The organism is Streptomyces sp. H39-S7, assembly GCF_027158205.1.
GTDB lineage: Bacteria > Actinomycetota > Actinomycetes > Streptomycetales > Streptomycetaceae > Actinacidiphila.
Genome location: NZ_JAPVLU010000002.1, coordinates 184777 through 239711, shown reverse-complemented (window position 1 = coordinate 239711; position 54935 = coordinate 184777). Strand labels below are relative to the sequence as shown.

Below are 54935 nucleotides of genomic sequence, written 5' to 3'. Positions count from 1 at the left end.
ATCCAGTCGCAGGCGTCCTCGTCCCGGTCCACCGCGATCACGGCCGCGCCGAACCGGGCGGCCTCCACGGCGAACGCCCCGTCCGCGGAGCCGATGTCCCAGACCAGGTCGCCGGTGCGCGGGCCGAGCCGGGCGAGTTGCAGCGCCCGCAGCTGGTGCGAGCCGTCGCCGCCGTACTCCGAGGACGGCAGGCCCCAGCCGCGCACGGCGCCGGGGAACGCCGGATCGCGGCCGGCGATCCAGCCGCTGCGGCCGGCGACCGCCGGGTCGGCGGAGGTCATCCCGCCGACGACCAGGACGACGTTCGGGTCACGCCAGACGTGGTCGGCGACCTTCTCCGAGGTGAGGACGCTCACCTGTTCCTGCTCGGTGCCGAGCGCCTCGCAGATGACGAAGGTGCGGTGCACACCGTCGAGCAGCAGGGCGAGTTCGGCGGGGCCCGCGCCGGGCGCGGTCAGCACGGCGACCTTGGGGTAGGCGCGGCAGACGTTGACCGCGCGCCGCAGCGAGCGGCTGTGCGCGACGACGACGCGGGCGTCCTCCCACGGCATGCCGGCCAGCGCGAAGGCCCGCGCGACGGAGGAGACGCCGGGCACGACCTCGATCTCCAGGCCATGCTCCGGGTCGCGCAGGGCGCGCACGACGCCGAAGAAGCCCGGGTCGCCGTCGGCCAGTACCACCGCGGTGCCGCGGTGCTTGGCGATCCGGCGGGCGGCCAGTTCGATGCTGCCGAGCACGATCCGCTCGGCGGCCTCGGGTACGTACGGCAGGTCCAGATGACGGCGGGTGCCGGCCACCAGGGTGGCTGCGGTGAGCGCCGACAGCGCGGCTTCGGACGGCGGCGAGCCGTCCCACCCGATCACGGTGACCCGGTCGGCCATGTCGTCAGTCTCCTGGGCGTGGTCGCGGTCGGTGTCCGGGTGTGGTCGCGGCCCCCGGGGAAGCACAGTACCCCGGGACCGGATCTTGGCCGACGAGGGTGCCGACGACGGTGGCGGCAGTGCTGACGTGGACCTTGCAGGGTCGTTTACTCCCAGTCGGCGAAAGCCGTGTACCCCTCGTCCCCGGAGGACCGGCCGGGCAGTACGTCCAGGTCCTCGGGGAGCAGGCTCCACACGATCAGGTCGGTGCGGATCTCCGCCCACCGGCCGCCCGGGTCCTCCTCCGGCCTGCTGCGCACTATGCCGGCGTTGCGCAGCACGCCCTCGCTGATGCAGCCGATCTTCTGGGCGACCTGCTGGGAGGCGGTGTTGTCGGCGGCGATGCGCAGTTCGAGGCGTTCGAACTTCTGGTCGTCGAAGAGCCACTGGGTCACGGCGAGCACCGACTCCGAGGCGTATCCCTCACCACGGGCCCACGGGGCCGTCATGTAGCCGATCTCGCTGCTGCGGATGCGCCAGTCGGTGTTCTGCAGATGGACCGTGCCGACCAGCCGCTGGGTGAGGAACTCGGTGACGGCGAAGACGATGCCGCGGCCCTCGGTGCGTTCCGCGGGGGCGATCCGGGTGGCGAAGGCGCGGGCGTCGTCCTCGGTGTACGGCTGCGCGACGGAGGTCCAGGCGGTGACCAGCTCATCGTTCATCATCTCCGCGAGGGCGGGGATGTCGGCTTCCTCGTAGGGGCGCAGCACCAGCCGCTCCGTACTGATGGAGATGTCCGGAAAGGTGGAGGTCATTCGCTGCTCCGTAACCAGGGCATGTGTGGAGAGCACAGCATGCAGCATCGGCCGCGACATTCGCAGAGCGGGCTCGAAGAACCGTTCGCGGGAGCTTGATCCGCGAACGCCCTTCCAGGGTAGGCCGTATGACGTCCGGGGCGGGTATCGGCTGCCGCCATCCGACCCTGCTAGCGTCTGGCCGCGTGACATTGCACCACGCAGCAGGAGTCGGATCGCAGCGGGCCGCGGGATTGTACGAGCGCTCCCGTCCGTCGTACCCCATGGCCGCGCTCGCCGCGCTGGCGGACGCCCTGCCGTTGCAGGCGGGCCGGACGGCGGTCGATCTCGGGGCGGGCACGGGCAAGTTCACCCGGCTGCTGGCGCTGACCGGGGCCGAGGTGCTGGCGGTGGAGCCGGTGCCGGAGATGCGCGAGCGGCTGGCCTCGCTGCTGCCCGGTGTGGTAGTGACGGCGGGCACGGCGGAGGCGACGGGGCTGCCGGACGGCTGCGCGGACGCGGTCGTGGCGGCGCAGTCCTGGCACTGGTTCCAGGAGACGGACGCGCTCGACGAGGTGGAGCGGCTGCTGCGGCCGGGCGGCGCGCTCGCCCTGGTGTGGAACACGTACGACACCTCGGTGCCGTGGGTGCGGGACTTCCAGGACATCTTCTTCCGGCTGGCGCCGCGCGATCTGCCGAGCCCGCCGCTGGCCTCCGGGATCGGGGATCCCGACAACCGCTGGCGCCGGTCGTTCGAGGGGCGGCCGGGCTGGGGGCGGGTGCACGAGCGGCACTGGCCCAACCCGCATTCGACGACCGTCGAGGACGTCGTCGAGCGGATGATGTCGTCCAGCCACATTGCGGTGCTGGACGCGGCCGAGCAGGAGCGGGTGCGGGCCGATCTGGAGTCGCTGCTCGGCGCGCACGAGCCGACCCGGCGCGGCGGCGACATCGAGATGCCGTACATGACGGACGTGTACTGGGTGCGGCGCAGGTAGCGGACGGCGACGCACCGCACCCCGGCCACCTGGTCGGGCGGCCGGGGTGCGTCGGGCCGGCTGTCAGGCGGCGGGCTTGCCGAACGCCGGGACGACCGAGCCGTGGTACTTGGTCTCGATGAACTTCCTGACCTCGTCGGAGTTGAGGAGCTTGGTGAGCTTCACGACCCGGGGGTCGTTCTGCTTGCCCTCCTTGACCGCCAGGAAGTTGGCGTACGGGTTGTCCTCGGCCTTCTCCAGGGCGAGGGTGCCCTTGGCCGGGTCGAGCTTGGCGCCGAGCGCCACGTTGCCGTTGATGACGGCGGCGGCGACGTCGGGCAGCTGGCTGGGCAGCAGCTCCGCCTTCGCGTCCTTGAACTTCAGGCCCTTGGCGTCGGCGATGTCCTGCAGGCTGGCGTTGGCGCCGACGCCGGGCTTGAGGGTGATCAGGCCCTTGGAGGCGATCAGCTGCAGCGCGCGGCCCTGGTTGGTGGTGTCGCTGGGCACGGCGATGGTGTCGCCGGACTTGATCTCGGCGAGCGTCTTGGCCTTGCCCGGGTAGAGGCCGAGCGGTTCGAGCTCGACGTTCACGACCGGGACGATGTGCGTCTTGTTCTTGGCGTTGAAGTCGTCCAGGTACGGCTTGTGCTGGAAGAAGTTCGCGCCGACCTCGCCGTTCTCGGTGGCGGTGTTCGGTATGACGTAGTCGTCGAACTCCTTCACCTCCAGCTTCAGTCCGGCCTTCTCCGCCAGGTTGTCCTTGACGAACTTCAGGATGTCGGCGTGCGGCACGGGGCTCGCGGCGACGACCAGCGCGTCGTTCTCGCCGTCCTTCTGGGTCGGGTTGGAGGCGCATGCGCTCAGGCCCAGGGAGAGGGCTCCGGCGGCGAGCACAGCAGTGGTGATCTTGGTGACGTTACGCACGAAAAGTGCCTCTTTCTCAGTGGATGGTACGAGCCGGAGGGGTCCGGCGGGTCAGGAGGTCTCGGTGGCCCGCGCGACGCGGGCGGTCCGCAGGAGGCGGAGTACGGGGGCGCCGGACGTCCGCCCGCCGCGGCGGGCCAGGGCGCGGGCGGTCAGGTCGCCGGCCAGTTGGACGACGGTGACCAGGACGATCAGCAGCACGATCGTGGCGACCATGACCTTGTTCTCGAACCGCTGGTAGCCGTAGGTCCACGCCAGGTTGCCGAGGCCGCCCGCGGAGATCGTGCCGGCCATCGCCGAGTAGCCGACGAGGGCGATGACGGTGGTGGTGAGGCCGGAGACCAGCGACGGCAGCGACTCGGGCAGCAGCGCCTTGACGACCACGGTGCGGGTGTTGCCGCCCATCGCGTGGACCGCTTCGACGAGGCCGGGGTCCACCTCGCGGATCGAGGTCTCCACGAGCCGCGCGAAGAACGGGATCGCGCCGACGGACAGCATCACGACGGCGGCGTTGAGCCCGAACGCCGCGCCGACGAGCCAGCGGGTGAAGGGGATCAGCGCGACCATCAGGATGATGAACGGCAGCGACCGTGTGATGTTCACGACGACGCCGATGACTTTGTTCAGCACCACGTTCTGCAGCAGGCCGCCCCGGCCGGTGAGCACCAGCAGCACACCCAGCGGCAGACCGACCGCGGCCGTGATCACGGTGGACCAGCCCACCATGTACAGGGTTTCCCAACAGGCCGTCGTGAGCAGCGGCTGTATCTCGGCCCAGGTCATTTGACGGTCTCCTTCACACGCGCGGCGGCGGTCCGCGCCACCTCGACCTGGATGCCCTGCTCGCGCAGGAAGCCGATCGGTACGACGTTGTCCTCGAACGGACCCGGCAGTTCGATCCGCATCCGGCCGATCTGGCGGCCGGCGATGGTCTCCATGGCCGCGCCCAGGATCGAGACGTCCACGTTGTAGGTGCGCGCCAGCTGGGAGACGACCGGCTCGGTGGCGTTCTCACCGTGGAAGGTGAGGTCGACGACGGTGCGGTCGGGTCCCGACGGCTCCCCGCCGACCGGGAACAGCTCGTGCGCGAGCTCGGAGCCGGGGGTGGCGAGGAGTTCGGCGACGGTGCCGGACTCCACGACCCTGCCGTTCTTCATCAGCGCGGCCGAGTCGCAGATCGCCTTGACGACGTCCATCTCGTGCGTGATGAGCAGCACGGTCAGCCCCAGCTGCTGGTTGAGGTCGCGCAGCAGCTGGAGGATGGAGCGGGTGGTCTCCGGGTCGAGCGCCGAGGTGGCCTCGTCGGAGAGCAGCACCTTGGGGTCGCCGGCCAGCGCGCGGGCGATGCCGACGCGCTGCTTCTGGCCGCCGGACAGTTGCGCGGGGTAGGCGCGGGCCTTGTCGGCGAGGCCGACGAGGTCCAGCAGTTCCAGGGCCTTGCGGGAGCGCTCCTTGCCGGAGACGCCGAGGATCTCCAGCGGCAGCTCGACGTTGCCCTGCACGGTGCGCGAGGCCAGCAGGTTGAAGTGCTGGAAGACCATGCCGATGCCACTGCGGGCGGCGCGCAGCGCGGCTCCGGCCCGGTCGGTACGGCCGCCGAGTGCGGTCAGGTCCCGTCCGGCGACCTCGACGGTGCCCGAGGTGGGGCGCTCGAGGAGGTTGACGCAGCGGATGAGGGTGGACTTGCCGGCGCCGCTCTGTCCGACGACGCCGTAGACCTCGCCCTCGCGGACGTGCAGATCGACGCCGTCCAGGGCGGTGATCTCGCGGTCACGCGAGTGGTAGACCTTTCTCAGGTCCGTGGTGGTGATCACAGGGGTATCCGTCACTGTCGAGTGCGCGGCGGGCATAGCACCACGCAAGGGGCATTCTTCTCGGATCGCGGCACGGATCAGCCCGTCCAGGGGCCAAGCGGAGATCAGCGGCAGGAAGAAGGAGTCGCTGGAACCACAGGTGACGCGGGGCTGAGCCCTTCGCTAGTCACACATTCGACACATACAACGAACACCGGGCGGGGTCGCCTCGGTCGCGCGGCAGCGGCTGTTCGTCGTGGTCATGTGATCCAGTAAAGCAGACCTGGACACCGCGTCCCACATTCCGGGCGGAGTGTTCACTATGCGGACAACCGGGGGTCGCGTCCGGGTCCTTTTGGCCCGTAATAGAGTCGCGGCATGCTCGACGCAGTCACCATCACGGTCTCGGTCGCGGCGCTGCTGCTCGCGGCGTGGTGCGGCTTCGCCGCATTCCGGGACCAGCCGACCAAGGACTGGCACTTCATCGGCATGGCCGTGGTCTCGGTGCTCGCGCTGGTCCAGCTGGTGATCGCCCTGGTGAAGCTCTCGCGCGGCGAGAAGCCGGACCAGGGAACGCTGATCTTCGTCTCCTACCTGGTCGGCGCCGCCTGCACGATCCCGGCGGCCGGCTTCATGTCGCTGACCGAACGCACCCGCTGGGGATCGGCGATCGTCGCCGCGGGCGGAGTGATCCTCGCCGTGCTCGAAGTACGGCTTTTCGACATCTGGGGAGGCGGCGGTGTCTGACCCCGCGCGCGAGGCATCCGGTGACCGGGCCGTGCACGACGAGGGGGCCGGCGGGGGCGAGGCCGGGCGGATCGGCCGGGGTCCCGGGCGGCTGCTGCTCTCCCTCTACGGGGTGTTCACCGTCGCGGCGGTGTCGCGCTCGCTCGTCCAGATGTTCACGAAGTTCCATGACGCGCCGCTGGCCTACGTGCTGTCGGCGGTGGCCGGACTCGTCTACGCGGTGATCACCGTCGCGCTGTGGCGCGGCGGTGAGGCGGCCCGCAGGGTGGCGTTGGTGTGCTGCTCGGCCGAACTGGCCGGCGTGATCGCGGTGGGCACCTTCACCCTCGTCGACCCGTCCGCGTTCCCCGACGCGACCGTGTGGTCGGACTTCGGGATCGGCTATCTCTTCCTGCCCCTGCTGCTGCCCGTCGCCGGGCTGCTGTGGCTGCGCAGGTCGGCACAGCCACAGCAGACGCGGTAACCAGGGGTTCGGATCAGGCGCTGGCGGCGAACGACGCCCTCGGGGCGTCCTTCTCCATGGTGACCAGGCTCAGCCGCCGGGTGATCGGTTCGGCGTCGCCCACCTGCTCGTACCCCAGCTTGCGGTACAGCCGCAGGTTCAGGTCGCTGCGGTGGCCGGTGAACAGCCGGTACCGCTTCGCCTCGCTCTCGGCGGACAGCCGCTCCTCGACGGCGTGCAGCAGCCGGCCGCCGAGGCCGTGCCGCTGCATACGGGGGTGGACGATCAACTTGGCGATCCGCGCGGTGCCGTCGTCGTCGACGACCCCGCGGACGGAACCGACGACCTCGTCGCCGAGCCGCGCGACCAGGACGCACCCCTGAGCCAGCTCGGCGCGCAGCGCCTCGAAGGTCTGGGTGAGCGGCTCTATGGAGTAGTCGCCGTAGAGCTCCGCCTCGCTCTGGTAGCAGAGGTACTGGAGTTTGAGGATCTTCTCGGCGTCGCCTTGATCCGCCGTAGAGATGGTCACGCTCATGCCCATGGGCCGCAGGCCTCCCCTTCGAGTCCGCCCGGGCTGATGAGGGTGTGATGCGCGCCCGGGACGTGTGCCTGACCGGAGTTGGTACGGGTGTGCGCCGTCTCCGTGGCGCTGATGATCGCACAAACGCCCCGGCGCGGTAGATGCCTCGCAATACCCGCATCCGGCCGCGCTCGAACGCGCCAGGAACGCCTTGTCGCCGACTGTTTACCGTGCCTTACCCCGTCTTGCCGGGGATGCAACCCCGGATTTCAGGATCGAGCGCAGGCAGCCGAGGCAGCGCGAGCGCAAAGGGCCGATACTGCCCTGTGAGATTCCCAACTCGCGGGAGATTTCCTGGTATGTGGGGTCGGACCGGGACATCAGGGCGGTAACCACCTGCGGGCAGCGTCCCGGCAGCCGCTCCACGGCGGCGTGCACCGCCGCCCGCTGCTCGGCGCCGAGCACCTGTTCCTCGACGGACGGCCCGCGGTCGGCCGCCGGGTCGCGGCCCGGGGTGTACCGCAGCTCACGGCGGACCCGGCGGGCGGCCTCGCGCACCTCGCGCCGCACCGCCGCCCGCAGCCAGCGGGCCGGATCGGACGGCGGCACGGCCAGTTCCAGCAGCCGCAGCCACACCGCCTGCTCCAGGTCGGCGGCCTCGATGCCGCCGGAGACCGCTTCCGCGGCCGCCTCCGCGGCGACCAGGGGACGCAGCCGGGTCAGTTCGTCTTCACGCAGCGACACGTTCATGATCGCCGGGACGACACGGCCGCGCCCGGCGGTTGCCGGGCGCGGCCGTCTTCACTCGTCAGAGTGGATAACCGGTGCGGACAGGTCACCGGTTCTTCAGGAAGTCCTCGCGGGCGAGGAGCGCGGTGTCGGCGTTGTCGGAGAAGATCCCGTCGATGCCCTGCTCGAAGTACGTCCTGAACGCGCCGAAGGAGTCGCCGTAGGCGTTCGGGTCGGTGCCCTTGCGGAAGTCGACGGGCAGGAAGGTGTTCTCGTTGCGCATCGTGTACGGGTGCAGGATCAGCCCGGCGGCGTGCGCGTCGCGCACCAGCGTGGTCGGGGTGCCGAGCTTCCCCGCGGCGTCGAGGGGGATGATCAGCGTCAGCGTCGGGCCGATGCCCCGGGCGAAGCGCGCGATCCACCGCAGTCCGGCCGGGGTGACGAGGTCGGCGACAGTGCGCGGGTCGCCCGCCTCGACGAAGTCGTACGGGCGGGAGGTCGGGCCGGACAGCAGGAAGACCTTGGGGGCGCCGGCGCCCAGCGAGCCCAGCCGCTGCAGGCTGCTCGGCTCGAAGGACTGCAGGAACTGCGGGGAGTCCCGGCGGTCGCGCCCGTAGCGGCGCAGCAGCCTGGCCAGGCGCTCCTCCAGGCCGAGGTCCAGCTTGCGGAAGTAGGTGGGGTGCTTGGTCTCGGTGTGCAGCCACACCGGGCGGCCGCGCTTGCGGCCCTGCTCGTCGGCCCACTGGAGCACCTCTTCGAAGGTGGGGATCTCCCAGCGGCCGTCGTAGAGGGTGTTGCGCTGCCGGTTGGCCGGCAGCCGCTCCACGGCGCGCAGCGTCTTCAGCTCGGCGAGGGTGAAGTCCTCGGTGAACCAGCCGGTGGTGGCGGTGCCGTCGATGGTCTTGGTGGTCCTGCGGCTCGCGAACCCGGGGTGCTGCGAGACGTCGGTGGTGCCGCCGATCTCGGGCTCGTGCCGGCAGACCAGGTGGCCGTCCTTGGTGGGCACGACGTCCTGCTCGATGACGTCCGCGCCGATGTCCAGGGCGTACTGGTAGGAGCCGATGGTGTGTTCGGGGCGGTAGCCACTGGCGCCGCGGTGCCCGATGACGGTCGGCACCGGCAGCTTGGACGAGCCGTGTCCGCCGCGACCGGCGGACGTGCCCGCCGCCTCCGCCGCGCCCGGCAGGGCGAACACCGCGCCGCCGGCCCCCAGGGCCGCCGCCGCGCCGAGGACGGCCCTGCGGGCCGGTCCTGAACCCTGCTGGTCGTGCGTCATGAGCTCTCCCTCTGTCCGGTGATGGACCCGGTGACTGCGGCCGAACGCCCGTGCGGCACCTGCCGGTCGACCCGCGCATCGTAGGCGCGCGCACCTTTCGTGCGGCCCACCACAGGCGAAACACGCGCGGAACGTAGGTCAACAGTGCGTAGCGGCTGTGTGAACCCGGCGTGCGCTCACCCGGCGAACGGAAGTATCGTCCTCATACATAGGGGGTGTGTGCCAGTGGGCATGCGCCCCTGGTCTGCGATCCACCGATCCCCTGCCCGGAGGGCCCGTTGTTCCGTTTCCTGATCAATACGCTGCTCGTACCGCTCCTCCGCGTGCTGTACCGCCCGCGTGTCGAGGGAATCGAGAACATCCCCGCCACCGGACCCGTGATCCTGGCGGGCAACCACCTCGCCTTCTCGGACTCGCCGTTCATGACCCTGGTGGCCCCGCGTCCGGTGTTCTTCCTCGGCAAGGACGAGTACGTGACCGGGAGCGGCATCAGGGGCCGGGCGAAGGCCGCGTTCTTCACCACCGTCGGCATGATCCCGGTGGACCGGGACGGTGCCCGTGGCGGCGCCGCCGCGCTGATGACCGGCCGCCGGGTGCTGGAGGACGGCCAGATCTTCGGCATCCACCCGGAGGGCACCCGCTCCCCCGACGGCCGGCTGTACCGGGGTCGCACGGGTGTCGCACGGCTCGCCCTGATGACCGGCGCCGTCGTCGTTCCCTGCGCGCTGATCGGCACCGAGCGCGTACAGCCGGTGGGCAAGAAGCTGCCCCGCATCCACCGGGTGACCATCCGCTTCGGCGCGCCCCTCGACTTCACCCGGTACGAGGGCATGGACCGCGACCGCTATGTGCTGCGGGCCATCACGGACGAGGTGATGAGCGACGTCATGCGGCTGTCGGGCCAGGAGTACGTCGACATGTACGCCACCAAGGCCAAGGCCGCCTGACCGTTCTCCGGGCGTCCCGCTCTCAGTGGTGGGTGCGGGACGTCGCCAGCTCGGTGTGGCGCAGCATCCGCCAGGCCCAGACGGCCGCCCCGAGCAGCACCACCGCGCCGACCATGGCCGCGATGCGCAGCCCGTCGGTGAACGAGGCCTGCGCCGCCACGAGCAGCGCGTCCGAGCTCCCGCCGGGCAGTGTCTCCGCCACCTCGACGGCGCCCGCCAGGGAGTCCTTGGCCTGCGCCGCGCTGTCCGCCGACAGGCCGGTGGGCAGCGTCAGGTTGGAGTAGACGCCGGTGACGATGGAGCCGAGCAGCGCGATGCCGAGGGCGGCGCCGAGTTCGTAGGCCGTCTCGGAGACCGCGGCCGAGGCGCCGGCCTCCTCCTCGGGGACGCTGGAGAGGATCACGTCGGCGGTGACGGTGAAGGAGAAGCCCGCGCCCACGCCGACGATCAGCAGCACGGCGAAGAGCAGCGGATAGCCCGTGTCCGGGGTGAGGCCGAACAGTCCGGCCAGGGCCAGGCCGCTGGCGCCCAGGCCGCCCGCGACGACCAGCCGCACGGAGAACCGGCGGGCGGCCATGCCCGCGCACAGCCCGGCCCCCACGGCTCCGACCATGGCCGGCAGTTCCGACAGCCCGGCCTCCAGCGGCGAGCGCCCCTGCACCATCTGCAGGAACTGCGACAGGAAGAAGATCAGCCCGGACAGGCCCAGCACGGTGAGCAGGTCGGCCAGCACCGAGGCGGAGAAGCCCCGGTTACGGAAGAGCCGCATGTCCAGCAGCGGCGCGGGCAGCGTGTGCTGCCGCCGGACGAAGGCGTAGAGGCAGACCAGGCCCACGGCGCCGGCGGCGAAGGCGGCGGTGCGGGGGCCGTGGGCCGCCAGCTCCTTGATGCAGTACACGACGCCGAACATGCCGACGAGCGAGAGCGCGACGCTGAACAGGTCCCAGGGGCCCGGGTCGGGGTTGCGGGACTCCGGCAGCAGCTTGTAGCCGACGATCAGCAGCACCGCCATGACCGGCAGGTTGATCAGAAAGACCGAGCCCCACCAGAAGTGCTCCAGCAGGATGCCGCCGACGACCGGCCCCACGGCGGCGCCGGCCGTCGAGGCCGCCCCCCACACGCCGATCGCGAAGCTGCGCTCGCGCGGGTCGGTGAAGAGGTTGCGGATCAGCGCCAGGGTGGACGGCATCAGGGTCGCCCCGGCCACGCCCATCAGGGCGCGGGCGAGGATGAGCGTTTCGGGGGTGTGCGCGTACGCGGCGAGCACCGACAGCCCGCCGAACGCGGCGGAGCCGATGAGCAGCAGCTTCTTGCGGCCGACGCGGTCGCCGAGGCTGCCCATCGAGACCAGCAGCCCGGCGATGACGAAGGAGTAGATGTCACCGATCCACAGCAGCTGCGTCGAGGACGGTTGCAGATCCTCGGTCAGGAACGGCATCGCCAGCCCGAGTACCGTCGCGTCGACCGCGACGAGCAGCAGCGCCAGCGTCAGGACGGCGAGGGCGAGCCAGCGGGAGGGGTGCGGGGGCGTCGGGGACACGGGGGCGTCGGGCTTGTGCAGGGCGTCGCGGGTCATGACGCGCTCCGCAGCATCCCGCCGAGCAGCAGCTCGGAGACCATACGGGCCGAATCGTTCCGTGCCATACGTCCATCCTGGACGCACCAGGCCGAGGCCGCGATCAGGGCGTACAGCGCCTCGCCCAGCCAGGTGGGTGTCAGGTCGTACCGGAACAGCCCCTGCTCCTGGCCGCGCCGGAAGAGCGCGCTGACCCGTTCGTCCACCCGCGCCCAGCCCTCGGTGACCTCCGGCAGGTCGTACAGCTGGTTCTCGCCGTAGAGGAAGGCCAGGAATCCGGAGACGGGGATGGCCTCGTCGATCAGCCGGCGCACGGCCGCGACCGGGTCACCCTCCTCTATGCGGGCGGCGTCCAGCCGCTCGTCCATCTGTGCGATCCCGAGCAGGCCGAGGGCCCGGACGAGGGCGTCGCGGCCGGGGAAGTGCCGGTGGAGGGTGGCGCGGCTGATGCCGGCCGCCTTGGCGATCTCGTCCATGGACGCGGTGGCCCGGCGGCTCAGCAGGGCCGCGGCGTCGCGCAGCACCTGGTCACGATCGAAGCTCATGAGACAATCGTAGTCCACATGAGACATCAACGTCTCATTCCACTGCCGGAGAACGGGCGGAGGCCAGGCCGTCACGGCCCGGCGCTCCGCCCGGTGTCAGCGTTCGGCCAGCGCCCAGGCCAGCTGCGCGGCCACGTCCTGCTTGACCTCGGCCAGCTGCTCCGCCACCCGGACCGGCGCCGTGCCGCCCCGCCCGTCACGGGAGGCGAGCGCGCCCTTGACGTTGAGGACGGTGCGGACCTCGGGGGTCAGATGGGGGGAGATCTTGGCGAACTGCTCGTCCGTCAGCCCGTCCAGCTCGATGCCCTCGGCCTCGCAGACCTTGACGCACTCCCCCGCGACCTCGTGCGCGACCCGGAACGGGACGTTCTGCTTGACCAGCCACTCGGCGATGTCGGTGGCGAGGGAGAAGCCGGCCGGCGCCAGCTCCTCCATCCGCGCGGTGTTGACCGTGAGGGTGGCCATCATGCCGGTGAAGGCGGGCAGCAGGACCTCAAGGGTGTCGCAGGAGTCGAAGACCGGCTCCTTGTCCTCCTGCAGATCGCGGTTGTACGCGAGCGGCAGGGCCTTGAGCGTCGCCAGCAGACCGGTCAGATTGCCGATGAGCCGGCCGGACTTGCCGCGCGCCAGCTCGGCGATGTCCGGGTTCTTCTTCTGCGGCATGATCGAGGAGCCGGTGGAGAAGGCGTCGTGGAGGGTGACGAAGGAGAACTCCTTCGTGTTCCAGATGATGATCTCCTCGGCGATCCTCGACAGGTCGATCCCGATCATCGCGGTGATGAACGCGAACTCCGCGACGAAGTCGCGCGAGGCCGTGCCGTCGATGGAGTTGGCGACCGAGCCGCGCTCGAAGCCGAGTTCGGCGGCGACCGCCACCGGGTCCAGGCCGAGCGACGAGCCCGCGAGCGCGCCGGAGCCGTACGGGGAGACGGCCGTCCGCTCGTCCCACTGCCGCAGCCGCTCGGCGTCCCGGCCGAGCGCCTGCACATGCGCCAGGACGTGGTGGGCGAAGAGCACCGGCTGGGCGTGCTGCAGGTGCGTGCGCCCCGGCATGGCCACGTCCGCGTGCGTCTCGGCGAGACCGACCAGCGCCTCCTGCAGTTCGGCGAGCAGCCCGCCGACGATCCGGGCGTGGTCGCGCAGGTACATCCGGAAGAGCGTGGCGATCTGGTCGTTGCGGGACCGGCCGGCCCGCAGCTTGCCGCCGAGGTCCGCGCCGATCCGCTCCAGCAGACCGCGCTCCAGCGCGGTGTGCACGTCCTCGTCGGCGATGGTGCCGGTGATGGTGCCCGCCTCGACATCGGCGGCCAACCGGTCGAGGCCGGCCAGCATCCGTCCCAGCTCGTCGTCGGTGAGCAGCCCGGCCTTGTGCAGCGCGCGGGCGTGGGCGCGGGAGCCGGCGATGTCGTAGGGGGCCAGCCGCCAGTCGAAGTGGACCGACGCGGAAAGCTTGGCCAGCGCCTCCGCCGGGCCGTCCGCGAACCGGCCGCCCCAGAGCCTGACATCGCCGTTGCTGCTCACCGCTGCTCCTCGAAGAGGTCGCGTGGATCGTCGCCTGGTGACGACCGCACTGACTGGCATAAGTATGCATTGCACTGCATGATTCGTCAAAAGCCGGGTCCGGCGGGTTGCACGGGTCCGGTGTACCCGCGAACGCCGGAAGGGCCCCCGCGAACGGGGGCCCTTCCGGGAACTCGCGCCGGCTCAGTGCTGCCGGTGGTCGCCCGCCGCCAGCCGCAGCAGGTGATCTGCCAACGCCTGCCCGCCGGCCGCGTCCCGGCTGATCAGCATGAGGGTGTCGTCGCCCGCGATGGTGCCCAGGATGTCGTGCACCTCGGCCTGGTCGATCGCGGAGGCCAGGAACTGGGCCGCGCCCGGCGGGGTGCGCAGGACGACCAGGTTGGCGGACGCCTCCGCCGAGATGAGCAGCTCACCGGCCAGCCGGGCCATCCGCTCCTCCTTGACCGACTCCCCCAGCGGCGCCTGCGGGGTGCGGAAGCCGCCCTCGGACGGCACCGCGTAGATCAGCTCGCCGCCCGCGTTGCGGATCTTGACCGCGCCCAGCTCGTCCAGGTCGCGCGAGAGCGTCGCCTGCGTCACGCTCAGCCCGTCGTCGGAGAGCATCTTCGCGAGCTGGCTCTGCGACCGCACCGGCTGCCGGTTGAGGATGTCCACGATCCGCCGGTGGCGTGCGGTGCGGGTCTGCGGTACGGCCTGGCCGGCGTGCTGCGCCTCGGTCATCGTCGCGTTTCTCCGGATCGTTGGTCCCTGTGTACCGCGTCGAGGACGGCGGGCAGCGCCTGGAGGAACGCCTCCACCTCGTCGTCACCGAGGATCAGTGGAGGAGCGAGCCGTACCGTGTCGGGCACGGCCGCGTTCACCAGGAGTCCGGCGTCCTGAGCCGCCTGTTGCACCTGCGGTGCGAGCGGCTCCGTGAGAACGATACCCAGCAGGAGCCCGGCACCGCGCACATGATCGACCAGCGGGTGTCCGAGCGCCTCGATCCCGTGCCGCAGCCGGTCGCCCTGCCGCTTGACGTTGTCGAGGATGCCGTCGGCCGCGATGGTGTCCAGTACGGCGAGCGCGGCGGCGCAGGCGACCGGGTTCCCGCCGAAGGTGGTGCCGTGCCGACCCGGCGTGAACAGGTCGGCCGCCGCGCCGAAGGCGATCGTCGCGCCGATCGGCAGACCGCCGCCGAGGCCCTTGGCGAGGGTGACGACATCGGGCTCGACACCGTGCGCCTGGTGCTCGAACCACTGGCCCGTCCGTCCGATGCCGGTCTGTACCTCGTCCAGGACCAGCAGGGTGCCGGTGGCGGTGGTGATCTCCCGTGCCGCCCGCAGATATCCGGCGGGCGGCACGACGACGCCGTTCTCGCCCTGGATCGGCTCGATGATCACCAGTGCGGTGTCGGTGGTGACGGCGGCGCGCAGCGCGTCCACGTCGCCGAACGGCACATGGGTGACGTCACCGGGCAGCGGGTGGAAGGCCTCCTGCTTCTTCGGCTGGCCGGTGAGCGCGAGGGCGCCCATCGTCCGGCCGTGGAAGGCGCCCGAGGTCGCCACCATGTGCCGGCGGCCGGTCAGCCGGCCGATCTTGAAGGCGGCCTCCACCGCCTCCGCGCCGGAGTTGGAGAAGAAGACCCGGCCGGCGCGGCCGAAGAGCTGCAGCAGCCGCTCCGCGACGGCCACCGGGGGCTCGGCGATGAAGAGGTTCGAGACATGGCCGAGCGTGCCGATCTGCTCGGAGACCGCCCGGACCACGGCCGGATGGCCGGTGCCGAGGCAGTTGACCGCGATGCCGCCGACGAAGTCGAGGTAGACCTTGCCGTCGGCGTCCCAGAACTTCGCGCCCTCGCCGCGGGCCAGCGGAACGCGCGGCGTCCCGTAGTTGTCCATCAGCGAGTCCTGCCAGCGCTGCGTCAGTTGCTCGTTGCTCATGACCCGTCCCCCTGCGCGTCCGGCACGATCATCGTGCCGATGCCGTCGTCCGTGAACACCTCGAGGAGCATCGAGTGCGGCACCCGGCCGTCGATGATCCGCGCACTGCCGACGCCGTGGCGCACGGCGTACAGGCAGCCCTCCATCTTGGGCACCATGCCGCTCGACAGACCGGGCAGCAGTTTCTCCAGTTCGCTCGCGGTGAGCCGGCTGATCACGTCCTCGCTGGACGGCCAGTCGGCGTACAGCCCCTCGACGTCGGTGAGGACCACGAGGACCTCGGCGCCCAGCGCCGAGGCGAGCGCGGCGGCCGCGGTGTCCGCGTTGATGTTGTAGACGTGACCGTCCTCGGCGCGGGCGATGGACGAGACGACCGGGATCCGGCCGTCGTCCAGCAGCGCCTGGATGGCGCCCGGGTCGACCTCGGTGATCTCCCCGACCAGCCCGATGTCCACCTGCTCCCCGTCGACGACCGCGTGCCGCTTGACGGCGGTCATGGTGTGCGCGTCCTCGCCGGTCATCCCGACGGCGAACGGGCCGTGCTCGTTGAGCAGCCCGACCAGCTGCCGCTGGACCTGGCCCGCGAGCACCATCCGGACGACGTCCATCGTCTCGGGGGTCGTCACCCGCAGTCCCGCGGTGAAGGAGGACGCGATGCCGAGCCGGTCGAGCTGGGCGCTGATCTGCGGGCCGCCGCCGTGCACGACGACGGGCTTGAGGCCGGCGTGCCGCAGGAAGACGACGTCCTGGGCGAAGGCCGCCTTCAGCTCCTCGTCGACCATGGCGTTGCCGCCGAACTTGATGACGACGGTCTTGCCGCTGAAACGGGTGAGCCAGGGCAGCGCCTCGATGAGGATGCGGGCCTTGGGGAGCGCGGTGTGGTTCCGCGCGGTGGGGTTGGTCATGAGCTGTACGCGCTGTTCTCGTGGACGTAGTCCGCCGTGAGGTCGTTGGTCCAGATGGTGGCGGCGGCGCTGCCCGCGTTCAGGTCGGCGGTGATGACGACCTCGCGGAACCGCATGTCGACCAGGTCCCGGTCCTCGCCGACCGAGCCGTCCCGGCAGACCCAGACGCCGTTGATGGCCACGTTCAGCCGGTCGGGCTCGAAGGCGGCGGCGGTCGTGCCGATCGCGGACAGCACCCGGCCCCAGTTCGGGTCCTCGCCGTGGATCGCGCACTTGAGGAGGTTGTTGCGGGCGATGGAGCGGCCCACCTCGACAGCGTCGTCCTCGGTCGCGGCGTTGACCACCTCGACCTTGATGTCCTTCGACGCGCCTTCGGCGTCACCGATCAGCTGACGGGCGAGGTCGGCGCAGACCTGCTCGACGGCGGCTGCGAAGTCGTCGTAGGCGGGGACGGTGCCGGCGGCGCCGGAGGCGAGCAGCAGCACGGTGTCGTTGGTGGACATGCAGCCGTCCGAGTCGGCCCGGTCGAAGGTGGTGCGGGTGGCGGCACGCAGCGCGGTGTCGAGCGTCCCCGCGTCCAGGTCGGCGTCGGTGGTGAGCACGACGAGCATGGTGGCCAGGCCCGGCGCGAGCATGCCCGCGCCCTTGGCCATCCCGCCGACGGTCCAGCCGTCCTGCTCGACGACGGCCGTCTTGTGCACCGAGTCGGTGGTCTTGATCGCGATGGCGGCCTTCTCGCCGCCGTGTGCGGAGAGTTCGACCGCGGCCTTCTCGATTCCGGGCAGCAGCTTGTCCATCGGGAGGCGCAGCCCGATCAGGCCGGTGGACGCGACGGCGACCTCGGCAGCGTTCTGTCCGAGGACCTCCGCGACCTTCTCGGCGGTCGCGTGCGTGTCCTGGAAGCCGAGCGGCCCCGTGCAGGCGTTCGCGCCGCCGGAGTTGAGGACGACGGCGGACACCTGCCCGCCCTTGACGACCTGTTCCGACCAGACGACGGGCGCGGCCTTCACGCGGTTGGAGGTGAAGACACCCGCGGCGGCCAGGCGCGGCCCGTTGTTGACCACGAGGGCCAGGTCGGGGTTGCCGCTGTCCTTGATCCCGGCGGCGATGCCCGCGGCCGTGAATCCCTGCGCTGCCGTGACGCTCACGGTGCCACTCCTGTCGTGGAAAGTCCCATGTCCTCGGGGAGTCCGAGGGCGACGTTCATGCTCTGCACCGCGCCGCCCGCGGTGCCCTTCGTCAGGTTGTCGATCGCGCTGATGGCGATGATGCGGCCGGCCGCCTCGTCGTACGCGACCTGCACCTGCACGGTGTTGGAGCCGAGCACGGCGCCGGTCGACGGCCACCGCCCCTCGGGCAGCAGGTACACGAACGGCTCGTCCGCGAAGGCCTTCTCGTACACGGCGCGGACCGCGTCGGCGGTGACGCCCGCCCGGGCCCGCACACTGCAGGTGGAGAGGATGCCGCGCGGCATCGGGACGAGGGTCGGGGTGAACGAGACGCCGACGGACTCGCCGGCCACGGCCGACAGGTTCTGCATCATCTCGGGGGTGTGGCGGTGCACGCCCCCCACGCCGTACGGGGTCACGGATCCCATGACCTCGCTGCCGAGCAGGTGCGGCTTGGCGGCCTTGCCCGCGCCGGACGTGCCGGAGGCGGCGACGATCACGGCCTCGGGCTCGGCGAGCCCGGCCGCGTACGCCGGGAAGAGCGCCAGCGAGACGCCCGTCGGGAAGCAGCCGGGCACCGCGATGCGCCGCGAGCCCCGCAGGGCGGCCCGTGCCCCGGGCAGCTCGGGCAGCCCGTACGGCCAGGTCCCGGCGTGCGGGGAGCCGTAGAACTTCTCCCAGTCGGCGGCGTCGCGCAGCCGGAAGTCGGCGCCGCAGTCGACGACCAGAACACCGTCGCCGAGCTGCTCGGCCACCGCCGCGGACTGCCCGTGCGGCAGCGCGAGGAAGACCACGTCGTGCCCGGCCAGCACCTCGGCCGTCGTCGGCTCCAGCACGCGCTCGGCCAGCGGCGGCAGGTGCGGCTGCAGTGCGCCCAGTCGCTGTCCCGCGTTGGAGTTGCCGGTGAGTGCGCCGATCTCGATCTCCGGGTGCCCCAGGAGCAGCCGCAGGATCTCACCCCCCGCGTAACCACTCGCCCCTGCCACCGCTGCCCGCAAAGCCATCGAACCTCCTCGTCGAAGGCATGACTATACGTTCCACCGAAGCTTTATGCAAAGAGTTGCGGATGGCGGGGGTGCGTAACGGCGGGCCGGCTGGTGCGTACCCCGGGGGTCAGCCGCCGTCCGCCAGCGTCCGCAGGGCCCTTTCGAGCCGGACCCGCCGGCTCTCCGGTGTGAGTGCCTGGAGCAGCGGCAGGATCGCCTGGTAGCGGCCGGTCCTGTCGAGGGCCTCGAACGCCTTCTTCGCCGCGGGGTCCGCGTCGAGCGCCGCCGCGAGGTCGGGCGGCACGGTCGCCGTCCGCTGCGGGTCGTAGGCCGCGGCCCACCGCCCGTCCTCCTGCGCCCTGAGCACCTCGGCCAGCCCGGCCTCGCGCATCCGTCCGGCGGCCGTCAGCGTCGCGACCTTCTCCACGTTCACCCGCGACCACAGGCTCCGGGGCCTGCGCGGCACGTACTTCTGCAGGTAGTGCCGCTCGTCGAGGGAACGCCGCTGCCCGGAGATCCAGCCGTGGCACAGCCCGATGTCGACCAGCTCGTCGGACGTGACCGACGGGATGCCGGAACCCTTCTTGGCCATCTTGATCCACACACCCTCGTGGCGGGTGACGTGCCCGGCCAGCCACTCCTCGAACGCCGCGGCGTCCGCGAAGGCGATGATCTCCACCCCGTCGAGCTCTTCCATGCGGCCCAGGCTAGGGCCTGGGCCGCCCGCCGGGGGCCAACCCGGCCCGTACTCGTAGTACTTGAGAGCTACGCGCAAGGTGCGCTCTCCGGCGGGACGCCGACCGCAGGGTGTGATCCATAACTTCGGTACCGGAAGAACGACACCCGGTACGGAAGGACCACTCCCCCATGGCGTCCCGCCCGCGCTTCAGCCGTCTGCGCCGCACCCTGCTCGCCGCCCTCGTCGCCGCGTCCGTGGCGGTCCCGGTGTCCGGGGCAGCCCGGCCCGCGGCCGTCCCGGCGCCCGCGCCGGTGGCGCTCGCCCCGCTGCGGGCCGCGACCCCCGCCGCTCTCGCCGAGCGGTACGCCGCCAACCGCCAGGGCATCCGGGCGGCCGAGCGGATGGCCGGGGAGCACGGGGACCGGAGACGGGCGCGGGCGCTGCGCGCCATGGCGGATCCGGCGCGGCACTTCCTCAGGTTCGACGGGCGGGACGGCGGCCGCACCGCCGAGGTGTTCGGTGATCTGTCCCGCGCCGGGACGATCGCCGTGCTGGTGCCCGGCTCGGACACCGGCCTCGACACCTATGAGCGCTTCCGGGCCGGCGCGGTGGCGCTGCGGGAGCAGCTCGGCGACCGGGCCGCGGTCGTCGCCTGGCTGGGGTACCGGACGCCGGGCACGGTGAGCCCCGAGGTGCTGACGCCGGGCCTGGCCCAGCACGCGGCGCCGCGACTGCGCTCCTTCATGGCGGAGCTGGCCCAGGTCAAGCCCGCCGCCCGGACCTCGCTGCTCTGCCACTCCTACGGTTCGGTCGTCTGCGCCCTGGCCGCCCGGGACCTGTGGGTCGCGGACATCGTGCTCTACGGCAGCCCGGGCACCGGCGTCGACACCGTCGGCGCCCTGCACACCCCGGCGGCCGTCTGGGCGGGCCGGGGCACCGGCGACTGGATCGCCGCGGTGCCGCATGTGCGGATCCGGGTGCCGTTCCTCTCCGTCGGGTTCGGGACCGATCCGGTGTCGCGGACGTTCGGCGCCCACACCTTCGACGCCGGCGCCGCCGGCCACAGCGGCTACCTGCAGCCCGGTTCCGTGGCCCTGCGGAACATCGCCCGGATCGTCTCCGAGGGGCACCCCACCGAGGAGGGCCGTCATGCGTGACCTCGCCGTGCGTGACCTCGTACGGCGGATCGGCTCCGCCACCCCGCCCGACCGTGACCGTGCCGTCGACGCCCTGCGCGCCCTCGCCATCCTCGGCGTGGTGCTCGGCCACTGGCTGGTGACCGCGCTGGTCTCCGACAGCGGAACGGTGCGCGGAGCGGGACCGCTCCAGCACCTGCCCCGACTCGCCCCGGCCTCCTGGCTGTTCCAGACCCTCGCGGTCTTCTTCCTGGTCGGCGGCCACGTGGGTGCGAAGGGCTACGCGGCGGCGCGGGCGCGGGGTACGACGTACGGGCGGTGGCTCGGCGCCCGGATGGCCCGGCTGTTCCGGCCGGTCGCCGCCTTCCTGCTGGTGTGGAGCGTGATCTCGGGCGCGATGCTCGTCTCCGGAGTGGGCTGGGACACCGTGCGCACGCTGGTGAAGCTGGCCGTGTCGCCGCTCTGGTTCCTCCTGGTCTTCGCCGCCCTGACCGCGGCGACCCCGCTGGCCAGGCGGATGCACCTGCTGTGGCCGCTGGTCGTCGTCCTGTACGTCGACCTGGTCCGGTTCGGTTTCGACGGCCCGGCCCGATACGGCTGGATCAACGTGGCGGCGGGCTGGCTCGTCCCGTACTGCCTGGGCGCGGCCTGGGCGCGGGCCGGCATGCCGGGCCGTACGACCGGCTGGCTGCTGCTGGCCGGCGGTGCGGCCGGTACCGCGGGGCTCGTGCTGTGGGCCGGCTATCCCGCCGCCATGGTCGGCGTGCCGGGTGCCGCGGTCTCCAACCTCGGCCCGCCGACACTGGCCGCCGTCACCTTCGGTCTCGCCCAGTGCGGAGCGGCGCTGCTGCTGCTCGGTCCGCTGCGGCGGGTGCTCGCGCGGCCCGCCGCCTGGGCGGCGGTGGCGCTGGTCAACCTCTCCGCGATGACCGTCTTCCTCTGGCACCAGACCGCGATGATGGCGGTCACCGCCACCGGCCTCCTCGCCGGCGCGCCCCTGCCCGGTCTGCACACGGAGCCCGACGGGCCGGGCTGGGTACTCGCCAGGCTCGCCTGGCTCCCGGTGTTCGCGGTGGCACTGCTGATCTGCTGGGCCGCGTTCCGCCGCTGGGAACAGGGACGGCCGAGAACGGGGAGCACGGTCGTGCGCGAGGGCCGCCCCGCCCGTTCGGCGGCGGCGCGGCGTGCCTAAAGTGGATCTTCTGAAGCGGGGGGACATGACGGAACGACTGGGGACGGTCCTGCGGAGGGTGCCGCGGGCGCTGCGCGAGGACCTGTGGACGGGCGCCGATCCGCTGCCCCGCCCGGGACTGCCGCACTGGCTGGACTGGCGGCCGGCGATCACGGTGCCCCTGCTGTTCGTCGCGGTGGGCATGTTCATCGCCAGCGCGAACGAGTACGCCGTCTACTACGGGGCGGTCAGGCCGATCAGCCTGCTGCTCGCCGGGATCCAGGCGGCGGCGCTCGTCGCCGTGCTGTTCCGTCCGGTCCCGGCCTGGTGGGCGTCGACGATCGCCACGACGGTGGCCGCGGCGCAGGCCGACGTGGCCGCCTCCACGCTCTTCCCCTGGACCGGCGCGGGCCTCGTCCAGCAGTCCCTGATGCTGTTCCTGCTCGCGCTGCGGGTGCGCCCCCGGGTCGCGGCCGAGGCGCTGGTGATCAGCCTTCTGGCGGGCCTGCTGTGCACCGCGTCCGTCTCCACGGGCGGACTCACCAACGTCGTCCGGCTGGGCGCCCTGGCCTTCACGACCACCACGGCGCTCGGCGCCGCGCTGCGCGGCCTGGGAGTGGCCCGCCGGAAACTGGTCGTGCAGGAGGAGCTGACCGCCGAGGAGCGGGCGCGGCGCACCCTGTTGGAGGAGCGCAACCGGATCGCCCGTGAACTGCACGACGTGGTCGCCCACCACATGTCGGTGATCTCCATCCAGGCGCAGGTCGCCCCGCACCTGGTCGAGAACCCCTCCGAGGAGCTCAGGGAGACCCTGGCGGGCATCCGCGCGAACGCGGTCGACGCGCTCACCGAACTGCGCCACGTCCTCGGCGTACTGCGCTCCGAGGACGCACTGCCGGACAGCACCCGGCACACCCCGCAACCCACCCTCGACCGGCTGGACGAGCTGGTCGCCAATGTGCGCGGCACGGGGCTCCCCGTCACCGTCCGGACCACCGGGGAGCCGCGGCCCCTGCCACCCGGCGTCGAGCTGTCGGCGTTCCGCATCGTGCAGGAGGCGCTCAGCAACGCGATGCGGCACGCGCCCGGCGCGGCGGTCCTGGTGGAGGTCGGGCACCACGCGTCGGGGGTCAGGGTCCGGGTCACCAACGCCGCGCCGGACCGGGCGGGACCGCCCTCACGGGGAGCGGGCCACGGCCTGCTCGGGATGCGCGAGCGGGCCGTGATGCTGGGCGGCGAACTGGCCACCGGGCCCACCCCCGACGGCGGTTACGAAGTGACCGCGATACTGCCCGCACGACCCCCTGTCCCGCCCGCCGACCCCGCCGAGGACACCCCATGACGACCATCCGTGTCCTGATCGCCGACGATCAGATGATGGTCCGCCAGGGCCTGACGGTGCTGCTCAACGCCGAGCCGGGCATCGAGGTCGTCGGCCAGGCCGTGGACGGCGTCGAGGCCGTCGCCAAGGTGGCCGAACTCGCCCCCGACGTGGTGCTGATGGACATACGGATGCCCCGCCTCGGGGGCATCGAGGCGACCCGCCGCGTCACGGAACCCGCCGGCTCCACCGTGCGGGTCCTCGTCCTGACCACCTTCGACCTCGACGAGTACGTGTACGAGGCACTGCGCGCCGGGGCGTCCGGCTTCCTGCTGAAGGACGCGTCGGCGGCCGAACTCGCGCAGGCGGTACGGGTGGTGGCGGCCGGCGACGCGCTGCTCGCCCCGAACGTCACCAAGCGCCTGATCGCCGAGTTCTCCCGGCTGGCCGGCGCGCCGCGCGCCCCGCTCAAGGAGCGCCTCGGCGACCTGACGGAACGGGAGACCGAGGTCCTCTCCCTGATCGCCCAGGGGCTGTCGAACGCGGAGATCGCCGTACGCCTGGTGGTGGCCGAGCAGACCGTGAAGTCGCACGTCAGCCGGATCCTGGTCAAACTCGGCCTCCGCGACCGGACCCAGGCGGCGGTCTTCGCGTACGAGACGGGCCTGATCCGTCCGGCCGGTTACTGACGGCCGGCGGGTTCGATCGCCGGCGCCGCCGCGATCTCCGCGTGTGCGCGCGGTCGCGCCGGGCGGCGGGTCATGCCGACGCCGACGAGGACCACGGCCATGCCCGCGACGGTCCTGAGGCCGACGTTCTCGTGCAGCACGATCGCGCCCAGCGCCACCGAGACCACCGGCAGCAGGTATCCGACCGTGGAGGCGTTGGTGGCACCCTCGTCCGCGATCAGCCGGTAGGTGAGGTGGAAGGTGACGCCGGTGGCGAAGATCCCCAGGACCAGGACGGCCGACAGGGCCGCGGGACCGGGATGCACGGGCGCCAGGCCGCCGAGCGGAAGGGCCAGCGCGCTGAGTCCCGTCGCAGCGAGGAGCTGGGACGCGGAGAGCGCGATGGTGGCGGTGCCCTTGCCGACGAGATGGCGTCCCATGTAGGCGAACGCGACGGCGTAGCTCGCCGCCGCCCCGAGCATCGCGGCGGCGCCCCAGCTGACCAGTCCGGCCCGGCCCCACGGGGCGAAGATCAGCAGCGTGCCGGCGAATCCGAGCAGCAGTCCGCCCAGCCGGGCGGGGTGGAGCCGGCGTTCCGTGCCGATGACGACGCCGATCAGCAGGGACCACAGCGGGGTGGTCGCGTTGAGGACGCCGGCCACGCCGGAGTCGACCGTCTGCTCACCGACGCTGAACAACGCGAAGGGAAGGGCGTTGCAGAAGAAGGCCGCCACCACGACATGACCCCAGGTCGCGCGGTCGCGCGGCAGTCCGCGGCGTGCCGAGAGGCACATGCCGAGAAGCACCACCGAACCCAACGCGCACCGGGTGAAGGTCACTTGGGCGGGCGACAGTCCGTCCAGCGCCAGTTTGATCCACAGGAACGTCGATCCCCACAGCAGGGCGAGGACGCCCATCCGCACCAACGCCATCGGACCGGATCCACCACTGCCGCCGCCGCTCACTCGCTGTCTCCCTCGTCGCTCTTCCGGTCTCCGGTGATCACCGTGCCTCCGAACGACCCGACAGGACAAGAGAAAAGAGTTGCACACACCATTAAGCTCTCCTACATGCTCGATGTGAGACGGATGCAAGTGCTGCGGGCGGTCGTCACCAGTGGTTCGGTGACCGCGGCGGCGGTGAACCTGGGGTACACCCCCTCCGCGGTCAGTCAACAGGTGGCGGCGCTGGAGAAGCAGGCCGGGACCGCGCTGCTGGAACGCTTCGGCCGCGGCGTGCGGCCGACGGCGGCCGGGCTGCTGCTCACCGAGCACGCGGCCGTGATCAGCAGGAACGTCGCCGAGGCGGAGACGGCGCTGGCCGACCTCCGGGCCGGCCGCACCGGTCAGTTGTCGATCCGCTACTTCGCCACGGCCGGCGCGACGCTGGTCGCGCCCGCGCTGGCGCGGCTGCGCGCCGAACACCCGGGCGTGCGGATCGACCTCCGGCTCGACGACTCCGAGGAGTCCCCGGCCTCTCCCGACAGCGGCCCCCTGACCGACGTACGGCAGGGCCGGGCCGACGTGGCGATCGTGGTCCACCCGCGCGATCTGCCCGGTCCGGGCGTCCGGCTCGTGCACCTGCTCGACGACCCCTACCGCGCCGTCCTGCCCAAGGGCCACCGGCTCGCGGCGCAGAAGACGCTGGACCTGAGCGAGCTGGCCGACGAGCCGTGGGTCGGCAACGAATGGCCCGCGGGCCCCTGCCTCGCGTCCGTGGTCGACGCCTGCGCGGCGGCGGGCTTCAGCCCGGACTTCGTGGTCGAGAGCAAGGACCACGCGACCGCGCAGGGATTCATCGCCGCCGGTCTCGGGGTCGGCCTGATGCCGACACTGGGCCTGGGGCACCGCCATCCCGGCGTCGCCGTGCGGAAGGTACGCGGACCGGAGCCGGTCCGGTCGATCTACGCCGCGGTACGCGAGACCTCACCGGCCGCGCCGGCCCTGCTCGCCCTGATCGACGCCCTGCGGGACGCGGCGGCCGGGTGAGCCCGCCGTGAGCGATCAGCGTTTGACCGCTCGCAGGATGACGAACTTCGGGTCGCTCGCGACGACCTCGCAGTTCCCGAAGAGCTTGCGCAGCTTCACGTGGTACCCGAGGTGCCGGTTGCCGATGACCCACAACTCGCCCCCGGTGCGCAGCGCGTCGCGGGAGCCGGTGAACATGTGCCAGGCCGTCGTGTCGGTGGTCGCCTGGTGGCTGTGGAACGGCGGGTTGTTCAGCACCAGGTCCACCGACCCGGCGGGCACGGCCGACAGGCCGTCGCCCACCACGAACTCGGCCTTGGCGTCCGGTCCGGTGTTGGCCCGGAAGGTGGCCTCGGCCGAGGCCACCGCGGAGTAGGACTCATCGATGAACGTCACCTCGGCGCCGGGGTCGGCCAGGGCCGCGGCCGTTCCGACCACCCCGTTGCCGCAGCCCAGGTCGACGACGCGCTCGGGGCCCTGGCGCTGCGGGAGGTTCCGCAGGAAGAAGCGGGTGCCGATGTCGAGGCGCTCCGCGCAGAAGATGCCCGCGTGGTTGGTGACGGCCAGGCCGGAGGCCGCGCCGACGTCGGCGGGCAGCTCGTACGTGCGCGGCCACGGGCTGTCCGTGCGAGTGGGCGCGGCGGCAGGCGTGCTGAAGATCAGCCGGGCCTTCTTCGCGGCCAGCGACGTCCTGGTCGGGCCGATGAACTCCTCGAACAGGGTGAGCGTAGAGCTGTGGATCTCGGTGACCATCCCGGTGCCGACGACGACGGTGCCCGCGTGGAGGCGCGGTGCGAGCCGGTGCAGCTGGTCCTCCAGCAGGGCGAGGCTCTTGGGCACCCGCACCAGCAGGACGTCGATGCGGTCAGGGACGGGGTCCATGGCCGAGAGCAGCCGCACCGCGCCGGCCCCGGCCCCGCTGCGCGCCAGGTTCGCCCGGGTCGCCTGCTGGGCCAGGTAGGAGTCGGTGATCGATACGGGCCGGTGCGCGGCGAGCGCGGTGACCAGCGCGCCCCACCGGTCGCCCAGCACGACGACGGTGCCGGAGAGGTCCACGGGCTCCGCGTCGATGCCGTCCAGGTGCCGCAGCAGGTACTCGTCGGAGGCGTCCCAGGCACGGAGCCTGTCGCGGGGGTCCTCGGGGAAGCGGGTGAGGTCGTACGCACCCGATGACGTCGTCAAACGGTTCATTGTGCCCTCAGGCTAGCCGAATCCCCCGGCCGCCCCGGCCACGCCGCCGGGCGGCGGCGCCGTGGACATGGAGCAGGGCCCGGAAGCGTGTCCAGCTCCCGGGCCCCTGTTGATGCCGCCCATATGCACACGCCGGCGCGATGGGGTGCGGGTCAGTTTCACGTCGACTTGTTCTGCCATTGAACTACCGCCGCAGGAAGGAGAGCGGCGGACCGGATTCGAACCGGCACCTGACGACCAAGCCCGAACCCGTGGATCCGGCGATCGGCGGCGAATGCTGAGTCTGGAGCAAGAGTCTGAGATTGATCGCGGTCTGCCTCTGCCAGTTGGGCTACCCCGGCCGGTGGTGCCGGGAGAGGGACTCGAACCCCCACTGGAACCGCGTCGTCACGACAAGCTTCAAACTGAGCTTTGCGCTCCTCGCGCACCCTCCGCACACAGGCGGAGGGGGTCTGTTGGGTGTGGCGCCTACGAACCGAGGAGGTAGCCGAGTACGGCGTCCCCGACCCGCTGGTCGGTGACCTCCGCGCTGTTGGCCTCCTCGCGGGCGAACTTGACCGCGTTCTGCAGCTTCTCCACCCGCTCGAGCAGCTCGTTGACCCGCCGGGCGGGAAGGGCGCCGGAGAACTTGACGGTCGTCCAGTAGCCGACCGGCACGTCCTCGTAGTACACGTCGACCTGGGCGGGGTGCTTCTCCGTCGCCTCGGCCTTGACGTGGTTGCGCGGCACCTTCTTCGTACGGATCGTGCGTACGGGCTCGGTCTTCCACGCGTCACTCGACGGGTCGAGGTTCCACGACTCCGCGGCGTCGAGCACCGGGAGCTTGCGGATGAACGTGTGCAGGTCCACCAGCTGCTTCTCCAGGAACAGCAGGTACGACACCGGCACTTCGCGCACCAGCGCGCGACCGTCGACCGTCACATCGGCGCGGGCCTCGCAGTTCGCCCAGTCCTTGGTGGCGGTGACGTCGAAGAGCCGGGTGAGGGTGACCGCGGTCGTCCGCAGCACGTCCTCGGTCTTGATCTGGACCCGGGTCGACTCGGGGGGCAGCTGTTCGCCCTCCTCGTCCTTCGGCTGGTAGGTCCGGGATATCCCGGAGAGCAGAGCGGGCTTCTGCAGGTCGTGATGGGAAGCGGTCAGTTCCTGATGGGACTTGGACTTGACGCCCTTCTCGACCGCGATGATCTGATTGAGTTTCGCCACACCGTGACGTTAACAGGCGCGATGCCCTTGATCGAACGATTATCCGGCGGCGGGCCCGCGGCAACCGCCGTGTCCGGGAGCGGACTTGGCGGGCACGGCGGTTGTCGCGGGCCCCAGGCCCCGGGGCGTCAGCGCGGTGGCTGCGCGCAGGTTCCGTAGTGGTCGGCGACGACGCGGGTCATCGCGCCGAGCGGGTCGGCCACCACCTGGGTCGACGAGTAGAAGACGTTGCCGCGCACCTGCGGGTGGTCCCGGTCGAAGGTGAGGTGGCGGGAGAGCTCGGCGGGGTCCTGCCAGGCCGCGGGCTGGCCCGCGACGCCCACCTTGTAGAGCGCCTCCCCCACGTACAGGTCGACGCCCGTGCCGGAGACCACGTCCGCCCACCAGGGGACGAGCTTGGCGTAGTCGGCTGCCGGGAACCCGATGTTCCAGTACACCTGCGGGACGATGTAGTCGATCCACCCCTTCCGCACCCACCCGCGGGTGTCGGCGTACAGGTCGTCGTAGGTCTGGACGCCCGCCGTGGTGTCGGAGCCGAGCGGGTCGGTCGCCCGGTTGCGCCACACCCCGAAGGGGCTGATCCCGAAACGGGTCCGCGGCCGGATCCGCTGGATGCGGAGAGCCGTCTCGCGCACCAGCCGGTCGGTGTTGTCACGCCGCCAGGCCGCCCGGTCCGGGAAGCCGGCACCGTGGGCGGCGTACGCGGCGTCGTCGTCGAAGGCCTGCCCCGCCACCGGGTACGGATAGAAGTAGTCGTCCCAGTGCACCGCGTCGATCGGGTAGCGCCGCACGGCGTCGAGCATCGCGTCCTGGACGAACCGGCGCACCTGTGGCAGCCCCGGGTTGTAGTACAGCTTCCCGCCGTACGGGACGACCCACTCGGGGTGCAGCCGGGCGGGGTGGGTCGGGACGAGCCGGCTCGGGTCGGTGTGGTTGGCGATGCGGTACGGGTTGAACCAGGCGTGCAGTTCCAGGCCGCGCCGGTGCGCCTCGCGCACGGCCGTGCCGAGCGGATCCCAGCCGGGGTCCTGGCCCTGGGTCCCGCTGAGGTACTGCGACCACGGCTCGTACGGCGACTCCCACAGCGCGTCCGCGGTGGGCCGCACCTGGAGGATCACCGCGTTCAGCCGGCGCTCGACGGCGGTGTCCAGCAGCGAGAGCAGTTCCCGCCGCTGCTCGGCGGCCGGCAGACCGGGCGCGGACGGCCAGTTCGTGTTGGCGACGGTCGCGATCCACATGCCGCGGAACTGCCGCGCGGGCCGCTCCCGTGCCGCGTCCCGTGCCGTGACGGCCGCCGCGGCGGGTGTCCCGGTGGCGACCGCCGCCGCCACCGCGCCCGCGGTGCCGATGGCGCCCACGGCGAAGGTCCTGCGAGTGATGTGCCCCATCGTGCCCCCTGATCGTCGGGTGCTGTCCCGCTGATGATGGTGGGGTCGGGGGGCTGGAGCAATCCTCCACACGGGCGGAGTAACGTCGACGCGGGCGGGCCCGCTACCGCGTGGTCCGCCCGCTTATTCCTGTACCACAGCGAAAGGCTTACGAGTGAGCGACATCCAGCGCGTCGGAGTGGTGGGGGCCGGGCAGATGGGCTCCGGTATCGCGGAGGTCTGCGCCCGCGCCGGACTGGACGTCCGGGTCGCGGAGACCACCGGCGAGGCTCTGGAGCTCGGCCGTACCCGGCTGACGAACTCCCTCGGCAAGGCCGCGGAGCGCGGCAAGATCACCGAGGAGGAGCGCGACGCGACGCTCGCCCGCCTGAGCTTCACCACCGACCTCGGCGAGTTCGCCGACCGCGACCTCGTGATCGAGGCCGTCGTCGAGAACGAGCAGGTCAAGACGGAGATCTTCCAGGTCCTCGACCAGGTGGTGACCCGGCCGGACGCGATCCTCGCCTCCAACACCTCGTCCATTCCGCTGGTGAAACTCGCGGTGGCCACCTCGCGCCCCGAGTACGTGATCGGGATCCACTTCTTCAACCCGGCCCCGGTGCAGAAGCTCGTCGAGCTGATCCCGGCCCTCACCACCGCCGACGAGACCCTCAAGCGCACCGAGAGCCTCGTCACCGACATCCTCGGCAAGCACGCGATCCGCGCCCAGGACCGTTCCGGCTTCGTGGTGAACGCGCTGCTGGTCCCGTACCTGCTGTCGGCGATCCGGATGTTCGAGTCCGGAATCGCCAATCGCGAGGACATCGACAACGGTATGGAAATGGGCTGCGCGCACCCGATGGGTCCGCTCAAGCTCTCCGACCTCATCGGCCTCGACACCATCGCCGCTATCGCGGATTCGATGTACCACGAATTCAAGGAGCCGCTGTACGCCGCTCCCCCGCTGCTGCAGCGCATGGTCGACGCGGGCCGGCTGGGACGAAAGACCGGCGCCGGTTTCTACCAGTACTGACAGCACGGCTGAATACGGAGAAACCGGCCCGCCGTTCGCACGGCGGGCCGGTTCCTTTTTATGCGGTTATACGTTCATACGTTTACGCGTTGGATTTCTCGTAGGCGCTGACGACTTCCTCGGTGGGGCCGTCCATCAGGAGCTCGCCCTTCTCCAGCCACAGCACCCGGTCGCAGGTGTCACGGATCGACTTGTTGTTGTGGCTGACCAGGAAGACCGTGCCCGCCTCCTTGCGCAGCTCGCGGATCCGGGCCTCGGAGCGCCGCTGGAAGGAGCGGTCGCCGGTGGCGAGCGCCTCGTCGATCATCAGCACGTCATGGTTCTTGGCCGCCGCGATGGAGAACCGCAGCCGCGCCGCCATGCCCGAGGAATACGTGCGCATCGGCAGCGAGATGAAGTCGCCCTTCTCGTTGATGCCCGAGAACTCCACGATGCCCTGGTAGCGCTCGCGGATCTCCTCCTGCGTCATACCCATCGCCAGACCGCCCAGAATGACGTTCCGCTCACCGGTCAGGTCGTTCATCAGCGCCGCGTTCACGCCCAGCAGTGACGGCTGGCCGTCGGTGTAGACCCGGCCGCTCTCCGGCGGCAGCAGACCCGCGATCGCCCGCAGCATCGTCGACTTGCCCGACCCGTTCGACCCGATCAGGCCGATGGCCTCGCCCCGGTACGCGGTGAAGCTCACCCCGCGCACCGCGTGCACCAGCCGGACATTGGGCGAGGACTTGCGCGAGATGATGCGCCCGAGGGCGGCCGTCGCGCTGCCCTTGCTGTTCCCCGCGCCGTGCACCCGGTAGACGATGTGGACGTCATCCGCGATGACCGTCGGGATCCGGCTCTCGGCCGGGGCCGCGACGGCGGCTGGGTGATCGGTACCGGTGGCGCTCTTGTCGATCTCCGCTGTCTCAGCCACGGCCGTACTTCTCCTCAGCCTTCCAGAAATACACGTACCCGCCGACGCCCGCCAGGACCGCCCAGCCCACTCCGACCGCCCACACGTGCGGCGGCATCTGCTCCGCCGTCACACTGTCGATCAACGCGAAACGCATCAGATCGATGTACACCGCGATGGGATTGACATCCAGCAGGAGCCGCACGAAATACGGTGCGTCCTTCGTGAAATTGGCGATGCTGTACATCACACCCGACGTGTACATCCACGTCCGCAGAATGAACGGCATCAACTGCGCCAGGTCCGTCATCTTGCTGCCCAACCGCGCCACCACCAGCGCCAGACCGGCATTGAACACCGACTGGATGAACAACGCCGGAATCGCCAGCAGCCACGACCAGGTCGGCACCTCACCGGTCATCAACACGATCGAGAACAGCACCAGCATCGACATCAGCAACTGCTGCAACTGCATCAACGTGAACGCGATCGGCATCGACGCCCGCGGGAAGTGCAACGCCCGGATCAGCCCCAGATTCCCCGAGACCGCCTTCACCCCACTCATGATCGACGACTGGGTGAACGTGAAGATGAAGATGCCCGTCACCAGGAACGCGATGAAGTTGTCCACGCCACGATCGGTCCCCAGCAACAACCCGAAGATCAGGTAGTACACCGCCGCGTTCAGCAACGGCGTCATCACCTGCCACAGCTGACCCAGCCGCGCATCGGTGTACTGCGCGTGCGTCCGCGCCTTCGCGAACTCATTGATGAAGTGCCGCCGGCCCCACAACTGCCGGGTGTACTCCGCAAGGCCCGGCCGGGCACCACTGACCGACAGCCCGTACTTCGCCGCCAGATCAGCGGCCGACAGCCCGCCGTCGGGCCTGTCCAGGTCCTGCGCCGCCGCGGGGGCGTCCGTGTGCAAGGTCATGTGACGCGCTTTCGTTCGAGGCGAAAACGGGGAGTGAATACGCCACGACGGAACGGATCCGTCTCGTCGCGTGACTCGACCGTAGAGCATTTCTTGGATGGAACGCAACCGTTCCGTCGCCTCGTCGCGCTAGGCTCGGTGGCATGCCTACGGAGCCCCGAACCCCTCGTCGCGCCCCCGCGGGAGCCGCCGTGCTCCGGGAGGACGTGACGGACGCCATCCGCAGCGCCGTCTTCGATGAGCTGGCGGCGGTCGGCTACGGCCGGATGTCCATCGAGGGGATCGCCCGCCGGGCCGGCGTCGGCAAGGCGGCGGTCTATCGGCGCTGGCGCTCGAAGCTGCCGCTGGTCCTCGACACGGTGTCCGCCGTGGCGGTCCAGGGCATGCCCGCGCCGGACACCGGCTCGCTCCTCGGTGACGTCCGGTTACTGCTCGAGGTCACCGCGCGCGCCCTGCGGCATCCGGTCGCGTCGCAGATCATCCCTGACCTGCTCGCCGAGGCGGCCCGCAACCCGGAGATCGCCGCCGCGCTGCAGACGGCGCTGCGCGACACCCAGCGCGGGATCTCGGCGGCCGTCGTGCGCAAGGCGGTCGAGCGCGGCGAGCTGGCGGCGGGGACCGACGCGGACCTGTCCCTGGACCTGATCGCGGGCCCGCTCTACTGGCGGCTCGCCGTGATCCGCTCCGCGCTCCCCACCGGTTACCTCGACAACCTCGCGGCGGCCACCGTGACTGCCCTGAAGGCGGCCGGACCGGCGCGCTGACCCGCGGCCGTTCACGGGACCGGCCGCCCGGTCAGTGCTCGGGCGACCGGATGGAGACGATCTCGCCCTTCCAGAGCTGGAACCAGTGCCCTGCCGCGAGCAGCTCCTCGCAGGCGCTGTTGAGGGCCGCGACTCCGTCACGGGTGTGGTGGCGGTCCGAGAGATAGACCTCGACCCGGCCGCGGCGTTCGCGGACGACCGCGCCGACATCGGGCTCGAGAGGGGCCAGGAGATAGACGATCCGGATCACGGTGTTTCCCCATCGGTGGCACGCGCGCGGCCGGCGGAATCCAGGCACCGGATGCGCGTCACCGGGCAACGTACCGCCGGGTCCGCACCCCGGCAACAGCCCTACCGGCCAACTACCGCACGGCCGATCGGCCCTTTGGCCGGACATCGCCGTAGCCCGCACCGGGGTCGTCCGGCACCGCGCTACCGCTCCTCGGCCCGTGCCCGCTCCCACGCCTCGACCGTCGCGCGCAGCTGCCTGCGCTCGGCCGGCGGCATCGCCTCGGCGTACGTGACGATGACGCGCATGTCGTCGTCGTACCCCTGCACCTCGTCCGAGACCCAGCCGAGGAACTGCTCGGCGGCGGCCCGCTGCACGAGCGCGGCCGGCCGGCGCAGGGCGGCGGCGATCGCCCGCAGCTGGACGGGGCCGGGCGCCGTGGCGACCTGGCCGCGGGCGAGCTTGTGCAGGTACGGCTTGGAGACGGTGGCTCCGGTCACCGGGTCGATGGCCCGGTCGGCGAGGTCCTGGTACGAGTCCCCCGCCGTCTGCGCCTCCAGGACCAACCGGGACAGCTGATCGCGGCGCTCACTGCCCACCATGCCCACCGTCCCAATTCGTAGACGAAACGTCTCTCACGTGCTTCACTATTTTTACATGAGACCGGACCATCCCCATAGAGCACTCTCACCCGTGATCCTCAGCCTCCCTCTCAGCACCCTCACCATCCTGGTCGGCGGACGCCGGGCGCTGCTGCCCGCGGTCGCGGTCGCCGTCCTCTCGCTCCTGCTGCTGATCGGCGCCGCCGCACCCGCCGTGTGGTCCCGCAGGCCCGCACGGCGGGCTGCCGCGCTCCACGTCCTGAACAGTCTGCTCGGCCGCGAGCATCAGCCAAGGCGCAGGTGATGCAGCATCAGGAGCGCGGCGGCCATGTTCGACGCGGGGACCTCACCGCGCGCGACCATGTCCGGCACGGTCTTGAGCGGCACCCACTCCCGGCGGTCCGACTCGAAGTCGTCCTCCGGATGGCCGACGTACTCCGCCTCCTCCGACCAGTAGACGAAGTGACGTGCGTCGGTTAGGCCGTTGGAGGGCTCGACCGTCAGCAGGTGCCGCAGCCGCCCCGGGCGCCAACCGGTCTCCTCCAGCATCTCCCGGGCCGCCGCCGTCTCGATGTCCTCGCCGTCCTCGACGACCCCGGCCGCCAACTCCCACCCCCAGCTGTCGGTGATGAAGCGGTGCCGCCACAGCAGCAGCACCTCGTTCGCCTCGTTGACCGCGGTCGCCAGCGCGACGGGCCGCAGCCTGATCAGGTAGTGGTCGAGGTGCCGCCCGTCGGGCAGTTCGACATCAGCGAGATTGACGCGCATCCAGCGATTTGTGTACACGGTTCGCTCACTAAGGTTCTTCCATTGCACGATTCCGCCACCTTCCTTTCGGATGGTGACAACATCGCAGCTCGCAGCAACGTCACAGCGGAACGCGGAGCAGCTCGTCGATGAGCCCCGCGGCCTGGACCGCCAGCACGTTGTCGTAGGTGGCCAGATGACTGCGGACCGCCGCGAACCGGTCGCGCAGCCGCTGCGACTCCATACCCCGCCCCTGCTCCACCATCCGGACCGCGAGGGTCGCGGCGTGATCGGCCTCGCCCCGGCGCAGCTCCACATGGGTCAGCACGGCCAGCCGGTGCACCCGTCCGCGCGCGTGCGAGGGCGCGGTCACCGCCTGGACCGCGTGTTCGAGGGCGGGCCGCAGCTCACCGAGGCTCATGTACGTCTCGGCCAACTGAACGTCCACCAGACCCGGTTGGACATAGGCGGTCTCCGCGGGTTCCTCCTCGGCCCGGATGCGCTGCTCCGCGGTCTCGGCGAGCCGGGCGCAGCGGTGGGCGCTGGGCCGGTCGCCGAGCCGCCCGTACGCCTTGGCCTGCATCGCGTACAGGTCGGCGGCCAGCGCCGGGGTGACGTTGTGACCCGCCGTGCGCAGCGCCGCCTCGGCGAACGCCACCGCCTGCCGGTAGTCGCGCAGATGGAGCGACTGGTAGACCAGCATGCCGACCACGCAGGCGCCGAGGCCCCGGTCCCCCGACGCCTTGGCCAGCCGCAGCGACTGGTGGAAGTAGCGCTGCGCGAGCCCGTGCGCGTCCGTGTCGTAGGCGCAGATCCCGGCGATCCCGACGAGCGCCCCGACCGCGCGGTGCAGTTGCCGGCCCAACGGGTCGGAGTAGCGTCCGCGCAGCAGCGGCGCGGCCTGGACGTTGAGGAAGCCGACGACGCGGTCGCGGGTGGCCACGCCGCCCGCGCCCCGGTACAGCTCCTCGTAGTGCGCGCGGGCGGCGTGCAGCATGGCCACGTCGGCGCCGGTCACCCGCTGCACCCCGGTCCGGGAGACGTCCATGTCCTCCGGCGGGTTCTCCCACTCCCACAGCGGCATGACCGCCTTGGGTCCGGTCAGCACGGGCGCGGTGCGCACATGGGGGCGCTGCTGTTCGTCGGCACGCCATAACGCCGTGGCACGTTCCACGAATCCGGTCAGCGGGGAACCCGCCGTCGGGGCCACCGCCCCCCGGTCCATCCCGATGTCGGCGAGGGACAGCGGACGTTGCACCAGGCCGCCGAGCACCTCCCGGATCAGGTCGGGCACCTCGCCGCGGGGCCGCTGGCCCTTGATCCAGCGGGTCACCGCCGTGCGGTCGTAGCGGAGCGGCACCCCTCGGGCCCGGCCCAGCGCGTTGATCCGGGCGGCCAGTCCCGCGTGCGAGGCACCCGCCTCGTCGAGAACGGCGTCGAACAGCGTGTTGGGTTCCATCCGGGCCCCCTGGTTTCGCCCACTGCGCGCAGCGTAGTCCCACCCCGTTCACACGGGGTGTGAGCGGAGCACCCGCATATGCCGGTCGCACACGCTCCCCCCGGCGTGGGCGGGGGGATTGACTGTGGTCCAGGCCGCCGACTCCCCCTCGTGCATTGGCGGCGGCCAACCCCGCACCACTCGCCCTGCGTTGCCAGGCACACCGCGGCAGGGCGGGTGGTGCGGTCCGCAACGATCTCCGGGAGGCCCGACCGTGACCGGTACATGCTTCCGCTGCGCGGCGAGCGGCGCCGGGACGACGCGGGTCGGCACGCTGCGCCCGCGTGAGGGCGGCGACTTCCCCGTCTGGTGCTGTGACGCCTGCCTGCCGGCCGCACCGGACCCCGACCACTGCTTCTTCGTGCCCGCGGCGTCCCGCACCGAGGCATCCCGCCCCGCGATGTCACGCGCCCTGCACCTGACGGAGTCCGCCCCGTTCACCGCGCTGGACCTGGACGCGGGCGCCGCGCCGGCGGCGATGACCGCGGCGTTGCCGGCCGTGCGCCGGAACCTCCGCCTGTCGGGCCTCTCCTGGTAGGACGCTCCCCACGTCAGTGGCGCGGCGTTCCCGACAGTGCGGCGCGACGGTGCCGCAGCGGGAGGGGTGCCGCCTGTCGGTGCAGGACGAGCAGGGCTATGTCGTCCGTCGGCCGTCCGCCGGTGTGCCGCAGGGCAGCGGCGCTCAGCGCGCGGGCGAGGGGTGCTGCGGCCACTGCGCCGCCGATCCGCGCGATGGCGGCCGCGGCCGCCATGGCTTCGGGGAGTGGGAAGAACGTCCCGGACGTGCTGCGGGCGTCCTGCAGTCCGTCGGTGTGGAGCACCAGTGCCTGGCCGGGCAGCAGCACGCCGTGGTGGGCCGGCGTTGCCCGGTCGGCGTCGTCCAGCAGGCCCAGCGGGGGCAGCGGCTCCCCCAGCGCGAGCGGCCGCGGCCGCTCGCCGTCCGCGTCGGGCCCGACCACATAGGGCTGCGGATGACCGCAGTTGACGCTCTCCAGCGTCCCGTCGTCGCCCAGCTGCACCAGCAGCAGGGTGACGAACTCCTCGGCGACCGGGTTCTGCGACTCGGCGTCCGCCACCGCCGGGTGCTCGGCGCACGAGCGCTGCCGCAGGTGGCGGTGGAGCGAGCGGTCCAGCCGGGCCAGCACCCCGGTCAGTTCCGGTTCGTCGTGCGCGGCCTCGCGGAAACCGCCGAGCAGCGCGGCGACGGAGTCGATCGCGGTCAGGCCGTGGCCCCGGACGTCGCCGAGCACCGCGCGCAGCCCGTACGGCGTGGCCAGCACCTCGTACAGATCGCCGCCGACCCGGGCGCCCTCGCTGGCCGAGAGGTATTCGCCCGCCACGGCGTAGCCGTTCACCCGCGCCGGCAGTGGCCGCAGCAGCACCCGCTGGGTGGCGACGGCGATCTCCCGGGTGCGTTCCAGCTCCGCGGTCATCCCCGCCCGGCGGCCGGCCATCCAGAAGCAGAGGCCCACCACGGCGAGGACCGCCACCGCGGTCCCCAGGCTCTCCTCCGCCTCGCGGGCACTCTGTCCCACGGCTTCGGACATCAGCGCGACGAGCGCCGTGGCACCGCTGGCCAGCACGCACTGCCGCCGGCCGCTGCCCACGCACGCGATGGCGGGTGCCACCGCCAGCGCCGGCAGCAGCCGCACCCCGGGCGCCACCGACGCGGCCGCCAGCACCAGCCCGCACCAGACGCCGGGCAGCACGAACAGCAGGACGGCCGGGAGGCCGGGCACCCCGGAAACTGCTCTGATACGGATCATCCCGCCGGCTCCCCCTCGCAGCCGTTGGCGCGGTGGGCGACGGTACGCCTCCACAGGAACGGGCCCCGCGTCGTGACCGATTCTGTCGATCCATACCTCACGCGCGACGGCCCGCCCTACAGAATCACTCGATCGAGCGAAGAAACCCCGTGCCACAGACAGGCGCTGACGCATAACGCATACTTCTGTCCCTCATACGATCTATGTCTTCGACTTCTGCCTCCGAGCGCCGCACCCTGAGAAGGAGGAACGCATCATCCGGCGAACGTCACGAGGAGGGCGAACACCATGACCACCACCCGAGAAGCCGCCGCACACCCCGAGGACCTGGCCCGGCTCTTCGTGGAGCGGGCGAACGCGGGCGACGCCGAAGGGGTCGCCGCGCTCTACGAGCCCGGCGCCGTGCTGGGATTCCCGCCCGGCAGCGAGACCGTCGGCCGGGAGGCGATCCGCGGCGTCATCGAGCAGCTGCTGCGGCAGGCACCGCGCTTCACGCTGGAAGACCCGTTGCCCACACTGGTCAACGGCGATCTGGCGCTGACCGCGACCCGCTCCGCCGACGGCACCGGCGGCCGCGCCCAGGTGGCACGCCGTCAGCCGGACGGCAGCTGGCTGCGCATCCTGGACCGGCCGGAATCCCGTGAGTAGGCCCGGGTTCGCGGCCCTTGACCGGGCCAGGACCGACGAAATGGGGCGCACCCGGAGATTCGGGTGCGCCCCATCGGCGTTCGGTCAGGCCCTGGCGCTCACGCGCCGCGCAGGACCGCGCCGGTGGCCGCGGTGGCCGCGGCGACGGCGGCGTCGCGGGCGGCGGTCGTCTCCTCGGCCGTCAGCGTGCGGTCGGCGGCCCGGAAGCGGAGGGCGTAGGCGAGGGACTTCCTGCCCTCGCCCACCTGCTCACCGGTGTAGATGTCGAACAGCCGCAGCGATTCCAGCAGGTCACCGGCGCCGGAGCGCAGTGCGGCCTCCACCTCGGCGGCCGGTACGGACGCGTCGGTGATCAGGGCGACGTCCTGCGTGGCCACCGGGAAGGTGGACACCCGGGGCGCCGGCACCGGACCGGAGGAGGCCCGCTCCACCCGGTCCAGGTCGAGCTCCATGGCGGAGGTCCGGTCCGGCAGGTGCAGCGCCTTGAGGACCCGCGGGTGCAGTTCACCGGCGTGGCCGACCAGGATCTCCTCGCCCTCCACGACGGCGAGCAGCGCCGCGCAGCGGCCCGGGTGGAACGGGGCGTGCTGGTCCTGGCGGACGATCAGCTCGACCCCGGCCTCGCGGGCGACGGTGCGTGCCGCCTCGACGGAGTCCGCCCAGCTCGCCGCGTACCCCTTGCCCCAGACGCCGGCCTGCTCGCGCGCGCCGGACAGGGCGACGGCCACCCGGCGCGGCTGCTCGGGCAGCGCGGCGTTCAGGGCCGCGATCTCCTCGTCGGTGGGCCGGCGGTCGACCGGCAGCCGCGGCGGCGCCGACTCGTCGCCGGTGGGGCGGAAGACCAGGCCGGTCTCGAACAGGGCCAGATCGTGCGCGCCCCGTCCGATGTTGCGGCGCAGCGTGCCCAGCAGCCCCGGCAGCAGCGTCGTGCGCATCGCCGGTTCCTCGTCGGAGAGCGGGTTGACGAGCTTGACGGTGCGGCGGCGCGCGTCGTCCGCGTCCAGGCCGAGCTGGTCGAAGGCGGCTTCGCCGAGGAACGGCGTGTTCTGCACCTCGACGTAGCCGGCGCCGGCCAGCGCGCGGCCGACCCGGCGGCGCAGCTGCTGCGATCCGGTCAGACCGCGGCCCGACGGCAGCTTGGGCAGCGTCGACGGCAGGTTCTCGTACCCCTCCAGCCGGATGACCTCTTCCGCGAGGTCGTTCGGGTCGGTGAGGTCCGGACGCCAGCTCGGCACGGTGACGACGAGCTCGTCGGAGCCGTAGACGTCGCAGCCGACCTCCTGCAGCCGGCGCACCACGGTCTCGCGGCCGTACTCGGTGCCCGCGACGCGGTCCGGGTGGTCGGCCGGGATGGAGATCGAGCGCGGGGCCGACGGGGAGATGACCTCCGTGACGCCCGGCTCCGCGGTGCCGCCCGCGAGCAGCACCAGCAGGTCGGCCGTGCGCTGTGCGGCGGCGGACGTGGCCTGCGGGTCGGTGCCGCGCTCGAAGCGCTTGGACGCCTCGGAGGACAGCTTGTGCCGGCGGGCGGTGCGGGCGATCGCGACCGGCGCGAAGTGCGCGGCCTCGATGACGACGTCGGTGGTGCCGCGCACCTCGCCCGTCGTCTCGTCGCGCACGGCGTCCGCGATCTCGGTGTTGGCGCCGCCCATGACGCCGGCCAGACCGATCACACCGCTGTTGTCGGTGATCACCAGGTCCTCGGCGTCGAGCACCCGCTTGGCGCCGTCGAGCGTGGTGAGCTTCTCGCCGGGCTGCGCGCGGCGGACGCCGATCGGGCCGTCGACCCGGGCCCGGTCATAGGCGTGCAGCGGCTGACCGAGCTCCAGCATCACGTAGTTGGTGACGTCCACGGCCAGGCCGATCGGCCGCATGCCGGCCTTCTGCAGCCTGCGCTGCAGCCAGATCGGCGAGCGGGCCTCGGGGTCGAGGCCGACCACGGTGCGGGCGGTGAAGCGGTCGCAGCCGACGGGGTCGCCCACCTTGACCGGGTAGCCGTAGGCGTTCGGCGACGGCACGTCGAGCAGCGCGGGGTCGCTCAGCGAGATCCCGTAGGCGATGGCGGTCTCGCGAGCGACACCGCGCATCGACAGGCAGTAGCCCCGGTCCGGGGTGACGGCGATGTCGAGCACCTCGTCGACGAGCTCCAGCAGCGCGATGGCGTCGGTGCCGGCCTCGTGCTCCGGCGGCAGCACGATGATGCCGTCGTGGTCGTCGCCCATGCCCAGCTCGGCGGCCGAGCAGATCATGCCGTGCGAGGTGTGGCCGTAGGTCTTGCGCGCGGCGATCTTGAAGTCGCCGGGCAGCGTCGCCCCGGGCAGCACCACGACGACCTTGTCGCCGACGGCGAAGTTCCGGGCGCCGCAGACGATCTCCTGCGGCTCACCGGTGCCGTTGGCGGTGCCGACGTCGACCGTGCAGAAGCGGATCGGCTTCTTGAAGCCCTCCAGCTCCTCGATGGTGAGGACCTTGCCGACCACCAGCGGGCCGGTCAGGCCGGCGCCGAGCTGCTCGACGGTCTCGACCTCGAGGCCGGAGGAAATGAGCTTGGCCTGGACGTCACGGCCGGTTTCGCCGGCGGGCAGGTCGACGTACTCCCGCAGCCAAGAAAGCGGGATCCGCATCAGATCTCCATCCCGAACGGAAGGGTGAAACGCACGTCACCCTCGATGATGTCTCGCATGTCCTCGATGCTGTGACGGAACATCAGCATCCGCTCGATGCCGAAACCGAAGGCGAAACCGCTGTACCTGCCGGGGTCGACACCGCACGCGGTGAGCACCCGCGGGTTGACCATGCCGCAGCCGCCCAGCTCGATCCAGCCCTCGGAGGAGCAGGTCCGGCAGGGGCGGTCCGGGTTCACGGCCGACTCGCCGCGGCACGCGAAGCACTGCATGTCCATCTCGGCGGACGGCTCGGTGAACGGGAAGTACGCGGGCCGCAGCCGGGTGGTGAGGTCGCCGCCGAACAGCGCCCTGACCATGTGGTCCAGCGTGCCCTTGAGGTCGGCCATGGTCAGGCCCTCGTCGATGGCGAGCAGCTCGACCTGGGCGAAGACCGGGGTGTGCGTGGCGTCCAGCTCGTCGGTCCGGTAGACCCGGCCGGGGCAGATCACGTAGACCGGCGGCTCGCGGTCGATCATCGACCGGATCTGCACCGGGGACGTGTGGGTACGCAGCACCACGCCGGACTCGGCGGCGTCCGTCTCGGAGCCGCCGCTCAGCGGCTTGACGAAGAAGGTGTCCTGCATCTCACGGGCCGGATGGTCCGGCGGGAAGTTCAGGGCGTCGAAGTTGAACCACTCGGCCTCGATCTCGGGGCCCTCGGCGACCTCGTAGCCCATGGCCACGAAGACGTCCTCGATCCGGTCCGAGAGCGTGGTGAGCGGGTGCCGCGCACCGGCCGGGACGCGGTCGTAGGGCAGCGTGACGTCCACCGCCTCCTCGACGAGCACCCGGGCGTCGCGCTCGGCCTCCAGCTCGGCCTGCCGGCCGGCCAGCGCCTTGTTCACCGCGCCGCGGGCCTGGCCGACGCGCTTGCCGGCCTCCGCCTTCGCCTGCGGCGGCAGCGCGCCGATCTCACGGTTGGCGAGCGCGAGCGGCGAGCGGTCGCCGGTGTGCGCCACCTTGACCTCGCGCAGCTCTTCGAGGCCGGCGGCCGCGGCGATGGCGGCGAGCGCCTCGTCCCGCATGCGCTCGATCTCTTCGGGTTTCAGTGCCTCGACCTCGACAGGGTCGTACGACTTGTTCGGTGCCGACATCTCTTCCCGTTCCGAATTGGGTGCTGTGAGCGGCCTGCCCGACCGGACACAAGCCAAGGGTCCGAGTCTACTGGGGCCGCGCTGATGGGCCGGTCACGCCCGTCGGACCGGAAGGGCCATGGCTCAGGCCATGAACGCCGGCGCCCCGACGGGCAGGATAAATCGGAACTGGGCGCCGCCGCCGGGAGCGCGGCCGACCGCGATCGTCCCGCCGTGCGCCTCGACGATGCCCTTGACGATGTAGAGGCCCAGGCCGGTGCCGCCGCGCTTGCTCCCCCGCCAGAAGCGGGTGAAGACGCGGCTCATCGACTCCTCGGGGATGCCGGGGCCCTCGTCGCTCACCGTCAGTGCCGTACCTTCCGCGCGGTCCTTGTCGGGGGCGCTCAGGAAGGAGGGCGCCAGCTCGATGGTGACCTGTCCTTCGCCGTGCCGCACCGCATTTTCCAGCAGGTTGCCGAGGATCTGGTCGATCTTGTCGGGATCCGCCCACAGGGCGGGCAGCGGCTGGGTGACGTCGATCCGGAAGCGCTCCCTGGACTGCCCGGCGGCCACGTGCGACTCCACGTGCCGCAGCACCATCGCGGCGACGTCGATCGGCTGCCGGCGCACCTCCAGGCGGCCGGAGTCGATCCGGGAGATGTCGAGCAGCTCCGCGATGAGCCGGGTGATGCGGTTGGCGTCCTGGTCGACGGTCTCCAGCATCAGTTTCTTCTGGTCGTCGGTGAACCGCTCCCACTTGGCCAGCAGGGTGGCCGTGAACCCCTTGACCGAGGTGAGGGGCGAGCGCAGCTCGTGCGCGACGGTGGCGATGAGCTCGGCGTGGCTGCGCTCCGTGCGGCGCCGCGCCTCGGTGCCGCGCAGGGCGACGACGAGCCGGCGGACCGGCCCGGTCGGGTGGGTGCGCACATACCGCGCGGAGACCAGCACCTCACGGCCGCCGGGCAGCAGCAGGTTCCGTTCCGGCTGGCCCACCCTGATCGCGAGCCCCTGGTACGGGTCGGTCAGCGACCACCAGCGGCGGCCTTCGAGGTCCTCCAGCGGCAGCGCCCGCTCGATGGGCGCGCCCAGCACGTCGGCCGGGTGCAGCGCGGTGATGCGGGCGGCGGCGGCGTTGAAGCAGATGACCCGGCCGTCCTCGTCCGCGACGACGAGTCCGTCGGGAAGGTCGTCGGGCGTCAGGCCGTACTCGCCCAGGCCCGCCGCCCAGTCCGCGAGCGTGGCACGCGTGGTGCTCCCGGTAGCCGCGACGTCCATCCCCGCACCCCCCTTCTCAGGGCTCCCCCGGGCCGCAACCCTACTAGCTGGATGTGACGGAGCGGCACCCTCCGGGCGCACGCTGCGCCCGGGCGGAGGCGTAGAGGCACACGGCGGCGGCCGTTGCGAGGTTGAGGCTCTCGGCCTTGCCGTGGATCGGAACGCGCACCACCTCGTCCGCGAGCGCGCGGGTCTCCTCCGGCAGGCCCCAGGCCTCGTTGCCGAAGATCCAGCCGGTGGGGCCGCCCATGGTGCCCTCGTCGAGTTCGGCGTCCAGGTCCCGTACCCCGGCTCCGTCGGCGGCGACCAGCCGCACTCCCGCCGCGCGCAGACCGGCCACGACCTTCTCGACGGGCACCCCGACGGCGACGGGCAGGTGGAAGAGGCTGCCGACCGAGGCGCGGACGCACTTGGGGTTGTACAGGTCGACGGAGGCGTCGGTGAGGATCACCGCGTCGGCGCCGGCCGCGTCCGCGCAGCGCAGCACCGTCCCGGCGTTGCCGGGGTCGCGGACGTGCGCGAGGACCGCGACCAGCTGGGGTCCCGACGCCAGGATCTCTTCGAACGGCGAGTCCAGGAAGCGGCAGATGCCGACGATGCCCTGCGGGGTGACGGTGTCGGAGATCTCGGCGACGACCTCGTCGGTGGCGGTGAGCACCGGGGCCCCGATCGCGCGCGCGGCCGCGACGATGCCGGCATGGCGCTCGGCGGCCTCGGGGGTCGCGTAGAGCTCGACGAGGGTGCGTCCGGCGGGGCCACCGGGGTGGCCGATGGCCTCCCTGACCGCCTGCGGGCCCTCGGCGATGAACCGTCGCTCCTTGCCGCGGAAGCTGCGCTTGGCCAGGCGGTGGGCCGCCGTGACACGCGGGGATCGCAAGGAGGTCAGCTCGGGCTCGGGGCTCGCCATGCGGAGTGCTCGCTTCTGGGGTGGATCCGGGAAGGTGGCGTTCGGCCGGACAGGCCCTGGGCGCGGGACAGCACACGGACCCGCAGGCTCAGCCTGCGGGTCCGGGGACTGCGGGGGGATCACTCGGGGCGACCCCGGCAGTACCCCGTCGCGTCGTTCTCAGGCGGCCTTGGGCGCGTTGACGTCCGTCGGCAGCGCCTTCTTGGCGACCTCGACCAGCGCCGCGAAGGCGTTGGGGTCGTTGACGGCCAGCTCAGCGAGGATCTTGCGGTCCACCTCGATGTTGGCGGCGTTCAGACCCTGGATGAGGCGGTTGTACGTCATGTCGTTCTGACGGGCAGCGGCGTTGATGCGCTGGATCCACAGCCGACGGAAGTCGCCCTTGCGCTTCTTGCGGTCGTTGAAGTTGTAGACCAGGGAATGGGTGACCTGCTCCTTGGCCTTGCGGTACAGGCGCGAGCGCTGACCGCGGTAACCCTTCGCCGCTTCGAGGATTGCCCTGCGCTTCTTGTGGGCGTTTACAGCCCTCTTGACGCGTGCCACTTGATAACTCCTTGTAGGGGACCGCGGGGGGACTCACGCGGGCCGAAAGCGATGGGATCCCGGTTGGACGTCGCGCCCCTCGGCGTCCTCACGGACGATGGGGCGCGGCTGTCACAGACCGAGAAGCTTCTTGATCTTCTTGGTGTCGGCCTTGGCCAGGACGACCGTGCCGGCGAGGCGGCGCGTCTTGCTCGACGGCTTGTGCTCGAGCAGGTGACGACGGCCGGCGCGCTCACGCATGATCTTGCCGCTGCCGGTGACCTTGAAGCGCTTGCTGGCACCGCTGTGCGTCTTGTTCTTCGGCATGTCGCCGTAGTCTCCTCGTCGCTGGCCCTCCCGTCCGCCACAGGTGCGGACGGAGAGCGTCAGTACTGTCTTCCATCCCGGAACGGTGCTCCGGGGTCCTACGCGGTCTCAGTTGCCTTCGACCGGCTTGTCAGCGGGCTTCTCAGCCTCGTCGACGACCGGCGCTTCGGCGGCGGGCGCCTCGGCGGACTCATCGGAAGCCTCGGAGTTCTCGACGGTGCCGTCGACGGACTCGTCCTGCTCCTCCGAGTCGTCGTCCGAGCCGTAGCCCTGACGCTCGGCCTTGCGGACGGCCGCTGCCTCGCGGGCTTCGGCCATCGCTTCGGTCTTCTTCTTGTGAGGACCGAGAACCATGATCATGTTTCGGCCGTCCTGCTTCGGATTCGACTCGATGAAGCCGAGTTCCTCCACGTCGGACGCCAGCCGCTGCAGCAGTCGGAAGCCCAGTTCGGGGCGGGACTGCTCGCGACCACGGAACATGATCGTGATCTTGACCTTGTCGCCCTGCTTCAGGAAGCGGACGACGTGGCCCTTCTTGGTGTCGTAGTCGTGCGGGTCGATCTTCGGCCGGAGTTTCATCTCCTTGATGACCGTGTGCGCCTGGTTCTTGCGCGCCTCACGGGCCTTCATGGCCGATTCGTACTTGAACTTCCCGTAGTCCATGAGCTTGCACACGGGCGGACGTGCGGTCGCTGCGACCTCGACCAGGTCGAGGTCGTATTCCTGCGCAAGCTCCAGGGCCTTGGCAAGCGGCACGATGCCGACCTGCTCACCACTGGGACCGACGAGTCGCACCTCGGGGACGCGAATGCGGTCGTTGATGCGAGGCTCGACGATGCGGGGCTCGGCGCTGATGGGGCCTCCTCGGTTGCACCACGCGGCCGCCTGGCGGACAGCCGCGTAACGTCTGGTCGTCCGACCCCTGTAACAGAACGCAAAAAACGCCCCATACAGGTCACAGGCAGAGCTCCTCAAAACCGGGAGCACCGCCACGGAACACCGCGGGGCGCATCGGGCAGCGCGTTCGGCCTCCGGGGGAAACCATCCACCGGAGAACGCTGCCTGACCGGACCCGCCAACCTCTCGGTCGGTCGGGTGGGAGATCGGAGCCTCCACTTGTGGGCCGGGCACAGGTGTGTCCGACCGGTCGATTTGCAAGCATACCAGTGACCTGGGGAAGCCCGTAATCGGCGCGCGGTACCCGACCGCACCCGTCGCGTCCCCCTGCCGGGCGGTCGCCTATCGTGAGGGCCATGAGTGACGAGAACGAGAGCCCCGACTTCGACGCGATGACCCGCGACATCGCGGACGTCCCCGCGGTCGAGGTCATCACCACGGTAGCGGTCCACCTGATGAGCGCGGCGGCCGTCAACCTGGGCCTCGCCGAGGAGGGTCCGGAACACAAGGACCTGGACGAGGCCCGGAAGCTGATCACCGCGCTGGCCGGCCTGGTCGCCGCCGGCGCGCCGGAGATCAGCACCTACCACGCCGCCCCGCTGAAGGACGGCCTGAAGTCGCTGCAGCTGGCCTTCCGCGAGGCCTCCCTGGTGCCGGACGAGCCCGGCCACGGCCCCGGCGAGAAGTTCACCGGGCCCGTCTACAGCTGAGCCCTCCAGCCGAGCCCTGCAGCCGAGGCGGGGGCACGGACGGGACCACCGGGGCGGCCGGGCGCGAGCGCGTCAGGTCGCCTTCGGCTTGTCCGGCCCCGGCTTGTCCGGCCCCGGGTCGTCGGCCACGCCGGCGGTCCGGTCGGCCAGGTCGTCCACCCGCAGGCCGCCGTGCCGGGCGGCCTGCGGCGGATGGGTCACGTGGTGCACCAGCGCCGCCAGCGCGCCGCCGATCAGCGGCGCCACGATGAACAGCCAGAGCTGCGACAGCGCCGCCCCGCCCGCGAACAGGGCCGGGCCGAGACTGCGCGCCGGGTTCACCGACGTACCGGTCAGCGGAATGCCGACCAGGTGGACCACGGCGAGCGCGAGGCCGATGGGCAGACCGTCGAAGCCGATCACGGCCACCTTGTGCGTGACGGCGAGCACCACGAACACCAGCAGGAACGTCAGCACCACCTCGACGACGAACGCGCCCCCGGTGTTGATGCCGACCGCGGACCGGCTGCCGTAGCCGTTGGTGCCGAACGCCCCGCTGGTCCGCAGCCCCGGCACCTGCTTGGCCACCAGGAAGAGCAGCGCGGCCCCGGCGATGGCGCCCAGCAGCTGGGCGATCCAGTACTCGACGGCCGTCCTGACGTTGATCCGCCCGGCGACCAGCATGCCGAGGGTGACGGCCGGGTTCACATGGCAGCCGGAGATCGGGCCGAACGTGTAGGCCAGCGCCAGCAGCATGAAGCCGAAGGCCAGGGCGATGCCGAGGGTGCCGATGTACTCCCCGGCCAGCACCGCGGAACCGACGGCGAAGAAGACGAGCAGCAGCGTGCCCAGGAACTCACAGGTCACTGTCCGCTTGTCCATGAAGCCTCCGTATATCCGTTATCGCCCGTATGCGTGCTTCATCCGCCCGCCCTCGCATTCTCTGTCCCTGGGGCGCATCGCACACTTCGGCGAACGGCGGAACGTGGCGCGGACGCCGACCGCCCGGCGGCCGGGCCGGGCCGGGTCGCTCAGCGCGCGAACAGCGGAGTGCCCGACACCTCGGCGTCCGCGCCCAGCAGTGCGAGGTCGAGCCCGCGGACCAGCCGGGCCCGCAGCACCTCGTCGGCGGAGAGCGCGGTCGCGATCCGCCGGGCCACCTCGGCCACGGCCGCGCCCTGGGCGAGGACCAGGCCGAGAGTGCCGTCCGAGTCGCCCGCCGGGGACAGGTACGCGCGCAGCACACCGGGTTCCGCGGCGACGGCCGCGCGCAGCGCGCCGAGCACCTCCGGATCGGCGAGCGGTTCCACGTGCTCGCGCCCCTCGGCCACGGCGCGCAGCGCCGGGCCGGTGAGGGCGTACGGGGCCGGTCCCGCCAGGTCGATCAGCAGGGTGTCGGCCTTCTCGTGCGCGAGGGCCCGCAGTGCCTGGTGCAGCGGTACGGCGACCGGGCGGGCGTCGGGGCGCCAGCGGGCGAGGGAGGCGACGGAGGTGAAGGCGGGCAGTGCCCGCCGTCCGTCGGCGGCCTCGATGGTGGGCACCGCCATGTCGCTGGTCTTCTCGCGGCGCAGGCCGTCGGGTCCGGTCTCGGCCTCCCCCAGGACGGCGACGACGGGCACCAGCAGCCGGGCGCCGGGGAGCGCGGCGAGGACGCCGGGCTCGGCCCGGCCGTCCGCGGCGTAGGCGGCGAGCGCGGCGGCCAGCGCCGCGTCGGCCGAACCGTCGTCGTCCGCGAAGCCAGGGTCGGGGATATTCTTGAGTGACACGCTGAGCAGCGTATATGGACCCGGCCGGCACCCGTTGGCGGCTGTGTCCCGGCGTCCCGCCCGTTTTCTTACGGGTTGTTCATCCGCGTCTCAGAGTGCGCGCAGATTCGGTCCCCATGCTCGAAGGAATGCGAGCTCAGAACCGGCACCGGACCCGTCGTACCGGCCGTACCGCCATCATCGCGACCATCGCGGCCGTCGTACTGGCGGGTGGCGGGGTCATAGCGGGCGTCCACGCGATGGCGCGGCCGCCGGCCGGGGCAGTGGCGCGTCCGGCCGTCCCCGCGGCATCCTCGACGGGTACGGAGCAGCCGGCCGGGGAGGGGGCGCGGAGCGTGGACATCGCGGACCGGGACGAGCAGCTGAGCGACGCGCTCGGCGCGGTGGCAGGCGCGACCGCCGCCGACTTCTCCGTCGCCGTGCTGGACACCGCGTCCGGCGCGCAGGCGGTGTACGGGAACGGGACGTACGACACGGCGAGCATCGTCAAGGTCGACATCCTCGCGGCGCTGCTGCTGCGGGCACAGGACGCCGGGCGTGACCTCACCGCCCAGGAGAAGGCGTACGCCACCGTCATGATCGAGCAGAGCGACAACGAGGCCGCGACCGCCCTGTGGCACGCCGTGGACGGCGCGGACGGCCTCGCCGAGGCCAATGAACGGCTCGGGCTGACCGGGACCGTGGGCGGCGACGGCGACCTGTGGGGGCTCACCAGGACCACGGCCGCGGACCAGCTGCGGCTGCTGCGGGCGGTGTTCGGTGACGACCCGCCGCTGGACGCCGGCTCGCGGGCGTATCTGCGGGGGCTGATGGAGCGGATATCCGTCGGCCAGGACTGGGGGGTCACGGCCGCCGCCGAGACGGCGTCCGACACCGCGCTCAAGAACGGCTGGCTGCGGCGCACCACGACCGGGCGGTGGGACATCAACAGCATCGGCCGGGTCGCCGCGGACGGGAACACCTACCTCGTCGCGGTCCTGTCCAGCGGACACCTCACGCAGGCCGCGGGCATCGCCCTGGCCGAGGACGTCGCGCAGGCGGCGGTGGGGGCGTTCAGGTAGGTATGCCGTGCGTACCCCGGCGCCTCGGGCGGCCGAGGCGGGGGCGGAACCAGAGCAGTGCCGCCGCGGCGACCAGGACGCCGCCCAGCAGTGCGCAGGTGATCGCCACGCCGTCGCCGAGACCGCCGGCGTCCGCGGCCGGTGAGAGCGTGATCGTCGGACCGGCTCCGAAGTACCGCCGCGCGGAGGGCGCCGGGGCCGGCGCCTCGGTCCGGGGTTCGAGCTTGGCCGCCGCCTTGAGCGCCGCGGCCGGATCCACCAGACCGGTGCCGACCGCGTCGTTGCGCCCGCCGGCCGGGCGTTCGCGGGTGGTGCTCTCCAGGAGCGTCTTGATCTGCGCGGGGCTCAGCTTCGGATGGACGGAGCGGATCAGGGCCACCGCACCGGAGACGTACGCCGAGGCGGGGCTGGTCCCCCACCCCTCGTAGTACTTGCGGTTGGGGTCGGCCAGGATCACGTCGACCCCGGGCGCCGAGACGGAGGCGTACCAGCGCCGGGTGGAGAACGAGGCGTGCGCGCCGACCCGGTCCACCGCCGCGACGGCTATCACTCCCGGGTAGGCGGCCGGGTACGAGGCCCGGTCCGCCTGCTCGCCTCCGTTGCCCGCCGACGCCACGACGACCACGCCCTTGTTGAGGGCGTACTGGATCGCGTTGTCGTAGTCCGCCGTGGGCGCGGCGGTCGCGCTGTCGTCGCCGAGCGACAGGTTGATGACGCCGGCCCCGTGGTCGGTGGCCCAGCGGATCCCCTCCGGTACCGCCTTGCCCCGGCTCGAGCGGGCTTCGTCGCGCCGCGGGTCCTTCTCCTCCAGGATCACCCGGACCGGCAGGATCTTGGCGCGGGGCGCGATACCGAGGACGCCCTGCGAGTATCCCGGGCCGTGGCCGTGGCCGGCGATGATCGCGGCCATGCCGGTGCCGTGCTTGGCCCAGGTGCTGTCGCCGGGCCCGGCCCCGAAGCCGATGAGGTCGTTGCCGGGCAGTACCTGTCCCGCCAGGTCGGGGTGGGTGGCGTCGACGCCGGTGTCCAGTACGGCGACGGTGACGCCCGCGCCCTGGCTGGTGCGCCAGGCGTCGTGGGCGTGCATCGCGTCCAGCGTCCACTCCGCGTCGCGGATCGAGTCGGCGCGCGCGGACGTGGCCGGCAGCACGGCGAGCAGGGCCGCCAGCGCGACGGCGGCGGTACGCCCGAGGGCGGCGGAGTTTCTCACGATGCCTCCCGGGCGGACGTGGCGTCGCTGGTGACGCTCTTGCGCAGCCGGGCGTCGAGGTCGGCGGCGAGGACGAGGGCGTCGGTGCCGAGGCCGGCCTGGGCCGGGGCGGAGGTGGCGCCCGGCGCGGTGGCCACGGCGGCCGGCTGGGGTTCGGCGACCCGGCGGCCGTCCGCGAAGCCGCTCACCGCGTAGACCACGACGGGGAGGGTCGCGGAGACGTTCACCGTCCAGCTGGCCCGCTGCGCGTCGCCGAACGAGGCCGCCGCGGTGCCGGGGAACGCGACCGGGTGGGGCATCAGATCCGTCCGGGAGCCGAGGTGTTCGCTGGTCCAACGACGGTTCAGCGCGCTCATGCCGGCGGCGTCGCCGCCGGTGACCAGCAGGCCGACGGTGGTCACGCGGCTGGAGGTGGCGTCGACGTAGGTGGCGCGCACCACCTGGACGCAGCCCACCGGGGCCAGCACCTTGGCCAGCAGCGGGTCGAACGCGCCCGCGCAGCCGGATGCCGGGGCGACCCCGATCCGGGTGTAGGTGCGGTCGGCGCCCCCGGGCCCGGCGCCCGGCCGGCTCACGACGGGCGGCAGGAGGGTGTCGACCGGCACGCTGTGCCACAGTTCGCCGGCGCGGGCGTAGGCGCTCTGGGCCGGTCCGGCCGCGGCGGGGTCGTGGTTGATCAGCGCGCCGGTGGCGGCACCGGTGAACAGCCCGAGGCCCAGGACGAGGCAGAGCGCCGACGCGGTCCGGCCGCCGGCCGTACGCGGCGGGCGGGCGGGCGGCGCGGGGACCCGGAACGGCGCGGCCGGGGGGACCGGTCGGGGCGTCGGGCCCTCCCACGTGTGCCGCTGCGGCGGTGGTGGCACGGGAGGGCGCGGAGGTGCGGGGTGCCGCGACAGGAACGGTGACGGGGCGGCGGCCGGCGGGGGTGGCGTGCCGGGCGGCGGCGGGACGGTCGGTGCTGCGGGCGGCGGGTCCTGCGGGCGGCGGGCGGCGATCGGCTCGCGGGCGGCGGGGCGGTGCACGGGCCGCGGCGGAGTCGTCGGGTACAGCGCGGGGAACGCGGGCGGCTGCGGAGGGGACGGCTGCCCCGGTCCGTTCTCGACCCCCGTGCTCACCGGCGCTCCCTCGTGTAGGTCCGTACGCGGCCCAGCCCGTGTCCGCCGAGCTGCCGCCGGGAGGTGGCCCGCCCGGGACGCCGGATCCCGCCCGCGGAACGGGCGCCGCCCGGCGTCGGAAACGGTCAGGGCGCCACTCTACGGGCTCCGGCAATGCGGTGGATCGGGGACGGCGCAGGTCGCGAGGGGTACTGCGGGACGTGCGCCGCCGCCGGGCCGCGCAGATCCGGCGGTACCGGGATGTTCCGACCCGGCGCTCCCCCGGTGCGCCGCCGGGCCGCCGCGTACCGCTCGGAACCTGTGGGTGTCCCGAGACCCCTACCGCTCGGTAGTCGCGGTCTGGCAAGCTGCGCGCATGTCTGATCCCGCAGCCGACCGCGCCCGGTACGACCGGGCCACCGCCCATCTCGACGCCCCGGTCGCCATCGTCGATCTGGAGGCCTTCGACGCCAACGCCGCCGATCTGACGCGCCGGGCCGGCGGGAAGCCGATCCGGGTGGCGTCCAAGTCGGTGCGGTGCCGGGCGCTGCTGGAACGGGTGCTGGCCCGTGACGGGTTCGCGGGCCTCATGTCGTTCACGCTGGACGAGTCGCTGTGGCTGGCGCGGGCGGGCTTCGAGGACGTGCTGCTGGCGTACCCGTCCGCCGACCGCGACGGTTTCGCGGAGTTGGCCGGGGATCCGAAGCTGGCCGCCGCCGTGACGGTGATGGTCGACGACCTCGCCCAGCTGGACCTGATCGACGCGGCCCGCCGCGGCGGATCGGAACGGGTCAGGGTCTGCCTGGAACTCGACACCTCCCTGCGGATGCTGGGCGGCCGGGTGCGCATCGGCGCGCTGCGCTCGCCGCTGCGGGAGCCCGCCCAGCTGGCCGAGCTGGCCCGCGCGGTCGCCCGCCGGCCCGGGTTCCGGCTGGTCGGGATCATGGCGTACGAGGGTCATGTGGCCGGCGTCGGCGACTCGCTGGCCGGCCGGCCGCTGCGCTCGCGCGCGATCCGGCTGATGCAGTCGGCGGCGCGCAGGGAACTGGCGGCCCGGCGGGCCGAGGTGGTGCGGGCGGTGCGCGCCGTCGCCCCCGAGCTGGAGTTCGTCAACGGTGGCGGGACCGGCAGTGTGCAGCACACGGCGGCGGAGGACGCGGTCACCGAGATCGCGGCGGGCTCCGGACTGTTCGTGCCGCGGCTGTTCGACAACTACACGTCGTTCCACGGGCGTCCGGCGGCGCTGTTCGCGCAGCCGGTGGTGCGCCGCCCCGGGGTGGGCATCGTGACCGTGCTCGGCGGCGGCTACCCGGCGTCGGGCGCCGCGGGCGCCGACCGGCTGCCCGTGCCGTACCTGCCGCAGGGCCTGCGCTACGACCCGCAGGAGGGTCCCGGCGAGGTGCAGACGCCGCTGATCGGATCGCCCGCGGACGATCTGCTGATCGGCGACAAGGTGTGGTTCCGGCATGCCAAGGCCGGGGAGCTGTGCGAGCGCTTCGCGGAGCTGCAGCTCGTGGAGGGCGACCGGGTCACCGCGACGGTGCCGACCTACCGGGGCGAGGGCAAGACGTTCCTGTGACCGCCCCCGCCGCCGGCGGGGGCGGTCGGGCGCTCAGACGCCGGTGCCGCCCGTGCCGGAGCCGGTGGCGGCCTTGATGCCCTTGGTGATCTGGTCCATCACGTCGAGCCCGGGGGCCTGGGCGTTGATGTCGAAGCCGTAGCGGACCAGGACGAGCTGCTTCGGGTCGGACGGTGACGGGAAGACGAGCGACTGGACGTAGCCGTCGTCGCCGACCTTCGTCACGACCTGCCAGCGCACCAGGTACCCCTGCTGCCCGGCGACGGTGACCGGCTGCGACAGCAGCTCCTTGTGGGAGGTGAGACCGCCCGAGTAGGACTGCTCCGCGTTGGGCGCGATGTCCTCCTTGGCGGCCGCCTCCGGCGTCGTGCTCTTGAGCTTGGCCACCGCGGCCGGCACGGAGAACACGCCGCCGCGCACGCAGTTCTGCGTGGGGTCGGCGACGCACGGGTAGCCGCCGATGGTCAGCCCCGCGCCGCCGGCGCTCGCCCTGCCCTGCCAGCCGGCCGGGATCGGCAGACTGATCTTGTCCAGGGCGTCCACCACGACGCCACTGGTCTTGGGCGCCTGCTCGGGTCCCTGCGAAGGAGCGTCGGGCGCACCGCTCGGTCCGTCGCCCGGGGTGCGCGGCGCGCTCGCGGACGGGGCCGCCTGGTCCGCGCCCTTGTCACCGCCGCTGTCCTTCAGCATGACGACGCCGCCGACGACACCGCCGACCAGGACGAGGACGGCGACGACGCCGATCGCGATCACCCCTCCCCTGCGGGCGGGCCGGTCCGGCCCGCCCGCACCGGGGTAGGGCGCGTAGGACGGACTGCCGGGGGCCGCCTGGTCCGCCGGGGCCAGGGCGGTCCGCGTGTACTCGCTCCACGCGGTGCCGTCCCACCACCGTTCCAGGGCCGGGCCGTTGCCTGTGTGCCCGGGCTCTGGATACCAGCCGGGAGGGGTCGTCATCGTCACGGCCGTCACCCTAAGGCCACAGCATGAGAATCCCGTAAGTACGGCGGTTACAGGCAGGTCACATGACCGGCTTGGCCGAATCCGGGCGTCGGGCCGTACGCGCTGTCACGCCGGCCGGCGGGTGAGCGACAGCAGGTCGCGGCCGGGGCCCGTCGGGCGGTGTCCGGTGGGCCAGACGGCGCGCAGGACGCGTTCCAGCGCGATGCCGTCCACCGGGACCTCGACCAGCCGGCGGGCGGCCAGCTCGTCGGCCACCGCCAGTTCGCTGAGCACGGCCGGGCCCGCGCCGCTCAGCGTGGCCCCCTTGAGCGCGGTGGTCGAGGCGAGTTCGAGCAGCGGCACGGCGAGGCCGCCGTGCCCCGCGAGGGCGGCGTCCAGCACCTGGCGGGTACCCGAGCCCTGCTCGCGCAGGATGAAGGCGGTGGCGGAGAGTTCCGCCGCGGACAGCGGCTTGCGCCGCCGC

58 protein-coding genes (2 of these 58 only partly in view) are annotated in these 54935 nt (G+C 72.1%); 17 read left to right on the top strand and 41 right to left on the bottom strand.

Features of this window, described 5'->3' with window-relative positions; translation table 11 throughout:
* Together cbiE and O3X23_RS02905 are read right to left on the bottom strand one after the other, a co-directional pair.
* On the bottom strand, positions 1–881 hold the 5' portion of the coding sequence (cbiE, locus tag O3X23_RS02910) for a precorrin-6y C5,15-methyltransferase (decarboxylating) subunit CbiE (RefSeq protein ID WP_269269466.1). Its footprint begins 322 nt before the window's first position; the window shows 881 of its 1203 coding nt (coding positions 1–881); the start codon lies at positions 879–881; the stop codon falls past the left edge of the window.
* Positions 882–1027: 146 nt separating this feature from the next.
* Positions 1028–1675, bottom strand: coding sequence for a GNAT family N-acetyltransferase (locus O3X23_RS02905; RefSeq protein ID WP_269269465.1), 648 nt, complete (start codon positions 1673–1675; stop codon positions 1028–1030).
* Positions 1676–1860: 185 nt separating this feature from the next.
* Here O3X23_RS02905 and O3X23_RS02900 point away from each other — a divergent pair, with 185 nt between their 5' ends.
* Positions 1861–2652 (top strand): class I SAM-dependent methyltransferase, encoded by a 792-nt coding sequence (locus O3X23_RS02900; RefSeq protein WP_269269464.1) that lies wholly within the window; start codon positions 1861–1863, stop codon positions 2650–2652.
* A 63-nt stretch (positions 2653–2715) separates the two neighbouring features.
* On the opposite strand, the gene O3X23_RS02895 is transcribed toward O3X23_RS02900, so the two are convergent.
* The 3 genes from O3X23_RS02895 to O3X23_RS02885 are packed head-to-tail and all read right to left on the bottom strand — an operon-like array spanning position 2716 to position 5405.
* On the bottom strand, positions 2716–3555 hold the full coding sequence (locus O3X23_RS02895; RefSeq protein ID WP_269269463.1) for a MetQ/NlpA family ABC transporter substrate-binding protein: 840 nt from the start codon (positions 3553–3555) through the stop codon (positions 2716–2718).
* Between the two features lie 51 nt (positions 3556–3606).
* The gene (locus tag O3X23_RS02890; RefSeq protein ID WP_269269462.1) at positions 3607–4338 is read right to left on the bottom strand and encodes a methionine ABC transporter permease; all 732 of its coding nucleotides are present in this window, start codon (positions 4336–4338) and stop codon (positions 3607–3609) included.
* The gene (locus O3X23_RS02885; protein WP_269269461.1) at positions 4335–5405 is read right to left on the bottom strand and encodes a methionine ABC transporter ATP-binding protein; all 1071 of its coding nucleotides are present in this window, start codon (positions 5403–5405) and stop codon (positions 4335–4337) included. Before O3X23_RS02885 ends, O3X23_RS02890 begins: the two co-directional genes overlap by 4 nt.
* A 321-nt stretch (positions 5406–5726) precedes the next feature.
* On the opposite strand from O3X23_RS02885, the gene O3X23_RS02880 reads away from it, so the two are divergent.
* Positions 5727–6095: a hypothetical protein gene (locus tag O3X23_RS02880; RefSeq protein ID WP_269269460.1), complete on the top strand. Its 369-nt coding sequence runs from the start codon at positions 5727–5729 to the stop codon at positions 6093–6095.
* 31 nt (positions 6096–6126) lie between these two features.
* A complete protein-coding gene (locus O3X23_RS02875; RefSeq protein WP_269269569.1) occupies positions 6127–6558 on the top strand; it encodes a hypothetical protein in 432 nt (143 codons plus the stop codon).
* Between the two features lie 13 nt (positions 6559–6571).
* Here O3X23_RS02875 and O3X23_RS02870 read toward each other — a convergent pair whose 3' ends face one another.
* The 3 genes from O3X23_RS02870 to O3X23_RS02860 form a co-directional block, all read right to left on the bottom strand.
* Entirely contained in the window at positions 6572–7078 is a 507-nt protein-coding gene (locus tag O3X23_RS02870; protein WP_269269458.1) for a GNAT family N-acetyltransferase, read from the bottom strand.
* A 204-nt stretch (positions 7079–7282) separates the two neighbouring features.
* Positions 7283–7807, bottom strand: a complete 525-nt coding sequence (locus O3X23_RS02865; protein WP_269269456.1) for a sigma-70 family RNA polymerase sigma factor — start codon at positions 7805–7807, stop codon at positions 7283–7285.
* A gap of 85 nt (positions 7808–7892) precedes the next feature.
* On the bottom strand, positions 7893–9062 hold the full coding sequence (locus tag O3X23_RS02860; protein ID WP_269269455.1) for a glycerophosphodiester phosphodiesterase: 1170 nt from the start codon (positions 9060–9062) through the stop codon (positions 7893–7895).
* A gap of 278 nt (positions 9063–9340) precedes the next feature.
* On the opposite strand from O3X23_RS02860, the gene O3X23_RS02855 reads away from it, so the two are divergent.
* Complete coding sequence (locus O3X23_RS02855; protein WP_269269454.1) at positions 9341–10009, top strand: lysophospholipid acyltransferase family protein; 669 nt, start codon at positions 9341–9343, stop codon at positions 10007–10009.
* A 22-nt stretch (positions 10010–10031) separates the two neighbouring features.
* Here the strand turns inward: O3X23_RS02855 and O3X23_RS02850 are convergent, their stop codons facing one another.
* From O3X23_RS02850 to O3X23_RS02810, 9 genes are all read right to left on the bottom strand, one after another.
* A complete protein-coding gene (locus tag O3X23_RS02850) occupies positions 10032–11585 on the bottom strand; it encodes an MFS transporter (RefSeq protein ID WP_269269453.1) in 1554 nt (517 codons plus the stop codon).
* On the bottom strand, positions 11582–12130 hold the full coding sequence (locus tag O3X23_RS02845) for a TetR/AcrR family transcriptional regulator (protein WP_269269452.1): 549 nt from the start codon (positions 12128–12130) through the stop codon (positions 11582–11584). The genes O3X23_RS02850 and O3X23_RS02845 overlap by 4 nt, the downstream gene beginning before the upstream one ends.
* 96 nt (positions 12131–12226) lie before the next feature.
* Positions 12227–13651 carry an argininosuccinate lyase gene (argH, locus tag O3X23_RS02840; RefSeq protein WP_269269451.1) on the bottom strand — a complete coding sequence of 475 codons (1425 nt, stop codon included), beginning with the start codon at positions 13649–13651 and terminating at the stop codon, positions 12227–12229.
* Between the two features lie 183 nt (positions 13652–13834).
* On the bottom strand, positions 13835–14371 hold the full coding sequence (locus tag O3X23_RS02835; protein WP_269269450.1) for an arginine repressor: 537 nt from the start codon (positions 14369–14371) through the stop codon (positions 13835–13837).
* Positions 14368–15570 carry an acetylornithine transaminase gene (locus O3X23_RS02830; RefSeq protein ID WP_269269449.1) on the bottom strand — a complete coding sequence of 401 codons (1203 nt, stop codon included), beginning with the start codon at positions 15568–15570 and terminating at the stop codon, positions 14368–14370. Before O3X23_RS02830 ends, O3X23_RS02835 begins: the two co-directional genes overlap by 4 nt.
* Positions 15567–16475, bottom strand: coding sequence for an acetylglutamate kinase (argB, locus tag O3X23_RS02825; protein ID WP_269269448.1), 909 nt, complete (start codon positions 16473–16475; stop codon positions 15567–15569). The genes O3X23_RS02830 and argB overlap by 4 nt, the downstream gene beginning before the upstream one ends.
* On the bottom strand, positions 16472–17623 hold the full coding sequence (gene argJ / locus O3X23_RS02820) for a bifunctional glutamate N-acetyltransferase/amino-acid acetyltransferase ArgJ (RefSeq protein WP_269269447.1): 1152 nt from the start codon (positions 17621–17623) through the stop codon (positions 16472–16474). Before argJ ends, argB begins: the two co-directional genes overlap by 4 nt.
* On the bottom strand, positions 17620–18648 hold the full coding sequence (gene argC / locus O3X23_RS02815) for an N-acetyl-gamma-glutamyl-phosphate reductase (RefSeq protein ID WP_269269446.1): 1029 nt from the start codon (positions 18646–18648) through the stop codon (positions 17620–17622). Before argC ends, argJ begins: the two co-directional genes overlap by 4 nt.
* Positions 18649–18757: 109 nt before the next feature.
* Positions 18758–19327: a YdeI/OmpD-associated family protein gene (locus tag O3X23_RS02810; protein WP_269269445.1), complete on the bottom strand. Its 570-nt coding sequence runs from the start codon at positions 19325–19327 to the stop codon at positions 18758–18760.
* Positions 19328–19497: 170 nt separating this feature from the next.
* On the opposite strand from O3X23_RS02810, the gene O3X23_RS02805 reads away from it, so the two are divergent.
* The 4 genes from O3X23_RS02805 to O3X23_RS02790 are packed head-to-tail and all read left to right on the top strand — an operon-like array spanning position 19498 to position 23626.
* Positions 19498–20466 carry an alpha/beta hydrolase gene (locus O3X23_RS02805; RefSeq protein WP_269269444.1) on the top strand — a complete coding sequence of 323 codons (969 nt, stop codon included), beginning with the start codon at positions 19498–19500 and terminating at the stop codon, positions 20464–20466.
* Positions 20459–21637 carry an acyltransferase family protein gene (locus tag O3X23_RS02800; protein WP_269269443.1) on the top strand — a complete coding sequence of 393 codons (1179 nt, stop codon included), beginning with the start codon at positions 20459–20461 and terminating at the stop codon, positions 21635–21637. The genes O3X23_RS02805 and O3X23_RS02800 overlap by 8 nt, the downstream gene beginning before the upstream one ends.
* A 25-nt stretch (positions 21638–21662) precedes the next feature.
* Positions 21663–22958, top strand: coding sequence for a sensor histidine kinase (locus tag O3X23_RS02795; RefSeq protein WP_269269442.1), 1296 nt, complete (start codon positions 21663–21665; stop codon positions 22956–22958).
* Positions 22955–23626 carry a response regulator gene (locus O3X23_RS02790; protein WP_269269441.1) on the top strand — a complete coding sequence of 224 codons (672 nt, stop codon included), beginning with the start codon at positions 22955–22957 and terminating at the stop codon, positions 23624–23626. Before O3X23_RS02795 ends, O3X23_RS02790 begins: the two co-directional genes overlap by 4 nt.
* On the opposite strand, the gene O3X23_RS02785 is transcribed toward O3X23_RS02790, so the two are convergent.
* Positions 23620–24537: a DMT family transporter gene (locus O3X23_RS02785; protein ID WP_269269440.1), complete on the bottom strand. Its 918-nt coding sequence runs from the start codon at positions 24535–24537 to the stop codon at positions 23620–23622. The two genes, O3X23_RS02790 and O3X23_RS02785, sit on opposite strands and share 7 nt — an antisense overlap.
* A 138-nt stretch (positions 24538–24675) precedes the next feature.
* Here O3X23_RS02785 and O3X23_RS02780 point away from each other — a divergent pair, with 138 nt between their 5' ends.
* Positions 24676–25593 carry a LysR substrate-binding domain-containing protein gene (locus O3X23_RS02780; protein WP_269269439.1) on the top strand — a complete coding sequence of 306 codons (918 nt, stop codon included), beginning with the start codon at positions 24676–24678 and terminating at the stop codon, positions 25591–25593.
* A 15-nt stretch (positions 25594–25608) separates the two neighbouring features.
* On the opposite strand, the gene O3X23_RS02775 is transcribed toward O3X23_RS02780, so the two are convergent.
* The 3 genes from O3X23_RS02775 to O3X23_RS02765 form a co-directional block, all read right to left on the bottom strand.
* Entirely contained in the window at positions 25609–26763 is a 1155-nt protein-coding gene (locus O3X23_RS02775; RefSeq protein ID WP_269269438.1) for a methyltransferase, read from the bottom strand.
* Positions 26764–27231: 468 nt separating this feature from the next.
* Positions 27232–27966: a DUF7873 family protein gene (locus O3X23_RS02770; protein ID WP_269269437.1), complete on the bottom strand. Its 735-nt coding sequence runs from the start codon at positions 27964–27966 to the stop codon at positions 27232–27234.
* Between the two features lie 128 nt (positions 27967–28094).
* Entirely contained in the window at positions 28095–29354 is a 1260-nt protein-coding gene (locus O3X23_RS02765) for a glycoside hydrolase family 10 protein (RefSeq protein WP_269269436.1), read from the bottom strand.
* A gap of 154 nt (positions 29355–29508) precedes the next feature.
* On the opposite strand from O3X23_RS02765, the gene O3X23_RS02760 reads away from it, so the two are divergent.
* Positions 29509–30366, top strand: coding sequence for a 3-hydroxybutyryl-CoA dehydrogenase (locus O3X23_RS02760; protein WP_269269435.1), 858 nt, complete (start codon positions 29509–29511; stop codon positions 30364–30366).
* An 82-nt stretch (positions 30367–30448) separates the two neighbouring features.
* Here the strand turns inward: O3X23_RS02760 and O3X23_RS02755 are convergent, their stop codons facing one another.
* Together O3X23_RS02755 and O3X23_RS02750 are read right to left on the bottom strand one after the other, a co-directional pair.
* Positions 30449–31261, bottom strand: a complete 813-nt coding sequence (locus O3X23_RS02755; RefSeq protein ID WP_443047716.1) for an ABC transporter ATP-binding protein — start codon at positions 31259–31261, stop codon at positions 30449–30451.
* Positions 31262–31271: 10 nt separating this feature from the next.
* A complete protein-coding gene (locus O3X23_RS02750; protein ID WP_269269434.1) occupies positions 31272–32192 on the bottom strand; it encodes an ABC transporter permease in 921 nt (306 codons plus the stop codon).
* A 143-nt stretch (positions 32193–32335) separates the two neighbouring features.
* Here O3X23_RS02750 and O3X23_RS02745 point away from each other — a divergent pair, with 143 nt between their 5' ends.
* Positions 32336–32956, top strand: coding sequence for a TetR/AcrR family transcriptional regulator (locus tag O3X23_RS02745; protein ID WP_269269433.1), 621 nt, complete (start codon positions 32336–32338; stop codon positions 32954–32956).
* Positions 32957–32987: 31 nt separating this feature from the next.
* Here the strand turns inward: O3X23_RS02745 and O3X23_RS02740 are convergent, their stop codons facing one another.
* Positions 32988–33206 (bottom strand): hypothetical protein, encoded by a 219-nt coding sequence (locus O3X23_RS02740; RefSeq protein WP_269269432.1) that lies wholly within the window; start codon positions 33204–33206, stop codon positions 32988–32990.
* Between the two features lie 182 nt (positions 33207–33388).
* Entirely contained in the window at positions 33389–33787 is a 399-nt protein-coding gene (locus O3X23_RS02735) for a hypothetical protein (RefSeq protein WP_269269431.1), read from the bottom strand.
* Between the two features lie 91 nt (positions 33788–33878).
* Here O3X23_RS02735 and O3X23_RS02730 point away from each other — a divergent pair, with 91 nt between their 5' ends.
* Positions 33879–34091: a hypothetical protein gene (locus O3X23_RS02730; protein ID WP_269269430.1), complete on the top strand. Its 213-nt coding sequence runs from the start codon at positions 33879–33881 to the stop codon at positions 34089–34091.
* On the opposite strand, the gene O3X23_RS02725 is transcribed toward O3X23_RS02730, so the two are convergent.
* Both O3X23_RS02725 and O3X23_RS02720 read right to left on the bottom strand, forming a co-directional pair.
* On the bottom strand, positions 34073–34555 hold the full coding sequence (locus O3X23_RS02725; RefSeq protein WP_443047700.1) for an NUDIX hydrolase: 483 nt from the start codon (positions 34553–34555) through the stop codon (positions 34073–34075). The genes O3X23_RS02730 and O3X23_RS02725 overlap by 19 nt on opposite strands.
* Before the next feature lie 100 nt (positions 34556–34655).
* On the bottom strand, positions 34656–35993 hold the full coding sequence (locus tag O3X23_RS02720) for a transcriptional regulator (RefSeq protein ID WP_269269428.1): 1338 nt from the start codon (positions 35991–35993) through the stop codon (positions 34656–34658).
* 253 nt (positions 35994–36246) lie between these two features.
* Between O3X23_RS02720 and O3X23_RS02715 the strand changes: the two genes are divergently transcribed.
* Complete coding sequence (locus O3X23_RS02715; protein ID WP_269269427.1) at positions 36247–36570, top strand: hypothetical protein; 324 nt, start codon at positions 36247–36249, stop codon at positions 36568–36570.
* Positions 36571–36583: 13 nt separating this feature from the next.
* Here the strand turns inward: O3X23_RS02715 and O3X23_RS02710 are convergent, their stop codons facing one another.
* Entirely contained in the window at positions 36584–37798 is a 1215-nt protein-coding gene (locus tag O3X23_RS02710; RefSeq protein WP_269269426.1) for a PP2C family protein-serine/threonine phosphatase, read from the bottom strand.
* Positions 37799–38086: 288 nt separating this feature from the next.
* Here O3X23_RS02710 and O3X23_RS02705 point away from each other — a divergent pair, with 288 nt between their 5' ends.
* Positions 38087–38446 carry a YybH family protein gene (locus O3X23_RS02705; protein WP_269269425.1) on the top strand — a complete coding sequence of 120 codons (360 nt, stop codon included), beginning with the start codon at positions 38087–38089 and terminating at the stop codon, positions 38444–38446.
* A 98-nt stretch (positions 38447–38544) separates the two neighbouring features.
* Here the strand turns inward: O3X23_RS02705 and pheT are convergent, their stop codons facing one another.
* The 7 genes from pheT to infC all read right to left on the bottom strand — a co-directional run bounded on the left by pheT (position 38545) and on the right by infC (position 46071).
* Entirely contained in the window at positions 38545–41070 is a 2526-nt protein-coding gene (gene pheT / locus O3X23_RS02700; RefSeq protein ID WP_269269423.1) for a phenylalanine--tRNA ligase subunit beta, read from the bottom strand.
* A complete protein-coding gene (gene pheS, locus O3X23_RS02695; protein WP_269269422.1) occupies positions 41070–42206 on the bottom strand; it encodes a phenylalanine--tRNA ligase subunit alpha in 1137 nt (378 codons plus the stop codon). The genes pheT and pheS overlap by 1 nt, the downstream gene beginning before the upstream one ends.
* Before the next feature lie 123 nt (positions 42207–42329).
* Positions 42330–43460, bottom strand: coding sequence for a sensor histidine kinase (locus tag O3X23_RS02690; protein WP_269269421.1), 1131 nt, complete (start codon positions 43458–43460; stop codon positions 42330–42332).
* Between the two features lie 43 nt (positions 43461–43503).
* Positions 43504–44367: a TrmH family RNA methyltransferase gene (locus tag O3X23_RS02685; RefSeq protein WP_269269420.1), complete on the bottom strand. Its 864-nt coding sequence runs from the start codon at positions 44365–44367 to the stop codon at positions 43504–43506.
* Between the two features lie 159 nt (positions 44368–44526).
* A complete protein-coding gene (gene rplT, locus O3X23_RS02680) occupies positions 44527–44910 on the bottom strand; it encodes a 50S ribosomal protein L20 (protein ID WP_138354852.1) in 384 nt (127 codons plus the stop codon).
* Positions 44911–45021: 111 nt separating this feature from the next.
* The gene (gene rpmI / locus O3X23_RS02675) at positions 45022–45216 is read right to left on the bottom strand and encodes a 50S ribosomal protein L35 (protein WP_269269419.1); all 195 of its coding nucleotides are present in this window, start codon (positions 45214–45216) and stop codon (positions 45022–45024) included.
* Between the two features lie 108 nt (positions 45217–45324).
* Positions 45325–46071: a translation initiation factor IF-3 gene (gene infC / locus O3X23_RS02670; protein ID WP_269269567.1), complete on the bottom strand. Its 747-nt coding sequence runs from the start codon at positions 46069–46071 to the stop codon at positions 45325–45327.
* 398 nt (positions 46072–46469) lie between these two features.
* Between infC and O3X23_RS02665 the strand changes: the two genes are divergently transcribed.
* Positions 46470–46823: a DUF1844 domain-containing protein gene (locus O3X23_RS02665; RefSeq protein ID WP_269269418.1), complete on the top strand. Its 354-nt coding sequence runs from the start codon at positions 46470–46472 to the stop codon at positions 46821–46823.
* Positions 46824–46895: 72 nt separating this feature from the next.
* Here O3X23_RS02665 and O3X23_RS02660 read toward each other — a convergent pair whose 3' ends face one another.
* Positions 46896–47684, bottom strand: coding sequence for an MIP family channel protein (locus tag O3X23_RS02660; protein ID WP_269269417.1), 789 nt, complete (start codon positions 47682–47684; stop codon positions 46896–46898).
* A gap of 149 nt (positions 47685–47833) precedes the next feature.
* Positions 47834–48568 (bottom strand): SseB family protein, encoded by a 735-nt coding sequence (locus O3X23_RS02655; protein ID WP_269269416.1) that lies wholly within the window; start codon positions 48566–48568, stop codon positions 47834–47836.
* Positions 48569–48696: 128 nt separating this feature from the next.
* On the opposite strand from O3X23_RS02655, the gene O3X23_RS02650 reads away from it, so the two are divergent.
* Positions 48697–49629 (top strand): serine hydrolase, encoded by a 933-nt coding sequence (locus O3X23_RS02650; protein WP_269269415.1) that lies wholly within the window; start codon positions 48697–48699, stop codon positions 49627–49629.
* Here the strand turns inward: O3X23_RS02650 and mycP are convergent.
* Positions 49622–50842 carry a type VII secretion-associated serine protease mycosin gene (gene mycP / locus O3X23_RS02645; protein ID WP_443047714.1) on the bottom strand — a complete coding sequence of 407 codons (1221 nt, stop codon included), beginning with the start codon at positions 50840–50842 and terminating at the stop codon, positions 49622–49624. The two genes, O3X23_RS02650 and mycP, sit on opposite strands and share 8 nt — an antisense overlap.
* The gene (locus O3X23_RS02640) at positions 50836–51954 is read right to left on the bottom strand and encodes a hypothetical protein (RefSeq protein WP_269269413.1); all 1119 of its coding nucleotides are present in this window, start codon (positions 51952–51954) and stop codon (positions 50836–50838) included. The genes mycP and O3X23_RS02640 overlap by 7 nt, the downstream gene beginning before the upstream one ends.
* 355 nt (positions 51955–52309) lie before the next feature.
* Between O3X23_RS02640 and O3X23_RS02635 the strand changes: the two genes are divergently transcribed.
* Positions 52310–53512, top strand: coding sequence for an amino acid deaminase/aldolase (locus O3X23_RS02635; protein ID WP_269269412.1), 1203 nt, complete (start codon positions 52310–52312; stop codon positions 53510–53512).
* Between the two features lie 33 nt (positions 53513–53545).
* Here the strand turns inward: O3X23_RS02635 and O3X23_RS02630 are convergent, their stop codons facing one another.
* Positions 53546–54466, bottom strand: coding sequence for a DUF2510 domain-containing protein (locus O3X23_RS02630; protein ID WP_269269566.1), 921 nt, complete (start codon positions 54464–54466; stop codon positions 53546–53548).
* A gap of 111 nt (positions 54467–54577) precedes the next feature.
* Positions 54578–54935: the 3' portion of a LysR family transcriptional regulator gene (locus tag O3X23_RS02625; RefSeq protein WP_269269411.1), read on the bottom strand. 587 nt of this gene lie beyond the right edge of the window; the window shows 358 of its 945 coding nt (coding positions 588–945); its start codon lies off the right edge, out of view; its stop codon occupies positions 54578–54580.

Coding starts and splice junctions, on each gene's coding strand:
- O3X23_RS02905 (WP_269269465.1), bottom strand. CDS start 1,675: ATGACCTCCACCTTTCCGGACATCTCCATCAGTACGGAGCGGCTGGTG.
- O3X23_RS02890 (WP_269269462.1), bottom strand. CDS start 4,338: ATGACCTGGGCCGAGATACAGCCGCTGCTCACGACGGCCTGTTGGGAA.
- O3X23_RS02885 (WP_269269461.1), bottom strand. CDS start 5,405: ATGCCCGCCGCGCACTCGACAGTGACGGATACCCCTGTGATCACCACC.
- O3X23_RS02880 (WP_269269460.1), top strand. CDS start 5,727: ATGCTCGACGCAGTCACCATCACGGTCTCGGTCGCGGCGCTGCTGCTC.
- O3X23_RS02870 (WP_269269458.1), bottom strand. CDS start 7,078: ATGGGCATGAGCGTGACCATCTCTACGGCGGATCAAGGCGACGCCGAG.
- O3X23_RS02865 (WP_269269456.1), bottom strand. CDS start 7,807: ATGAACGTGTCGCTGCGTGAAGACGAACTGACCCGGCTGCGTCCCCTG.
- O3X23_RS02860 (WP_269269455.1), bottom strand. CDS start 9,062: ATGACGCACGACCAGCAGGGTTCAGGACCGGCCCGCAGGGCCGTCCTC.
- O3X23_RS02850 (WP_269269453.1), bottom strand. CDS start 11,585: ATGACCCGCGACGCCCTGCACAAGCCCGACGCCCCCGTGTCCCCGACG.
- O3X23_RS02845 (WP_269269452.1), bottom strand. CDS start 12,130: ATGAGCTTCGATCGTGACCAGGTGCTGCGCGACGCCGCGGCCCTGCTG.
- O3X23_RS02835 (WP_269269450.1), bottom strand. CDS start 14,371: ATGACCGAGGCGCAGCACGCCGGCCAGGCCGTACCGCAGACCCGCACC.
- O3X23_RS02830 (WP_269269449.1), bottom strand. CDS start 15,570: ATGAGCAACGAGCAACTGACGCAGCGCTGGCAGGACTCGCTGATGGAC.
- argB (WP_269269448.1), bottom strand. CDS start 16,475: ATGACCAACCCCACCGCGCGGAACCACACCGCGCTCCCCAAGGCCCGC.
- argC (WP_269269446.1), bottom strand. CDS start 18,648: ATGGCTTTGCGGGCAGCGGTGGCAGGGGCGAGTGGTTACGCGGGGGGT.
- O3X23_RS02810 (WP_269269445.1), bottom strand. CDS start 19,327: ATGGAAGAGCTCGACGGGGTGGAGATCATCGCCTTCGCGGACGCCGCG.
- O3X23_RS02805 (WP_269269444.1), top strand. CDS start 19,498: ATGGCGTCCCGCCCGCGCTTCAGCCGTCTGCGCCGCACCCTGCTCGCC.
- O3X23_RS02800 (WP_269269443.1), top strand. CDS start 20,459: ATGCGTGACCTCGCCGTGCGTGACCTCGTACGGCGGATCGGCTCCGCC.
- O3X23_RS02795 (WP_269269442.1), top strand. CDS start 21,663: ATGACGGAACGACTGGGGACGGTCCTGCGGAGGGTGCCGCGGGCGCTG.
- O3X23_RS02790 (WP_269269441.1), top strand. CDS start 22,955: ATGACGACCATCCGTGTCCTGATCGCCGACGATCAGATGATGGTCCGC.
- O3X23_RS02785 (WP_269269440.1), bottom strand. CDS start 24,537: ATGGCGTTGGTGCGGATGGGCGTCCTCGCCCTGCTGTGGGGATCGACG.
- O3X23_RS02780 (WP_269269439.1), top strand. CDS start 24,676: ATGCTCGATGTGAGACGGATGCAAGTGCTGCGGGCGGTCGTCACCAGT.
- O3X23_RS02775 (WP_269269438.1), bottom strand. CDS start 26,763: ATGAACCGTTTGACGACGTCATCGGGTGCGTACGACCTCACCCGCTTC.
- O3X23_RS02765 (WP_269269436.1), bottom strand. CDS start 29,354: ATGGGGCACATCACTCGCAGGACCTTCGCCGTGGGCGCCATCGGCACC.
- O3X23_RS02750 (WP_269269434.1), bottom strand. CDS start 32,192: ATGACCTTGCACACGGACGCCCCCGCGGCGGCGCAGGACCTGGACAGG.
- O3X23_RS02745 (WP_269269433.1), top strand. CDS start 32,336: ATGCCTACGGAGCCCCGAACCCCTCGTCGCGCCCCCGCGGGAGCCGCC.
- O3X23_RS02735 (WP_269269431.1), bottom strand. CDS start 33,787: ATGGTGGGCAGTGAGCGCCGCGATCAGCTGTCCCGGTTGGTCCTGGAG.
- O3X23_RS02725 (WP_443047700.1), bottom strand. CDS start 34,555: ATGCGCGTCAATCTCGCTGATGTCGAACTGCCCGACGGGCGGCACCTC.
- O3X23_RS02720 (WP_269269428.1), bottom strand. CDS start 35,993: ATGGAACCCAACACGCTGTTCGACGCCGTTCTCGACGAGGCGGGTGCC.
- O3X23_RS02710 (WP_269269426.1), bottom strand. CDS start 37,798: ATGATCCGTATCAGAGCAGTTTCCGGGGTGCCCGGCCTCCCGGCCGTC.
- O3X23_RS02705 (WP_269269425.1), top strand. CDS start 38,087: ATGACCACCACCCGAGAAGCCGCCGCACACCCCGAGGACCTGGCCCGG.
- pheT (WP_269269423.1), bottom strand. CDS start 41,070: ATGCGGATCCCGCTTTCTTGGCTGCGGGAGTACGTCGACCTGCCCGCC.
- pheS (WP_269269422.1), bottom strand. CDS start 42,206: ATGTCGGCACCGAACAAGTCGTACGACCCTGTCGAGGTCGAGGCACTG.
- O3X23_RS02690 (WP_269269421.1), bottom strand. CDS start 43,460: ATGGACGTCGCGGCTACCGGGAGCACCACGCGTGCCACGCTCGCGGAC.
- O3X23_RS02685 (WP_269269420.1), bottom strand. CDS start 44,367: ATGGCGAGCCCCGAGCCCGAGCTGACCTCCTTGCGATCCCCGCGTGTC.
- rpmI (WP_269269419.1), bottom strand. CDS start 45,216: ATGCCGAAGAACAAGACGCACAGCGGTGCCAGCAAGCGCTTCAAGGTC.
- O3X23_RS02665 (WP_269269418.1), top strand. CDS start 46,470: ATGAGTGACGAGAACGAGAGCCCCGACTTCGACGCGATGACCCGCGAC.
- O3X23_RS02660 (WP_269269417.1), bottom strand. CDS start 47,684: ATGGACAAGCGGACAGTGACCTGTGAGTTCCTGGGCACGCTGCTGCTC.
- O3X23_RS02650 (WP_269269415.1), top strand. CDS start 48,697: ATGCGAGCTCAGAACCGGCACCGGACCCGTCGTACCGGCCGTACCGCC.
- O3X23_RS02635 (WP_269269412.1), top strand. CDS start 52,310: ATGTCTGATCCCGCAGCCGACCGCGCCCGGTACGACCGGGCCACCGCC.
- O3X23_RS02630 (WP_269269566.1), bottom strand. CDS start 54,466: ATGACGACCCCTCCCGGCTGGTATCCAGAGCCCGGGCACACAGGCAAC.